Origin of the sequence: Enterovibrio makurazakiensis (genome assembly GCF_050336585.1) — a bacterium.
Lineage (GTDB): Bacteria > Pseudomonadota > Gammaproteobacteria > Enterobacterales > Vibrionaceae > Enterovibrio > Enterovibrio gelatinilyticus.
This window is the reverse complement of record NZ_JAKJSE010000024.1, coordinates 57,672-115,342: the sequence shown is the minus strand read 5'-3', so window position 1 is coordinate 115,342 and position 57,671 is coordinate 57,672. Positions and strand designations below refer to the sequence as shown.

56 protein-coding genes (2 of these 56 cut by a window edge) are annotated in these 57,671 nt (G+C 46.8%); 42 read left to right on the top strand and 14 right to left on the bottom strand.

Going from position 1 to position 57,671, the window contains the following annotated elements:
* On the bottom strand, positions 1–29 hold the beginning of the coding sequence (locus tag L4D06_RS18605; protein WP_429740686.1) for a sensor histidine kinase. Its footprint begins 1,783 nt before the window's first position; only the first 29 of its 1,812 coding nucleotides appear in the window; the start codon lies at positions 27–29; its stop codon lies beyond the left edge, outside the window.
* Positions 30–334: 305 nt separating this feature from the next.
* Here L4D06_RS18605 and L4D06_RS18600 point away from each other — a divergent pair, with 305 nt between their 5' ends.
* From L4D06_RS18600 to trmY, 9 genes are all read left to right on the top strand, one after another.
* Positions 335–1,318 carry a sulfurtransferase gene (locus tag L4D06_RS18600; protein WP_429740685.1) on the top strand — a complete coding sequence of 328 codons (984 nt, stop codon included), beginning with the start codon at positions 335–337 and terminating at the stop codon, positions 1,316–1,318.
* Between the two features lie 110 nt (positions 1,319–1,428).
* Positions 1,429–3,225 carry an FAD-dependent oxidoreductase gene (locus L4D06_RS18595; protein WP_429740684.1) on the top strand — a complete coding sequence of 599 codons (1,797 nt, stop codon included), beginning with the start codon at positions 1,429–1,431 and terminating at the stop codon, positions 3,223–3,225.
* Positions 3,222–3,992, top strand: a complete 771-nt coding sequence (locus L4D06_RS18590; RefSeq protein WP_274166192.1) for a heterodisulfide reductase-related iron-sulfur binding cluster — start codon at positions 3,222–3,224, stop codon at positions 3,990–3,992. The genes L4D06_RS18595 and L4D06_RS18590 overlap by 4 nt, the downstream gene beginning before the upstream one ends.
* Before the next feature lie 161 nt (positions 3,993–4,153).
* The gene (locus tag L4D06_RS18585) at positions 4,154–4,831 is read left to right on the top strand and encodes a TVP38/TMEM64 family protein (RefSeq protein ID WP_274166191.1); all 678 of its coding nucleotides are present in this window, start codon (positions 4,154–4,156) and stop codon (positions 4,829–4,831) included.
* A 170-nt stretch (positions 4,832–5,001) separates the two neighbouring features.
* Complete coding sequence (locus L4D06_RS18580) at positions 5,002–6,186, top strand: ABC transporter substrate-binding protein (RefSeq protein ID WP_429740683.1); 1,185 nt, start codon at positions 5,002–5,004, stop codon at positions 6,184–6,186.
* A gap of 5 nt (positions 6,187–6,191) precedes the next feature.
* On the top strand, positions 6,192–7,901 hold the full coding sequence (locus L4D06_RS18575) for an ABC transporter permease (protein WP_429740691.1): 1,710 nt from the start codon (positions 6,192–6,194) through the stop codon (positions 7,899–7,901).
* Positions 7,867–8,529, top strand: coding sequence for an ATP-binding cassette domain-containing protein (locus L4D06_RS18570; protein ID WP_429740682.1), 663 nt, complete (start codon positions 7,867–7,869; stop codon positions 8,527–8,529). Before L4D06_RS18575 ends, L4D06_RS18570 begins: the two co-directional genes overlap by 35 nt.
* Complete coding sequence (locus tag L4D06_RS18565; protein WP_429740681.1) at positions 8,522–9,139, top strand: CDP-alcohol phosphatidyltransferase family protein; 618 nt, start codon at positions 8,522–8,524, stop codon at positions 9,137–9,139. The genes L4D06_RS18570 and L4D06_RS18565 overlap by 8 nt, the downstream gene beginning before the upstream one ends.
* A gap of 141 nt (positions 9,140–9,280) precedes the next feature.
* A complete protein-coding gene (trmY, locus tag L4D06_RS18560) occupies positions 9,281–9,877 on the top strand; it encodes a tRNA (pseudouridine(54)-N(1))-methyltransferase TrmY (RefSeq protein WP_274166187.1) in 597 nt (198 codons plus the stop codon).
* Between the two features lie 151 nt (positions 9,878–10,028).
* Here trmY and L4D06_RS18555 read toward each other — a convergent pair whose 3' ends face one another.
* Together L4D06_RS18555 and L4D06_RS18550 are read right to left on the bottom strand one after the other, a co-directional pair.
* The gene (locus L4D06_RS18555) at positions 10,029–10,271 is read right to left on the bottom strand and encodes an HP1242/YdcH family protein (RefSeq protein ID WP_274166186.1); all 243 of its coding nucleotides are present in this window, start codon (positions 10,269–10,271) and stop codon (positions 10,029–10,031) included.
* 239 nt (positions 10,272–10,510) lie between these two features.
* Positions 10,511–11,134, bottom strand: a complete 624-nt coding sequence (locus tag L4D06_RS18550; RefSeq protein ID WP_429740680.1) for a cytochrome b/b6 domain-containing protein — start codon at positions 11,132–11,134, stop codon at positions 10,511–10,513.
* Positions 11,135–11,344: 210 nt separating this feature from the next.
* Between L4D06_RS18550 and L4D06_RS18545 the strand changes: the two genes are divergently transcribed.
* Positions 11,345–11,800 carry a c-type cytochrome gene (locus L4D06_RS18545; RefSeq protein WP_274166184.1) on the top strand — a complete coding sequence of 152 codons (456 nt, stop codon included), beginning with the start codon at positions 11,345–11,347 and terminating at the stop codon, positions 11,798–11,800.
* 81 nt (positions 11,801–11,881) lie between these two features.
* On the opposite strand, the gene L4D06_RS18540 is transcribed toward L4D06_RS18545, so the two are convergent.
* The 8 genes from L4D06_RS18540 to cmoA form a co-directional block, all read right to left on the bottom strand.
* Positions 11,882–13,954, bottom strand: a complete 2,073-nt coding sequence (locus tag L4D06_RS18540; protein ID WP_429740679.1) for a sensor domain-containing phosphodiesterase — start codon at positions 13,952–13,954, stop codon at positions 11,882–11,884.
* Positions 13,951–15,255 (bottom strand): GGDEF domain-containing protein, encoded by a 1,305-nt coding sequence (locus L4D06_RS18535; protein WP_429740678.1) that lies wholly within the window; start codon positions 15,253–15,255, stop codon positions 13,951–13,953. The genes L4D06_RS18540 and L4D06_RS18535 overlap by 4 nt, the downstream gene beginning before the upstream one ends.
* 255 nt (positions 15,256–15,510) lie before the next feature.
* Positions 15,511–16,674, bottom strand: a complete 1,164-nt coding sequence (locus L4D06_RS18530) for a MalY/PatB family protein (protein ID WP_429740677.1) — start codon at positions 16,672–16,674, stop codon at positions 15,511–15,513.
* A gap of 130 nt (positions 16,675–16,804) precedes the next feature.
* The gene (locus L4D06_RS18525) at positions 16,805–17,785 is read right to left on the bottom strand and encodes an alpha-L-glutamate ligase-like protein (protein WP_429740676.1); all 981 of its coding nucleotides are present in this window, start codon (positions 17,783–17,785) and stop codon (positions 16,805–16,807) included.
* A 4-nt stretch (positions 17,786–17,789) separates the two neighbouring features.
* Positions 17,790–19,295 carry an inactive transglutaminase family protein gene (locus tag L4D06_RS18520; protein ID WP_429740675.1) on the bottom strand — a complete coding sequence of 502 codons (1,506 nt, stop codon included), beginning with the start codon at positions 19,293–19,295 and terminating at the stop codon, positions 17,790–17,792.
* Between the two features lie 40 nt (positions 19,296–19,335).
* A complete protein-coding gene (locus L4D06_RS18515; protein ID WP_429740674.1) occupies positions 19,336–20,097 on the bottom strand; it encodes an ATP-dependent zinc protease family protein in 762 nt (253 codons plus the stop codon).
* 92 nt (positions 20,098–20,189) lie between these two features.
* Positions 20,190–21,161, bottom strand: a complete 972-nt coding sequence (gene cmoB, locus L4D06_RS18510) for a tRNA 5-methoxyuridine(34)/uridine 5-oxyacetic acid(34) synthase CmoB (RefSeq protein WP_429740673.1) — start codon at positions 21,159–21,161, stop codon at positions 20,190–20,192.
* 112 nt (positions 21,162–21,273) lie between these two features.
* Positions 21,274–22,002, bottom strand: coding sequence for a carboxy-S-adenosyl-L-methionine synthase CmoA (gene cmoA, locus L4D06_RS18505; RefSeq protein ID WP_274166176.1), 729 nt, complete (start codon positions 22,000–22,002; stop codon positions 21,274–21,276).
* Between the two features lie 346 nt (positions 22,003–22,348).
* Here cmoA and L4D06_RS18500 point away from each other — a divergent pair, with 346 nt between their 5' ends.
* The 10 genes from L4D06_RS18500 (at position 22,349) to L4D06_RS18455 (ending at position 33,342) form a co-directional block, all read left to right on the top strand.
* Complete coding sequence (locus L4D06_RS18500; RefSeq protein WP_429740672.1) at positions 22,349–23,365, top strand: polysaccharide deacetylase family protein; 1,017 nt, start codon at positions 22,349–22,351, stop codon at positions 23,363–23,365.
* Positions 23,366–23,397: 32 nt separating this feature from the next.
* Positions 23,398–25,197 carry an HAD-IIIC family phosphatase gene (locus tag L4D06_RS18495; RefSeq protein WP_429740671.1) on the top strand — a complete coding sequence of 600 codons (1,800 nt, stop codon included), beginning with the start codon at positions 23,398–23,400 and terminating at the stop codon, positions 25,195–25,197.
* Between the two features lie 82 nt (positions 25,198–25,279).
* Complete coding sequence (locus L4D06_RS18490; protein WP_429740670.1) at positions 25,280–25,528, top strand: acyl carrier protein; 249 nt, start codon at positions 25,280–25,282, stop codon at positions 25,526–25,528.
* Positions 25,529–25,542: 14 nt separating this feature from the next.
* Entirely contained in the window at positions 25,543–25,974 is a 432-nt protein-coding gene (locus tag L4D06_RS18485; protein WP_274166172.1) for a MaoC family dehydratase, read from the top strand.
* Positions 25,971–26,702, top strand: coding sequence for an SDR family NAD(P)-dependent oxidoreductase (locus L4D06_RS18480; RefSeq protein WP_429740669.1), 732 nt, complete (start codon positions 25,971–25,973; stop codon positions 26,700–26,702). The genes L4D06_RS18485 and L4D06_RS18480 overlap by 4 nt, the downstream gene beginning before the upstream one ends.
* Complete coding sequence (locus L4D06_RS18475; protein WP_429740668.1) at positions 26,699–27,631, top strand: hypothetical protein; 933 nt, start codon at positions 26,699–26,701, stop codon at positions 27,629–27,631. The genes L4D06_RS18480 and L4D06_RS18475 overlap by 4 nt, the downstream gene beginning before the upstream one ends.
* A 326-nt stretch (positions 27,632–27,957) precedes the next feature.
* A complete protein-coding gene (locus tag L4D06_RS18470) occupies positions 27,958–28,728 on the top strand; it encodes a TetR/AcrR family transcriptional regulator (protein WP_274166169.1) in 771 nt (256 codons plus the stop codon).
* A 264-nt stretch (positions 28,729–28,992) separates the two neighbouring features.
* The gene (locus L4D06_RS18465) at positions 28,993–31,356 is read left to right on the top strand and encodes an efflux RND transporter permease subunit (RefSeq protein ID WP_429740667.1); all 2,364 of its coding nucleotides are present in this window, start codon (positions 28,993–28,995) and stop codon (positions 31,354–31,356) included.
* 19 nt (positions 31,357–31,375) lie between these two features.
* Positions 31,376–32,170 (top strand): outer membrane lipoprotein-sorting protein, encoded by a 795-nt coding sequence (locus tag L4D06_RS18460; protein ID WP_274166167.1) that lies wholly within the window; start codon positions 31,376–31,378, stop codon positions 32,168–32,170.
* An 8-nt stretch (positions 32,171–32,178) separates the two neighbouring features.
* Complete coding sequence (locus L4D06_RS18455) at positions 32,179–33,342, top strand: hypothetical protein (RefSeq protein ID WP_429740666.1); 1,164 nt, start codon at positions 32,179–32,181, stop codon at positions 33,340–33,342.
* Between the two features lie 70 nt (positions 33,343–33,412).
* Here the strand turns inward: L4D06_RS18455 and L4D06_RS18450 are convergent, their stop codons facing one another.
* Together L4D06_RS18450 and L4D06_RS18445 are read right to left on the bottom strand one after the other, a co-directional pair.
* Positions 33,413–34,927, bottom strand: coding sequence for a hypothetical protein (locus tag L4D06_RS18450; protein WP_429740665.1), 1,515 nt, complete (start codon positions 34,925–34,927; stop codon positions 33,413–33,415).
* 140 nt (positions 34,928–35,067) lie between these two features.
* The gene (locus tag L4D06_RS18445) at positions 35,068–35,991 is read right to left on the bottom strand and encodes a DUF72 domain-containing protein (protein WP_429740664.1); all 924 of its coding nucleotides are present in this window, start codon (positions 35,989–35,991) and stop codon (positions 35,068–35,070) included.
* A 270-nt stretch (positions 35,992–36,261) separates the two neighbouring features.
* Here L4D06_RS18445 and aspS point away from each other — a divergent pair, with 270 nt between their 5' ends.
* The 3 genes from aspS (at position 36,262) to ruvC (ending at position 39,485) form a co-directional block, all read left to right on the top strand.
* Positions 36,262–38,049, top strand: a complete 1,788-nt coding sequence (aspS, locus tag L4D06_RS18440) for an aspartate--tRNA ligase (protein ID WP_429740663.1) — start codon at positions 36,262–36,264, stop codon at positions 38,047–38,049.
* 161 nt (positions 38,050–38,210) lie between these two features.
* Entirely contained in the window at positions 38,211–38,957 is a 747-nt protein-coding gene (locus tag L4D06_RS18435; RefSeq protein ID WP_274166163.1) for a YebC/PmpR family DNA-binding transcriptional regulator, read from the top strand.
* 6 nt (positions 38,958–38,963) lie between these two features.
* Positions 38,964–39,485, top strand: a complete 522-nt coding sequence (ruvC, locus tag L4D06_RS18430; protein WP_017008265.1) for a crossover junction endodeoxyribonuclease RuvC — start codon at positions 38,964–38,966, stop codon at positions 39,483–39,485.
* A gap of 59 nt (positions 39,486–39,544) precedes the next feature.
* On the opposite strand, the gene L4D06_RS18425 is transcribed toward ruvC, so the two are convergent.
* Positions 39,545–40,759, bottom strand: coding sequence for a leucine-rich repeat domain-containing protein (locus tag L4D06_RS18425; RefSeq protein WP_429740662.1), 1,215 nt, complete (start codon positions 40,757–40,759; stop codon positions 39,545–39,547).
* 237 nt (positions 40,760–40,996) lie between these two features.
* Between L4D06_RS18425 and L4D06_RS18420 the strand changes: the two genes are divergently transcribed.
* The 19 genes from L4D06_RS18420 to L4D06_RS18330 all read left to right on the top strand — a co-directional run.
* Positions 40,997–41,422: a hypothetical protein gene (locus tag L4D06_RS18420; protein ID WP_429740661.1), complete on the top strand. Its 426-nt coding sequence runs from the start codon at positions 40,997–40,999 to the stop codon at positions 41,420–41,422.
* A gap of 142 nt (positions 41,423–41,564) precedes the next feature.
* On the top strand, positions 41,565–42,008 hold the full coding sequence (locus L4D06_RS18415) for a hypothetical protein (RefSeq protein WP_429740660.1): 444 nt from the start codon (positions 41,565–41,567) through the stop codon (positions 42,006–42,008).
* 137 nt (positions 42,009–42,145) lie between these two features.
* Positions 42,146–43,945 carry an ABC transporter transmembrane domain-containing protein gene (locus tag L4D06_RS18410; protein WP_429740659.1) on the top strand — a complete coding sequence of 600 codons (1,800 nt, stop codon included), beginning with the start codon at positions 42,146–42,148 and terminating at the stop codon, positions 43,943–43,945.
* 246 nt (positions 43,946–44,191) lie between these two features.
* Entirely contained in the window at positions 44,192–44,350 is a 159-nt protein-coding gene (locus tag L4D06_RS18405) for a DUF3012 domain-containing protein (protein ID WP_016961277.1), read from the top strand.
* Positions 44,351–44,626: 276 nt separating this feature from the next.
* Positions 44,627–45,256, top strand: coding sequence for a Holliday junction branch migration protein RuvA (gene ruvA / locus L4D06_RS18400; RefSeq protein ID WP_429740658.1), 630 nt, complete (start codon positions 44,627–44,629; stop codon positions 45,254–45,256).
* 13 nt (positions 45,257–45,269) lie between these two features.
* A complete protein-coding gene (ruvB, locus tag L4D06_RS18395; protein WP_028025168.1) occupies positions 45,270–46,277 on the top strand; it encodes a Holliday junction branch migration DNA helicase RuvB in 1,008 nt (335 codons plus the stop codon).
* Between the two features lie 462 nt (positions 46,278–46,739).
* Positions 46,740–48,326 (top strand): cytochrome ubiquinol oxidase subunit I, encoded by a 1,587-nt coding sequence (gene cydA, locus L4D06_RS18390; RefSeq protein WP_274166157.1) that lies wholly within the window; start codon positions 46,740–46,742, stop codon positions 48,324–48,326.
* Between the two features lie 14 nt (positions 48,327–48,340).
* Entirely contained in the window at positions 48,341–49,477 is a 1,137-nt protein-coding gene (cydB, locus tag L4D06_RS18385; protein ID WP_429740657.1) for a cytochrome d ubiquinol oxidase subunit II, read from the top strand.
* A 15-nt stretch (positions 49,478–49,492) separates the two neighbouring features.
* Positions 49,493–49,603, top strand: coding sequence for a cytochrome bd-I oxidase subunit CydX (gene cydX / locus L4D06_RS18380; protein WP_028025171.1), 111 nt, complete (start codon positions 49,493–49,495; stop codon positions 49,601–49,603).
* A gap of 10 nt (positions 49,604–49,613) precedes the next feature.
* On the top strand, positions 49,614–49,898 hold the full coding sequence (gene ybgE, locus L4D06_RS18375; protein WP_429740690.1) for a cyd operon protein YbgE: 285 nt from the start codon (positions 49,614–49,616) through the stop codon (positions 49,896–49,898).
* 168 nt (positions 49,899–50,066) lie between these two features.
* The gene (gene ybgC, locus L4D06_RS18370; protein ID WP_429740656.1) at positions 50,067–50,480 is read left to right on the top strand and encodes a tol-pal system-associated acyl-CoA thioesterase; all 414 of its coding nucleotides are present in this window, start codon (positions 50,067–50,069) and stop codon (positions 50,478–50,480) included.
* A complete protein-coding gene (gene tolQ / locus L4D06_RS18365; RefSeq protein ID WP_274166154.1) occupies positions 50,470–51,156 on the top strand; it encodes a protein TolQ in 687 nt (228 codons plus the stop codon). Before ybgC ends, tolQ begins: the two co-directional genes overlap by 11 nt.
* A 3-nt stretch (positions 51,157–51,159) precedes the next feature.
* Positions 51,160–51,606 carry a protein TolR gene (tolR, locus tag L4D06_RS18360; RefSeq protein ID WP_274166153.1) on the top strand — a complete coding sequence of 149 codons (447 nt, stop codon included), beginning with the start codon at positions 51,160–51,162 and terminating at the stop codon, positions 51,604–51,606.
* A 13-nt stretch (positions 51,607–51,619) separates the two neighbouring features.
* Positions 51,620–52,714: a cell envelope integrity protein TolA gene (tolA, locus tag L4D06_RS18355; RefSeq protein WP_429740655.1), complete on the top strand. Its 1,095-nt coding sequence runs from the start codon at positions 51,620–51,622 to the stop codon at positions 52,712–52,714.
* Positions 52,715–52,726: 12 nt separating this feature from the next.
* Positions 52,727–54,079 (top strand): Tol-Pal system beta propeller repeat protein TolB, encoded by a 1,353-nt coding sequence (tolB, locus tag L4D06_RS18350; protein ID WP_429740654.1) that lies wholly within the window; start codon positions 52,727–52,729, stop codon positions 54,077–54,079.
* A 33-nt stretch (positions 54,080–54,112) separates the two neighbouring features.
* Positions 54,113–54,634 carry a peptidoglycan-associated lipoprotein Pal gene (pal, locus tag L4D06_RS18345; RefSeq protein WP_274166150.1) on the top strand — a complete coding sequence of 174 codons (522 nt, stop codon included), beginning with the start codon at positions 54,113–54,115 and terminating at the stop codon, positions 54,632–54,634.
* Positions 54,635–54,650: 16 nt separating this feature from the next.
* Positions 54,651–55,379: a tol-pal system protein YbgF gene (gene ybgF, locus L4D06_RS18340; protein WP_429740653.1), complete on the top strand. Its 729-nt coding sequence runs from the start codon at positions 54,651–54,653 to the stop codon at positions 55,377–55,379.
* Positions 55,380–55,601: 222 nt separating this feature from the next.
* Entirely contained in the window at positions 55,602–56,663 is a 1,062-nt protein-coding gene (gene nadA, locus L4D06_RS18335; RefSeq protein ID WP_429740652.1) for a quinolinate synthase NadA, read from the top strand.
* A gap of 146 nt (positions 56,664–56,809) precedes the next feature.
* Positions 56,810–57,671, top strand: the 5' portion of a protein-coding gene (locus tag L4D06_RS18330; protein ID WP_429740651.1) for a bile acid:sodium symporter family protein. Its footprint extends 2 nt past the window's final position; 862 of the gene's 864 nt are visible here — the first part of the coding sequence; its start codon is at positions 56,810–56,812; its stop codon straddles the right edge of the window (only 1 of its three bases is visible, at position 57,671).

The following is a 57,671-nucleotide window of genomic DNA, read 5'->3' as shown; positions in this document are numbered from 1 at the left end:
GGCAACAGGCGTACGAAAAATCCAGACAAAAGTAGGTTCTACATAGGAGCGATATCGACTGGCGCGAATCATACCTGATTAAACCCCAATGTTTATGTTGTTTTAGATCAAATTACTGAAGATATTGTGGTTTACCACAATATCTTCCCCCCCATTAACAACGCACAATCCGTGCTACTGGCTCTTGGTAGCCAATAAAGGACTAATTGTGTGATGCTTTTCAACGTGTTGGCACTAAAAAACAATCATAAAGCCTGCATCGAAGTTTCATGCCTCCGATTTCATTCTGCTCAGTGATGGGCGAAAAATTTTAAACGTTTTTGGAAGTGATGTGATGAAGAAATCGACAGTAGCAATCGGGGTACTCGCAGCGGTAATGGCGGCAGGTTATGTTGGCTATACCTCTATGTTTGGTGCAAAAGCCGTTCAAGTGAGTGCTGATGTGCTGAACGAAAAGTTCAATGAGTATGCAAACCCTGAAGCGTTCATTTCTGCGCAAGATTTGAAAAGCATTATGGGCACGGGTGCTGATGTGGTTGTTATTGGTGCACTAAACCCAGTAAAACCTGACGCGCCAATCGAAGGTTCATTCTCTATGTGGCGTAATGATTACTCTGCCGCTGAAGGTGACTACGCGTTCGATGGCATGCGTAACTCTGTCGATGAAATGGAAGCAATTCTTAGCCAATACGGCGCAACCCCTTCTTCTACCATTGTTGTTTACGCGGCTAATTCTCATCACGATGCTGCACGCCTTTTCTGGCAAATCAAAAACCTTGGTCATGACGATGTTCGCTACCTAGATGGCGGCTTGAACGCATGGATTGGCGAAGGCTTCTCAACCGGTAGCGCAAACCCAACTGTAGCGGCAACCAACTACGTTGCTCCAGCTCCGCAAGAAGAAGTGAACGGCCTAGCGACGTTGGACATGGTGCTCGACGCTCAATCGTCTGAAGATTGGGTGATCCTTGATACCCGTGGTGCAAAAGAATTTGATGGTTCAACCACTGTTGGCGGCGCATTTGGTCCAGGCACTATTCCTGGCAGCGTTCACATTAACTGGACTCAAGCTCTTAACGAAGACAGCACGCTGAAATCAGCGGAAGAGCTGCAAGCGCTGTACGGCGACGTTATCAAAGGCAAAAAAGTTATCGCATATTGCCAGTCTGGTGTTCGTTCAGCACACACCCAAATGGTGCTGGAAGAAGTGCTAGGTGCAGAAGACATCTACAACTACGACGGCTCTTGGATTGAATACAGCTACGCCCACTACGAGCAAACACGCTCTGATGTAAAAGTACAAAACGGCAAAAGCTAATCATCCAAACCAGTTGCTTGGCTAATAAGCCAGTGGGTCAGTGTGTTGCTGACCCCTGCGTCATGTGACTGATAAAAAAGAATTCAACTTCTACTGGAAGCATAAAAATAATGAGCAATGTAATCTTTAGCCAAAAAATCTATGACGCGGCACAACGCGTAGTAGATGGCTGTATGGGCGATGCGGATCCTGCATGTCAAACAGCATGTCCTATGCACACTGATGTTAAGCAGTATGTGCGTCTGGCCGGTGAAGGTAAGTATCAAGAAGCACTTGATACCATTCGCGGTAAATTGTTCCTGCCACAAACACTGGGCCGCATTTGTGCGCACCCTTGTGAAGCGGCATGTCGTCGTAACACTGAATACGGTCAAGCGATCAGTGTTGCTGGCATCAAACGCTTTGTTGCCGAGAAAATGGATAACAAAGAAAACTGGGATTTTGCTGTTCTTAACCCAACGGGCAAGAAAATCGCAATCATAGGTGCTGGCCCTGCGGGTGCACAGGCTGCGATTGAACTTCGCCGTAAAGGTCACAGTGTCACAATTTTTGAAAAACTGAATGTGTATGGCGGCATGATGCGCGTCGGTATTCCTGAGTACCGTCTGCCACGCAACGTTATCGATTTCGAATATAGCTACCTAGATATGCTGGGCATTGAAACTAAATTCGGTGTGGAAATCGGCAAAGACATCACTTTCGCTGAATTGCGTGAAACCCATGATGCTGTGGTTCTGGCTCACGGTGCGCACGTTGGTTCTATCATTCCGCTTCCAGGCCACAAAGCAGAAGGCGTTTTCTCTGCGGTTGAATACCTGAAAGAAATATCTGAAACCCGCGCATTCCCACGTGCAGGTAAGCGTGTCATGGTCATCGGCGGCGGCGACGTAGCGATGGACTGTGCACGTTCTTCATGGCGCATCGGCGCAGATGAAGTGCACCAGTGTTCACTGGAAGGCATGGACAAACTGCCAGCAAGCCACGTTGAAATTGAAGAATCGCTGGAAGAAGGCGTGTCGTTCAATGCAGGTTGGGGCCCAATCTCTATCGAAGAGAAAGACGGCAAAGTGTTCTCGATCACTTTGAAGCGCGTTATTTCAATCTTGGATGAAAACGGCAACTTTGCTCCAAGCTATGCAGATGAAACACGCATTGTTGAAGTGGACACCGTGGTGTTTGCAACTGGTCAGGTTGTTGCTGACATCACTGATGGTGCGCTTGAGCAAACCCGTGGCGGTCGTTACGTGGTTGATAAGAACACCATGGCGACCTCGGTTGCAGGCGTTTACGTGGCAGGCGATGCATGCGGCGGTAACATCGTGATTGAAGCGATGGCGCTAGGTCGCAAAGCGGCAATGAGCATTGAGCGTCAATTCGCGGGCCGTCCTTTGGATGAAGGTCGTGATTTCCAAGACGAATACAGCTATGCCTCTCGTCTAGACATCCCTCTGCCAAAAGGCACGGTTGATGTTCCTCGTCTACATGGCGAATTACGTGATGCTGAAGAGCGTAAGCGCGACTTTGCTCAAGTTGATTTTGGATTTACCCAAGAACAAGTGAAACAAGAGTCTACTCGCTGTCTGCAATGTACTTGCAAACTGTGTATGAGTGAGTGCGTCATGATGAACGACTTCGGTGATTGTCCGAAGACCCTGTTCAATGACTTTGTGACCAAGAAAGAGATGGATCCACTGCTAGCTTACTCATGTAACGCTTGTGATCAGTGCACCATCGTGTGTCCGAAAGATTACCCAATGAAGGAAATCTTCCTGGGTGCTCGTGTTGATTTCGTTAACTCGAACAACGGTGAGTCTCCAATGAAAGGGCACAAAGCGATCAACATGCACCAGAAGCTTGGCTTCTCAAAACTCTTCACTATGGCTAAACGCGCGGTAACCACAAAATGACCAATAAAGTATTTATGCCAGGATGCAGCCTGCCATCCTACTCTCCAGAAGGCGTTGCCGCGATGGCTGCGCACCTGAAAAACGTATTCCCAGAGATGGGTGCGGTTCAAAAATGTTGTGGTAAGCCGACAGCGGCAATTGGTCAGGCTGACAAGTTTAAAGAGCGTTACGGCCAGCTTCAGGCTGACTTTGACATGCTACAAGCTGAAGAAGTGATCGTGGCGTGCCAAAGCTGCTACGGCATGATTAAAAAGTCAGGCGGTAAACAAAAGCCATTGTCGCTTTGGAAACTGTTGCCAACGATTGGTCTGCCAAAAGAGCTTGTTGGCAAAGCAAAAGACAGTGATGTGGTATTCACCATTCATGACTCTTGCTCAACGCGCTACGAGAAAGAACTGCAAGACGGTATCCGTTGGATCATGACTGAACTGGGCTACAAGATCGTTGAGCCTGAGTACACCCGTGAAAACACGCGCTGCTGTGGTTTTGGCGGCATGGTTGTGCCAGCAAACCCTGATATCGCGAACCGCGTTGTTCAACGCCGTGTTGACGAGTTCCAAAGTGACCACGTTGTTGTGTACTGCGCAGCATGCCGTGCATCCATGATGGGTGTGGGTCAAAACGCTTGGCACATTCTAGACCTGATGTTTGGTCCAGTGGTGATGAAAGACTCACCAGCGCCAGTGAACGTTTTGGCTAACCCGATGAAAGCATGGTTTAACCGTTACAAATCACGCTCTGCGCTGATTAAGTGCGTGTCACTGTAATCACCCATTACGTTTAATTTTTGGTCAAGTTAGCGTGTCACACCATCATGAACTTCCGGTTCCCCCGAGTGCGTTGATGGTGCTTACACGCTAACAGTTTGACCAAGTTCTTGCTCATGCAGCAAGACGTTATCGAATTCGTTTTTATCAGGTAACTCAAAATGAAATTTGTCAAAATTGGTTTGTTCGCTCTGGCAATCGCCGCGATTATATTCGTTGCAAAACAAACAGGTATTCTTGAAATCATCACTGATATTAAGAGCCTACAAGACTGGATCGCGGGCTTCGGAGCGCTAGGTTATGTTGTGTTTGTTGCAGCATTCGTTTTTGCATGTGTGTTCTTGCTGCCGGGCAGTGCGTTCACCATTGTTGCGGGCATCGTGTTTGGCCCTATCAAAGGCGGTGTTCTTGCGCTGTTCTCTGCAACCTTAGGCGCAGTTGTTGCCTTCGTTGTTGCGCGTTTCTTGCTTCGTAACACCATCATGAAGAAGTTTGGCGACAACCCAATATTTAAGAAGATCGATGACGGTGTAGCGCAAAACGGCACTAGCTTCTTGATCCTGACGCGTCTTGTTCCTGTGTTCCCATTCAGCCTGCAAAACTACGCTTACGGCCTAACCAGTTTGAACCTTGGCACTTACGCGCTGGTTTCTCTTGTTACTATGGCGCCGGGCGCGTTCATCTTCGCTTACATGGCGGGTGACATCGCAACGAACGGTGTGTCTGCAATGCTACTTGTTAAGTTTGCTGCTGCAGGTTTGGTGCTTTTCGGTATGTCTCTTATCCCGAAATACATTGCCAAGAAAAAAGGCATCAACATGGCAGATCTAGCGAAATAACTTGCGCTCTTTTCTGAAGTGAATATTGTGTCGTCCCTTGCTTCATGTAAGGGACGATTTTTGCGTTTTATGTCAGTCATACCCAAACACATTCGTGCTGAATAAGCAGCGTGAGGTTGCTTGGTTATGAAGAATGCAAACTGCCCAATAAAATAATAAGACCGAATTCGATGAAAAAACTAATTTCTGCCTTTGCCTTGTTAACGGCTTCGTTCGCGGTTCTGGCCACAGACCAGTTTACTACCGGTATGCATACGACAGGCGCAAATATCCATAACTGGGAGCAGGTTGAAGCAGAAGCCGTAGGGCAAGATGTATATTTCCACGCATGGGGTGGGAATCAAGAAATAAACCGCTATCTGCAATGGGCAAAGAAAGAAGTTCAGCGTCGCTATGGTGTGACTTTGCATCACGTAAAAGTGGCGGATATTACGGAAACCACCACTCGATTGATCGCCGAGAAAGCGGCGGGCAAAGCACAAGGTGGCAGCGTCGACTTAATGTGGATTAATGGCGAGAACTTTAAATCGCTCAAAGACAACCAATTGTTGTTTGGCCCCTTTGTTGATGCGCTACCGAGTTGGCAATATGTCGACCAAGCGTTGCCTGTTACCGTGGATTTTTCAGAGCCAACCGAAGGCTTAGAAGCGCCATGGGGGATGGGTCAACTGGTGTTTGTTCATGATTTAGAAGAACTGGGAAGCCCGCCTCGATCGTTCGCTGAGATGCTTCGTTACGCGCAAGCTAACCCAAACCGTATTACTTATCCGAGACCGCCAGAATTTCATGGTACTAGCTTCTTAAAAGCTTTGCTGATTGAGCTTTCCGGCAACGCACCTCGTTTACAAAACCCTGTTTCAGATACTGATTATGCTGCGGTCACTCAGCCGCTATGGGCGTACTTAGATGCTTTGCATCGTGTTGCGTGGCGTGGCGGTAAGCAGTTCCCTGCGGGCACAGCAGAAACGTTCCAATTGCTGGATGATGGTCAAATAGACTTAGCGATCACGTTTAACCCAAACGCGGTATATGCCGCACACGCGTCAGGCAATTTGGCAGAATCGACCCGTGCTTATGCGATGGATTCCGGTGCGCTGTCGAACATTCACTATCTTGCTGTGCCTTGGAACGCGAATGCGAAGGCTGCAGCGTTAGTGGTCACTAACTTCTTGCTTTGTCCTGAGGCGCAGTCGCGTAAAGGGAATATCGAGATCTGGGGAGACCCGTCGGTATTGAAAAGCGAGCACTTGTTTGGTTCCGCCAAAGACAATAAACCGTTTAAATCTGTTTCTGAAACTCACCCGAGTTGGCAAAGCGCCATCGAGAAAGAGTGGCTGAAGCGCTACGGAAGTTAGGTCTGATGCTACGTGTGTTCTATCTGCTAATTCTTGTTTGCTGTGTGTTGCCGACGGCCTTTGGGCTGCTCGGTGTTTCACTGTCGTCTCTTGGTTATATTCCGCCGCTGGGTATGCATCATCCATCGTTTGATGGTTTTGCGATGGTGTTTGATTGGCAGGGTGTTTGGCGGTCGATCGCGATGACGATCTACTCTACCGTTGCGAGCACGTATCTTGCTTGTATCATCACGTTTGCTATTTTACAGGCGAGTTGGGGGACGTCATTTTGGCGTAAAATTGAAGTCTCTTTGTCACCGCTTTTGGCGGTGCCGCATGTCGCGTTTGCGATTGGTTTTGCGTTCTTGTTTGCGCCGACAGGCATGGGTGCTCGGGTGATGCGTGAGTGGTTTGCCTATGATACGTCCGGGCAGCGTGGTGCCGATCTCGCGCTGGTGATTAATGACCCTCATGCGCTGGGCATGATCCTAATGTTGGCGTTAAAAGAAGTGCCTTTCCTTGTGCTGATGAGCATTTCCATCTTGCAGCAAGTGAACGTCAAGCAAATTGAAAAAGTATCTGCATCATTGGGTTATAGTCGCGCGCAAGCATGGTGGAAGTGTGTGCTACCGCAATGGCTCACCAAGTTACGTTTTCCAATGCTGGCGGTGATGGCTTACGGTTTGTCGGTTGTTGATGTCGCAATGATTATCGGCCCAACCAACCCACCGACGTTTGCTGTGCTGGTATGGCAATGGTTTAACGATCCTGATTTATCTTTGCTGCCACGCGCATCTGCTGGCGCTGTGGTTCTGTTCATTATTTCCTTAATGCTGATTGGCCTTGCTCGTGCGGTGGAGTGGTTACTCACTAAGGGGTGGCGAACGTGGCAATACTCGGGGAGACGCGGCATTGCGTTCCCTGGCAAAATTGTGTTTATGGGTTTGCTAACCTTGTCAGTTGCTATGATGCCGCTGATGCTGCTTTGGAGCGTTGCACAACGTTGGCGATTCCCTGATCTTCTTCCAAGTCGCTATAGCTTGCGCTTCTGGGAGTACGAGTGGGCGTCTATTCTCGGCACCATTGAACAAAGCATCGTGATTGCAGTCATTTCAGCGTCTATTGCGCTGGTTATGGCATTGCTGGCGCACGAGTATCGGCTACGATATCGCCTGCAAGTTCCAGGCTATATTATTGCGGTTCCTATGCTGATCCCACAGCTTTCAATTTTGTTTGGTATGCAAGTTGCCACTTTGTACCTCAGCAGTGATGCTCATTTCTCTTGGGTTTGCTGGGCGCATGTGTTCTTTGCCTTCCCTTATGTTTACTTGTCTTTAGATGGTCCATGGCGTAGCTACAACGAAGGTTTCACCCGTGTTGCTCTGAGCCTTGGGAAATCGCCTCTCCGTGTATGGCTAAAGATAAAGCTGCCTATTTTACTTCCCGCGATCGTGTTTGCATGGGCTATCGGTATTAGCGTGAGCCTTGCACAGTATTTGCCAACGCTCGTATTGGGGGCAGGGCGGATCAGCACATTAACCACGGAAGCAGTGGCTTTGTCGAGCGGCTTTGACCGTCGAGTCACCGCTATTTATGCCATTTGGCAGGCGCTATTGCCGCTGTTGTTTTTCTCGTTCGCGATATTGATAAGCCATTTGCAGGTGAAATATCGTCGACTATCAATCAAAGGGTTGTTGCCAGATGAGTATCTGTCTCGAAAACCTCGCCATTCGTAAAACCTCAGGCGAGACCTTGTTCTCGTCGCTCAATATGTGTGTCGACAAAGGTGAAGTCCTTTGTTTGATGGGGCCAAGCGGGTGCGGGAAATCCACTTTGCTGGATGCCATTGCAGGGCACCTTTCTGGTGAGTTTATCTACACTGGCACCATTAGGTTGAATGGGGTGGTATTGGACAATCTGCCAGCGCATCAGCGAGATGTGGGCATTTTGTTTCAAGATGATTTGCTGTTTCCTCACTTGCGGATTTGGGAAAACCTCGCGTTTGCACTGCCGGACGCCATCAAAGGATCTGAGCGAAAAGATCGCGCCATGCAGGCGTTAAAACACATCTCGTTGGTAAATTTGGCCGATTCATTCCCTGACCAAATCTCCGGTGGTCAGCGAGCTCGCATTAGTTTGACGCGCATGTTGCTTGCCAAACCCAAGATAGCATTGCTCGACGAACCATTTAGTAAGTTGGATAACGATCTACGTACTCAGTTTCGTGACTGGGTGGTAGAACAATTAAAAGAAGCCGATATTCCGGCGTTAATGGTGACTCATGATGTCGCCGATATTCCGCCAGGTAGCCAATTGCTGTCTTGGCCTTGGAACATGAAACAAAAGGAACAAACGAATGCTTGATAGCATGGGAATTCGCGCCGTACGTTGGCCGCTGGCGAGAGTCGCTGAAATGGTTGATGAAATGGGTGTTAGTGCGAATCAAACCACGGTGACTGGGTTTGTCATCGGCTTGCTTGCACTTCCTGCATTGGCGATGGAACAGTACGGTTTGGCGTTACTGTTTATTGGGATTAATCGCATCATGGACGGCTTAGATGGTGCGCTCGCACGTATTCAAGGCGTCACTGATGCGGGTGGTTTTCTCGATATTAGCCTCGATTTTCTGTTCTATTCATTGGTGCCATTTGGCTTTGTGTTGGCGAACCCTGATCAGAACGCATTAGCAGGCGCCTTCTTGATTTTCTCCTTCATCGGCACTGGGAGTAGTTTCTTGGCGTTTGCCATTATGGCGAGCAAGCAAGGTATCGACGATCCTGTCTACAAGAACAAATCGCTTTATTACATGACTGGCCTTACCGAAGGCTCGGAAACGATTCTCTGCTTTGTGCTGATGTGTGTGTTCCCTGCGAACTTTGTTGAGATAGCCTGTGTGTTTGGCGCTATGTGTTGGTTTACCACGTCATCACGTATTTACAACGGATTTCAGACGCTAAACAATCGAATTGCTTAATCGACGTTAACGGTAACGCGATTTCTTAGTTACATGTTCTGCCAAAGCTGGGAGAATGTCGCGCTTAAACTTATGACACCGATTCACCGTGCTGATTGCTTAGCGTAAGCAGCACGGATTAACTCTTCAGGAACATCTTCTATGCGTGCTTTTGTATTACGTGCCCGATCTACCTCTGTTGATAGTCAGCAAGTGTTGGCCTCTGTGGGCCAGGAAGCTCATACCGAGATTTTGGCTCACACTCTGATGAACGCTATTTTTGTGGCGCAATCTCACCGCGAAGATGTTGTTGTGTACTTGGTGTTGGAGAAGACGCAAGACTACTCTCGTACCATTCGCTTTACCGCAAACGACTTGACCAATGTGGGTGGCTTTCATGAGCAAGCCTTGCTGACCAAAGTTGCTCGCGCGTTGGATTGCTCGAAAGGCATGGGTAAAGAGCAAGAGCGTGAAGTTGAGCCGGGTATTACTGTGCGTACTGTGAGCTTTGAAAAGCTGATCACTGAGCTTTCTGAAGAGTACCAATTGTTCATGATGGACAAAAAAGGCACGCCTATTCGAGAGCAGAAATTCCCTGCGAATTCATGCTTTCTATTGACCGATCATCTCCCGATGCCGAAGAAAAGCTTCAATAGCTTGAAGCGATTAGGCACTGAGAAAATCAGCCTTGGGCCAAAAATGATTTTCGCCTCTCAGTGTGTGGTGTTGATTCATAATGAATTGGATCTTGCTGAATAAACTAGTGAGTTGATTTTGTATTTGTGTCGTCACAATGCAGAGGAACTCATCTCGTCAAACTAACGCGAACATACAGATTGAGCAAAACAACGCCGCAGATCATAGCAATGATTCGCGGCGTAATTTTTGGTTTGGGGGATTTGAAAGAGAACTATTCGCCGGCGGCAATTCGTTGGTAAAGGGAGTCTTTCATCACTGATCGTTGATGTTTGAGTTGATGCATTGCATCATCTCCAATCGGACCGTTATTCAACTCTAGCGTTCTAATTTCTTTGTCTAAGGCGTTGTATTTTTTATTGTCAGCGGCAAATGTTGAGTCTGCTTCGATAAGTGCGTTTATACGATTTTCTAGCTCAGGGAAATCGTCTAACAATGAGTGTTTTTCACCTAACATACCAACTCCTTTTGAGTGAGATTGACGCGATATATCCAAACACCAGCAGAGTGCTTGAATTGAAAGTTTAGCAGGCTATCTCATTGTGTTTCCAACCTTGGATAGGCGTTATTCAATGTTCTTACTCGATTTCCCATGAAAGAGACCAATTTCCGCGAAAGTGGTGGCATCTATACCCAATCAAACTGAATCCTAGATCTTCAGGTTGTTTAGCTGTAATTGGTTAATAACGTTCGAATTCAGGTGCTGATATTCAGAAACAACCCGACCAACCCTGCGATACTTGCGAGTAAAACCCCCGCGCGAATGTTGGAACGAAAAGAGACATTGAAATGGTTCACAATGGTTGTTTGTGTTCCCGTGATCATGGCTTTGACTAGCGGCTTCCCTCGGAGGTTGTAAATAACAATAGCGCAAAGATGCAGGGCAACAAAACCAAGCAAAATGTAGGCGAGATAGAGGTGCGTAGCGATCAGTAAGTCCATGTCATACAAGATACTGTCGTCGTGCAGGTAAGCATCAAAATATCCGCCCATCGACATGCCGACAAAACATTGTGCAATCAGCAGTGTCAACATGACAATTACCATCCAACCTCCAGCAGGGTTATGCCCGATGCCATTGTGTGTTTGTTCGTTTTTGATGTATCGAACAACGGTTTTTGGTGAGCGCAGGAACTGACGAAATCGACTGGTTTCACTACCAATAAACCCCCAAATAACCCGCCATGTAAGCAGAGTTGCCAGTGCGAGCCCAAATCGTTCATGCGGACCTATGGCGAAGAAGCCACTCAGAGCTAGGCAAGTGAACAGTAACGCTTGTAGCCAGTGGTAAAGGCGGGTTGGAAGATCCCATATCTTCATGTTTTATATCCGGTTATTATATCGTATCAAAGGATTTCCCTTTTTTGCACAGCAAGAAAGGGCAGCAAACGGCGCGATGGGTCAGCCAAGGCTCGTGTAGTTCGAATTTTCGATGCCATTCTCTTGATGAAAAATGCGCTTTGAGATTACTAGGAAGGTCTCTATTCGGCAATTAAAACAAATTGTTACAATAAATGAAGGATGTAATAAATGCGAAAACTAAGCGTGTCGAAGGTGTGGCTTTCGATGCTATCTGCAGGCTTTCTAATGGCTGCAAGCGCAACGGCTGGCGATTTCACTCAGCAAATCGATGAACGTCAAAAAGGCTTTTTATCATTTGCAGATAACGTAAAAACCATGAAGAAGTTAGAAGATGGTCGTGATTCTGATTGGGAGAAAATACGAGCGCTGGCGATACAGAACAGTGAAACCTTAGCGACGCTTCCTGCTTTGTTTCCTGAAGGGAGTGATACGGGCAGCCGCAGCCGAAGCACGGTTTGGACAAAGTGGGACAAATTTGAGAAAGACTTATCTAAGTTAGACAGCCAGTTTGTTGATATGGCGTCAGCAGCAGAAGCGCAAGATGCAAAGGCGCTGACCAAAGCATTCAAAGCTGCAGATCGTAGCTGTAAAAGCTGCCACCGTGGATTTCGTGTGAAGCGCTAATAGAGTTTCGATACTCAATAAAATAGCACCTTGAAGGGTGCTATTTTATTTTGTCTTTATGAGTGGATTTGCCACTGCTTTTTATTGAAGCCATTCCACTGCCGTGGGCCTATGGAACAAGTAGCCTTGTAAATAGTCGATTCCCAACCCCTTCAAATAGGACGCTTCTTCGTCTGTTTCCACACACTCTGCGACAACCTTGATTTTCAAAGTATCCGCCACTGATTTGAGGTTCTCGATGATTTTGCATTTTATTGGGTCATTAATGCAATTTCGTACCAAGGAACCATCAATTTTCACCGAATCTACAGGCATAGTGAGTAGTTGGTTATACGAAGCATGCCCCGCGCCAAAATCATCAAGTGCTAGTTTGAAACCATTGTTTTTAAGGGTGTTGAGATTATCAAAAAGTAGATTTTGACTTTCAATCTCGCCAGATTCGACAATTTCAATGACGACTTTCTGGGTGTTGATTGTATGTTGCTTAGCCCATAGGACCAGTGCATCCACTGCTCGTGTGTCGCATAGGAACTCTGGCGTTAGGTTAATGGAACCCGTGTCATAGCTGCTTTCATCTAACGAGCCAAGGTACGTAAGTTGTTTATACAGCAGCATGTTTTCGAGCGTATCGAGGTAGCCTAATCGTTGTGCACACTGAAAAACCGCTCCGGTGTTGAGTATTTTTCCATCCATAGAGAATTGGCTGAGTAGCTCAAAACTCTGCTTATCGGGGTGTGCTAGGTTCAGATAGCTTTGCTTAAGCAGACTAATGTTATCAAAACTAAGCTCGTCCAGCAGGGTGATGTAATCATCCATTGCTGTTTCGTCGCAGTTAATCACAGTGGCACCCATGTGCTTATCCGCTAAGCGCATGTTCACGTTAAGCCGGTTGACTGCTGGCTTTATGCGAATGCCCTTTTGGCATCGGCAATAGTAAATTCGATCGGGTCGGTAATTGATGCTTCGACGCTGTAGGTATTGATCCAAGTGCTCCGGGATACTTTCTAATTGTTCCACCGAACTGGGCGTGTTTTCGACGATAAATACCAACGAGGAAACGTCATAAAGCATGAAACTTAAGTCGTATACGGCGGTGTTGTGTTTAAAGAAATACGCGATTTGACGCAATATCGCGTCTCGCTTTTCGAGCGGGTATTTAAACGCAGGCCTCAGATCTAGTGCGCACACGAGAAAGTCATTCATCTCTAGGGTTAATGCGTTGAGTTTTTGGAACGTACCAAAGTGACTTTGTGCGTCGGTGTAGAGGTTTTTGGTGTTTTTCTCTATCTGCCGTCGTAACGTCAATTTGTATTCCAGCATGATGTAGATGATCACACAAAACATGGAGAAAACAGCCAATTTAGAATTTAGCGCAGTGAGATCACTGGGATCATTGGTTTGGAATAGAAAGCTATACCCAATGATCATCAGTACGACGAGTGCTAATTCCGAAAAATTAAACACAGCGAGAATCACAAGAGGGGCGAGTAGCAAGTATGTCAGGTAGCTTTGGTCAGCAATGTTACTTTCAACATTAAGCACCAACAAAATACTGCCAATCACCAACATTTTGTAGATCCATTCAGAGACCGATACATCAATGAATGAACGTGTGAATGCGTGAAAAGAATTGGGATGATAGAAGCAGTGAAGCCCAAGCACGATAATGGGTGCAGTAATCAGTACACCAATGGAATCGGTGAGGTACAAATTGAGTGCGGCTTCAAGAGAAAAAGCGTCGGGTGCAAATAGGGCTAGTGATAACGCGCCTAACCCCGGCGTGAAGAAAACGTAATAGCAAAAGGCGACACGGTTAGCATAATAATGGTGTCGATATTTTTCGAAAACACATACCGATGCAGATAGTGCCGCCGTCACCACTAAGGTATAGAGCAGCCCAATGCCACTTGGAATGGGATTGAACAGGTAGTATGACATCAGCGCCAAAAAGGCACCTAAGACACCGCTTCGTCCATAAATGCAAGTGACGGCAACCATGGCTCCTGTGGTGACAGAAAGCAATAAGTTGTTTGTGATCTCTTCTCTCGCAAACCACGATACTTTGGTGCTGAGCAAAACCAATACAAATGAAAGCAAAACATGCTTGGCGTAGTCTGCGTGAGAACGCTCTGACACTTGAAGATAATATTTCACAGTATGGTCACTCGGTTTCGGCCACGATGTTTAGATTCATATAGCGCGGTATCAGCGATTTTATAGGCGTCCACAAACGTTGTCTGATGTGTGGTTAATCCACCAATGGACACGGTGACATCCAGCCCCGCTATTTTTTCGTTGGCAATAGCTAGGCGAATTTGCTCCGCTTTATCGACTAAGATGCCTTGATGCATATTTTTGAAAACAATAATGAATTCTTCCCCTCCCCAACGTATGGCGGCATCGCCAGTACGTATTTGAGACGAGATGATTCGAGCACATTTCGCCAGTACTTCATCGCCTTTGGCATGTCCATGTTGATCGTTAATTTGCTTAAAATGGTCAATATCGAGAACCAGCAATGAAAAACTGGTCATGCGCTTTAGTTTCGGCTCGTAGTAATCGCGACGATAAAGGTTGGTCATTTCGTCGGTTTTGATTGAGCGTCCTTGTTTCCGCAATACATGTGAACCAAGTTGATACAACACCGCTAGCAGCAATGAAGGCCACAGAGCTTTCATGATGATGTCGGTGAAAGAAAACCCGACACTAAATGTGATTGCATTTGAACAGGGAAAAAACGCCGTTGTGGTATACGCATTGTTTTTCCCGTCAATGTTAAGCGTGGTGTAATGCAGATCGTTGTATGCATCAACCTGGTTTTGAATGTAGCTTTCATTTAAATCGACCGAGACGAGCGCATCCAAAGCTTGGTGATTATGAATGGGGTAATACACCGTTCTGATCGGTTGTTCAGTGACTTTTTCAACATACGGTTCGCTTAAGCGCACATTGCATTCATAGAACTCTTGGTATGTGTTATTTAGCTGCTCACGGACAACGACCCGTTCTATTACATCGTTTAAACGATATTGTTCAAAGGCGTCAGTGTATTGCTGTCTCAAAGGGAGAAAGTGCGCGTATAGGCTCGGGTTCTCGAGTACGGCAACTGTCCATATACTATTGGGGGCAAGCGCTTCTAACTGCGTGCGTAACTTCAGTATCCCGGGGGAGAGATGCTTAACGGACATATTGTCTTGCCTCACCAACAAACTGACACCGTCGTTCTCATGAACACCTTTGTTAAGTACAAAGTCGGACGAGTTGTTGTAGTAAGAACCAAAGCGGCGAATGGTTTCAAAAATGCTATGAAAGTTAGTTTGTAATTGAGTAACCAAACCCTGCGTATGGGCCATATTGAAAAGCTGAAGTGCTGTTGACGTGACCAACAGTGACAAGATAAATACGCGAACGAACGAATAGGGAAGAAAACGATTCACGTTTGAAGAAATATGCATGGTCAATCGCTACGGCCAGTTAAAAACAATAAGGTCAATTATGTGACGTGTGTCGAATTTTTCCGGCAGTGTATTCGATTTGTCTATTTATTCAACTGTTTTATTTTGTCGCAAACTTCGAAATTTTTGATGGTGCTGTTTGTTGCGGGTGATATGGAGGCGTTGGCGGGGTGTATCATCACTGCATAAGTTGCTCACTTGTTTTGTGAGCAACTTATGTTACTGATGTTAAGCGTCTATTTGTTGAACATGAATCTATCGGTCAAGCGCCGCAATGGCAGTTTTCATTCTTAGCAGCGCTTCTTCTAGCGTTTTTTTGGTGCAGCCAAAATTCAGCCTCACAAATTTTCGGTTTCCAAAATCCAATCCCGGAGACATACCCACACCGGCTTTTTCAAAGAAGCTGAAAGGATTGTCGACAGGTAACTCACTGCAATCAATCCACGCGAGGTAGGTGGCTTCGATGTGTTCGAGTTTCAGTCCAGGTAGGGCGTTAATTTCCTGCATCAAATAGTCACGATGACCCGCTAAATAATCGAGTTGGGCTTGTAGCCAGCCTTCGCCGTGTTGATAGGCTGCTTGAGCAGCGGTGAACGCGAGAACGCTAACACCGGGCACAATGCCGCGTTTGACACGATTAAAGCGAGCACGAATATCGGCGTTCGGAATGATGGCAATAGAGGCGCCGAGTCCAGCAATGTTAAAGGTTTTGCTTGGCGCCATCAGGGTGACACTGCGTTGTGCGGCACTTTCGTTCAAGCTGGCGAAAGGGATGTGCTGGCAATCTTTGTCCAAAATCAGGTCACAATGAATTTCATCACTGCAGATGAGCAAGTTGTGTTTTTCGGCAAACTCTAGTGTGGCTTCTAGCTCTTCACGTCGAAAAACTGTGCCGCCCGGATTGAGAGGATTACACATTTGCAGTAACCCTCCTTGGCCAGTCAACTGATCTTCTATGTGGTTGAGGTTTGGTAGCCACCTTCCATTTTCAAGCTCTACAGGCGCTTTCAGTAAAGGGCGCTCTGCAAATTTTGCGGATGAAATGAAAGGGGGATAAATAGGGCTAGGGCTGATAATGGCTTGACCTTCATCAGTTAGGGCGCGTGCAGCAATGTTCAACCCACAGACTAGCCCTGGAAGGTAGACCACCCATTCGGGCTGTATGTCCCAACCGTAGCGTTCTGCCATACGAGAAACAAAGATTTCTGTGAGTGACTCTGGGGCATGGGTATAACCAAATACGCCATGTGCAACACGTTCTTGTATGGCACTGATCACTTGAGGAGGCGATTGAAAGTCACTGTCGGCGACCCACATCGGCAGAATATCTTTGCCTTTGTATTTATCCCACTTGTCGCTGCTTGTGGCAGTGCGATCGACTTCTTTGTTAAAATCGAATACAGACTGATTGGCTTCCATGTCCCCGTCCTTACGTCTTAGTGTGCTCTTGGATTATTGAGCTTAATGAAAGTGATGCTTCAAGGTAAAGGTAAATCAGTTTTAAGATATTGACGTTTAGGATAAAAAAATCGGGCTTTCGCCCGATTTTTTACTTTTGATTTAGTGTGTCACTAAAATGTGTTCTGGCATACGCCACGCGCTCTTTTGGCGTTGTTGGTGTAGCAGACGTGCCGAGATGCTCAATGTGACGCAGTCTAGGCAGTAGACCACAACCATTGGCGATTTGAATCGCTAAGCCGGGTCTAGCATTTAGCTCCAACACCATAGGGCCTTGTTCTTTATCAAGCACCATGTCGGTACCGATGTAGCCAAGCCCTGTCATTTCCCACGCACTCGCGGCAAGCTCTAGCAGTTGTTCCCAATGAGGCACATTGAGCTCACTCAATAGGCGGCCTGTATCGGGATGGTGCTCAATAGGGCGATTGAATTGAACGGCGCGGACAGCTTTGCCTGTGCCAATATCAATGCCTACTCCCACAGCACCTTGGTGAAGGTTGGCTTTGCCGTCAGATGCTGCGGTAGACAAGCGCATCATTGCCATGACGGGATAACCTTTAAACACGATAACGCGAATATCTGGCACACCCTCGAAACTGAACCCCTCAAACACATCATCAAATTGAATGAGGTTTTCAACCACGGCGACATCATTTTTACCGCCTAAAGAGAACAAGCCTGCCAAGGTGTTGGTGATGTGACGTTCCACTTCACTTTTGCTGACTTCTGCACCAGACGGTTTTTTATAAACACCGTCTTTGTTAGAAGTAACAACCAATATTCCTTTACCACCAGAACCTTGAGCGGGTTTAATAACAAAACCTGGCCAGTTTTCTACCATTTTGTGGATAGAAGGCACACTGTGCTGCGCGTTAATGACGCCAATCAACTCTGGAACCGTGGCCCCTGCTTGTTGGGCAAGGTGTTTGGTTTTTAGTTTGTTGTCCACCAAAGGAAACAATCTGCGCTGATTGTAGCGGCCGATGTAACTGATGTTACGTCGGTTCATGCCCATGATACCGGCACGTTCGAGCTTAAAGGGTGACGTGTATTTTTTTAACCATCCCAACATGCGCTTAGTCCTTCACGAGAGGCTTAAAGCGCTTCAATTCACTCAGTCGATAACCCGTGTAGTTACCTAGCATGAGTATTAACGCCAGAATCACGAGTTGAATCCCAATGAAATTGAAGGTGATGTGGCGTACGAAATCATTGGTCATGGCAAGGTAAACCAGAACGGCGGTCAGTAGAGAGCCACCGCCTTGCACCAAGACTTCTTTCGGGCCTTCTTCTTCCCAGATAATCGACATACGTTCGATGGTCCAAGAAAGGATAATCATAGGGAAGAAGGTAATGCTTAGGCCTTCAACCAATCCAATCTTAAATGCGACAACGGTAAATACGGAGATAATCAAAATAACCGTGATGATAACGGCAGATATCCTCGCAACTAACAGTAAGTTCAGCCGTGACAAGTAACTGCGAATAACCAGACCTGTGCCGACGATCAAAAGGAAGCCAACGATGCCGGGCACAAGCTGTGTTTGCACAAAGGCAACCGCGATCAAAACAGGCATGAAGGTGCCGGAAGTTTTAAGGCCAACCAACACGCGCAGCAGCACAACGATCAGTGCGCCAATAGGCACAAGCATGATGGTTTTGAACATGGCTTGCTCTTCGATTGGCAGGCTATGGATCGAAAAGTTTAAAAGGCTTTCTGCTTGAATCTTCTCGTCGGTGGCTTGTTTGGGGCTAATGTCTTGCGAAATGATAGAGAAACTAACTTGGCTGTTAGTACCTCCAGTGACTTCTAACATTGGTGAGCCTTTCTCATTCCACAGCAGCAGATCTTGGGATGTATCTTTTGCGCCAGTTTCGAGGTTAAACAACTGCCAGTGTTCGTTGTCCCATGTTTCGACCATAGGGATAATGCTCTGGCGACGGCGTCCATCTTCCAATTGCAGTGCGCCAACGACGCGAGCATGCACATTGTCGAGTGAAAGGATGGCGACAATAGCGTCAGCCTTGCTCATCTCTTTGGTAAGCAGAGCGGCATTTTGGCTTTCGTTATCATTGAACTGTTTGATGATTTCGCGGGTCAGCGTGCTGTTATCCGCCGAGCGTTGGATAGCTTGCGCCAAAATTGCATCTGCCGCCGTTTTCACAGGGCCATCAAGGGCGATAGGGGCAACGTTGCTTAACGGCGGCTCATTGGGGAATTTCGCGTTTTCATCCACCAACATTTGGTTTTTGAAGTACAAGATCTGTTGGCCACTGGCTACGCGTTTCGTCCACTCAGCGCGTCGGCCATCTTCGGTGTTAACCAGTGCAAATCCGTAACCTGGAGAGCTGGTGTTTTCGTTAATAAGCGTAAAGCCAGACTGTGTGTCCGGCGTTGCTAAAGAGACTTTAACAGGGTCGCCTTTGGCTTCAAATTCAACGCGGGCCTCAACTTCCCACACTTGGTGTTTTTGACCAGCAGTCCACGGCACACCGTAGACGTCATGACGATACATACTCATGCCCATACCAACAACAATGAGCAGGCTGATAAGCATGTAAAACGGAGCGCGTGAAGTCATTTTTTCCTCTTTCGCTTAACTGACAATGTAAAGTCAGTGGCTATTTGTTTTCGGCGACAAACTTTGGATGAACATATGATTGACTGACATCAACCACAGCAATGTCTTTAAAGAACTCTCGACCTAGCAGTACCGGAAATTCCATTTGGGAACGGTCAGCAAGCGTGAATTGTGTTTTCTCATGCAGGTCTCCCAGTCTGACACGTAACTCTACGACAGGACGGCGTTCGAGTTCGTCTGCCGATGCTTGGCGTATTTTCACCCAACGTTTGACTTGAGCCTCAATGGTTACAGGATCTGCTTCCGTTGTATCTTCTGATTTTGCGTGCGCTAAATTAAAGCGTACCCATGTCTTTCCGTCACGCTCAAAGTCTTGAATGTCTGTGGCATTGATAGACGAGGTCGTTGCACCAGTATCAACACGGGCTTTGAAGTTCTCTCCAGCAGCATCAATCCAAACCCATTCTTGTTCACCTAATGTGGTTTTGTCTTGTGTTGCGGGCACGGGCACTTCTTTCTCAACGTAGACCACTTTAGGCTCGGGGCGGTTAGCCTCGGTACGAGCTTGAGTCTGTCTTAATACTTTGAGTGTGTCAGACATCGACAGAAGCTGCTGTTCAAGGGTTGCGATTTGCGCTTGTTGGGCAACGGCATTTTGATTTATCGCGGTTAAATCGGTGTGTATATTGGTTTCGATATCGTTGATGGCGTCCAATGTCTGCTGATGCTGCTCTTGAGATGTCAGGCTACAGCCAGAAAGAACAGTGAGAATCAAAATCAGCAATCCGCTGCGAGTTAGCATGAGGAGCTCCGTGCTGGATAGTTAACGAGTTCAATTGAAGGTACTTAGTTTACATTGAAAAAAAGGACGCGAGAAGCGTCCTTTGTCATGGGTTAGTCAGGATTTTTTGCTACTAAAATCGCGCGCTTAGGTGCGGGGTAGCCTTCTATAGTTTTCGACGGGTCATTCGCATCCAAATATTCTGGCAGTGAATTATGCGTCATCCATTCGGTCGAACGTTGTTCGTCTGTGGTTGTCGTGCACTCATCAACAATACGCACATCAACAAAGCCAACTTTCTCTAGCCATACTTTGAGCGCTTTTGCTGATGGGAAGAAGTACACGTTGCGCATTTGTGCATAGCGATCAATCGGAACAAGAACGGCATTTTCGTCGCCTTCGATCACCAATGTTTCTAAAACCAATTCGCCATTTTTGACCAATTGGTTTTTCAATTGGATCAAGTGATCTAACGGAGAACGACGGTGATACAGCACACCCATGCTAAATACCGTATCAAAAGCTTTGAGTTCAGGAAGGCGCTCAATACCCAGTGGTAGCAAATGTGCACGTTGGTCGTTGCCCATTAGGCGACGTATGGCCTCAAACTGCACCAAGAACAGTTCTGAAGGGTCAATACCGACAGTGAGTTCAGCGCCTTCGCCGAGCATGCGCCACATGTGATAACCATTGCCACAGCCGACATCCAGAACATAACGTCCTTTAAGCGGGGAAATATGTGGAAGTACACGATCCCATTTCCAATCAGAGCGCCATTCGGTGTCAATATGAATGCCGTGAACTTTATACGGACCTTTACGCCATGGGTGGAACGTACGAAGTAGGTTTTCTAATTTCGCACGTTGGCCTTCTGGGAGTTCGTTTTCCGATCCAATTTCAACGCGATCTTTTAGTTCTACCGTTGATGGGGCATCGGTAGGGATCTTTTTCAGTACGCGCATCCATTTGGGCATATCGCCATGCGGTTGGTCTTGCCATTCCGCAAGTTGCGCCGGCAAGACGTTTAGCCAGTTTTGCAGGCGGTTCTTAGCAATCAATTGGTAGAAATCAGAAAAATCGAACATGGCTTATTGGTCTGTCTGTTATGAGTCTATTTAATATTGTTTGCTCGTTGCGAGAAGAGCGAAACTTGCTTTACCTAGGACCTAGGACCTAGGCTCTCAGCTACTTATTTACTTACTTGATCGCAAACATCGAGCCGAAGTTAAAGCATTGGAACCATACGGCGATGCTACTAAAGCCAATATCGCTTAAACGTTGCTTATGGCAATCAATGGTATCGGGTTTCATCACATTTTCTAATGCACTGCGCTTTTGGCTGATTTCCAATTCGCTGTAACCATTTGCACGTTTGAAATCATGGTGCAAATCGATAAGCAGTTCATGGGCAGTTTCATCAGCAAAGCTGTATTTCTCAGACAAAATCAGAATGCCACCAGGTTTCAAACCAGCGTAAATCTTTTTCAGTAGAGTCAGACGATCATCCGGATTCAAAAACTGCAGCGTGAAGTTTAGGACAACCACCGATGCATTTTGAATATCGACGTTGCGAATATCTTCCTCTATCACGTTGACGTCTGTGTCTGAACGATAGGCATTGACGTGCAATTTGCAGCGCTCAACCATGGCTGGGGAGTTATCAACGGCCACAATGTTGCAGTTTTCAGCTTTGATATGGCGACGCATTGAAAGGGTTGCAGCACCCAGCGAGCAGCCAAGATCATAAACGGTTGAACCGTCAGATGCGTAGCGCTCAGCGAGCATTCCAATAGCGGATATGATGTTGCTGTAACCAGGTACAGAACGTTGGATCATATCGGGAAAAACTTCAGCCACGTTTTCATCGAACGTGAAATCACCCAGTTTTTCAATTGGCGCAGCAAAAATGTTATCGCGATTGGCCATCGGAACCTGCCTTGATAGTAACAACAACATGCACTTAATGCCTTGGCATGCTGTTTCTAAATCATCTTATGCGCGGAATTCCGTCCCGCACCGAGAGGGCGCGTATTGTAGAGAATTTTACCTGCGATGTCTCTATACGTGGTGCTTTCGTCTTACCACTCTTTATTTTCTTTGGGTAATGAATCTCGTGTGTATACACGGGGCATGCTGTTTCCTCTCATTTTTCAATTGTTTGATCCAAAATTGATACACACTTCTATACTTTAATTCATGCATGTAAGGCCATTATTTTCGATTTCGCGCAAACGCGTTTTAAGTTGGTGAACTTTTATTGGAGAGCTACGGAATGCGCAAGATGAGGGAGGCGGTATATACATTTTTTGTTCGAACAGGTATTGCCAGAGCCCTTTCATATTTCCATCGAGATAAATTAATCATCCTTTGCTTTCATTCGATGGCATTGAAAGATGAGCATCAATTCTGGCCGGGTGTTTTCATATCAAAAGAGAAACTCCATGAGTTGTTGGATTATCTCCAACGCTCGCATTTTAACGTGATAAGTCTCGATGACGCGGAACGCCATTTAAACGGAGAGGCACATTTCAAATACCCCGTTGTTATCACGGTAGATGATGGCTGGCGATCCAGCATTACTGAACTTTTGCCCACCTTTCAGGCGTATCAGTTTCCGTCGACGGTATATGTGACGACTTATTACTGTGACCATCAGATCCCGGTAGTTAATGTCTTAATCCAATATTGGTTGTGGCAAAAACCGACAGAAGCGTTTGATGTTGAATTTCAAGGTCAACGCTATGGGTTCACAGGAAGTGTATCTGACATAGTGAAATTGGTAGAAGCTGCAATGGTTTCTTTTGACGACGACCAGAAAACGGCGTTTTTGTCGGCGACAGCGAGTGCGTTAGGTGTAAGCGATGATGCGATACAAGCAAAGCGCTTTCATAACGCCAATTACCACGAGTTAAACACAGCGATGGCTTCACCATTGACCAACATTCAACTGCATACACATACCCACAAATTGCCGACAGATAGCGATGCCATTCATCACGAAATAGAAACCAATCGAGAGGTTTTAACTGCGCAGATTGCCTCTCCAAAAGCGCTGACGCATTTTTGCTACCCGAGTGGGATTTGGTCACCAGAACATCTTCCAGAATTGAACGCTCTTGGCATCAGAACGGCGACCACGTTGGATGAAGGGTTGAATGCTAGAACGGAACACCCGTTGAAGTTGAAGCGCAATTTAGTGATGGATAGCCGTTCGTTAAATCAGTTTATCGTCACCCTTTCAGGTGTGGTGGACACACTACGTTGGGCAATGGGGAAAACACGTTCTTAAGCGAGGGTAAGTATTCGTGATTGAGGAAAAACATGACTGAAACGACGAACGTAAGGATCGCATACCCTTTGGATGTGGCGTGGCTGCAGCGTCGTCAAAAGAAACTGCGCCGAACCCTGAAAGCCTCGCTGACTGCGCCGCCTTTGCGTGTTGCGATCTTGGGCGGCTCCACAACCAGTGAAGTGGCCAATTACATTGAACTTTTTTTGCTGAACATGGGTGTGAATGTCGAAATCTATCAGTCTGACTACAACCAGTTCTATCAAGAATCGGTATTTGACAATGATGCGCTCGACGCTTTTGACCCTCAGGTTATTTATCTCCACACGACCTGTGTGAACCTAACGACATGGCCAGCGCCTACAGATAATAACGTCGACGTTAGTGATAAAGTTGCGGATACCTATGATTACTTTCATACCGTTTGGCAGGCGTTACACCGTAAGTATCAAGCCACCATTATTCAGAACAATTTTGAACTGCCGTTTTCCCGTCCTATGGGGAACATTGATGCGTCTGCCACCGCCGGGAAAACACGTTTCACCAATGCATTGAATACCAAATTTGCAGAATACGCCGAACAGCGTCCAAATTTCATTTTGCATGACCTTAACTATTTGTCTGCATGGTTTGGGTTAGAGCGTTGGTTCAACAAAACGCAGTGGTATGCCTACAAGTATGCGATGAATAGCGATGCGTTCCCTGAATTGGGGCACAGTGTGGCTAACCAAATTCTCGCAGTGCTGGGGTTGAGCAAGAAAGCGGTCGTGTGTGATTTAGATAACACGCTCTGGGGCGGAGTGATTGGTGATGATGGCTTAAGTGGCATCCAAATCGGGCATGAAAGCGCTGAGGCCGAAGCTTACACAGAATTGCAACAATACTTGAAGGCACTTCATCAGCGCGGTGTACTTTTAACGGTTTGCAGCAAAAATGACATTGAGAACGCGAAACAAGGGTTCTCGCATCCCGATTCAATACTCACGCTCTCTGACTTCAGCGAATTTAAAGCTAATTGGGAAAACAAAGACCAAAATATTGAACAGATTGCTGAGTCACTTAATATCGGTCTCGACTCCCTTGTGTTCCTTGATGATAACGCCAGTGAACGTGAACTGGTCGCGAGTAATCTTTCATCGGTTGCTGTGCCCAACATTGGGCAAGATGTCACGCAATACATCACGGCTTTGGACAAAGCGGGTTTATTTGAATTGGTATCCCTCAATCCAGAAGATGTTTCGCGAGCTGCCATGTATGCGCACAATCAAGAACGCCAGCAATTGCAGCGTGAATTTGCAAACTATGATGATTATCTAAAATCGTTAGACATGATGGCGATGATCGCGCCATTCGACGATGTATCGTTATCTCGCATTACGCAGCTCACCAATAAAACCAACCAATTTAACCTCACGACTCAACGCTATAGTGCACAGGAAATTTCGTCTTTCATGCACTCTCCGCGACACCTTTCGCTGTATGGCCGATTGAAAGATAAGTTTGGCGACAATGGCATTGTGTCCGTGATTGTCGGGACTGAACATGAACACACTCTGACGATTGATCTATGGCTAATGAGCTGCCGAGTGTTCAAAAGAAAGATGGAAATGGCGATGTTTTCAGAATTGGTTCGTCATGCGAAAGCCCGGAATGTCAGTAAATTGGTTGGTCAATATGTGCCGAGTAAGAAGAACGGTTTGGTGAGTGGTCATTACGCATCACTTGGCTTTCTGTGTTTATCTGAGAACGAAGAGGGTAGCAGCCAGTGGGAATACGTCATCGACGAACATCACGCTGAACCTGACCTCCCGCTGATGATCATGCGCCAATGAATTTGTCAGAACGAATGCTAAATAAAGAACAAATACACAACCTCAAAATAGGTTCATTACGCGGCACGATAAAGGAGCTTGTATGGATATATTGAATGCGATTTCTGAGATCATTTCGGATGTGCTGGATGAAGATGAGTTAGTGGTGACACGAGATACGACGGCAGACCATGCTGAAGACTGGGATTCACTGGCACAGATACAAATCATTGATGCTATTGAAAAAGAGTTGGCGATTAAATTTAGTTTGTCGGAAATTGAACAGTTGAATCAGGCGGGTAATGTGGGCGATACGGTTGATTTAATCACTCGAAAACTTCAAGCAGCATGATCGGGATCAGATGAATGAAGCAATACGGTATTGATGACATTGATGTGGGCTTAAAACACCAATTCTCTACTGATATTACCGAGGAGAAGCTGAATGCTTTCACTTTGGTGAGTGGTGATATTAACCCGCTTCATACCAATGCGGAGCATGCAAAACGGCGAGGGCATCCTGATGTCGTCGTGTACGGCATGATGACGGCATCGTTATATTCCACATTGGTCGGTGTGTATTTACCGGGTGAAAATGCACTGTTGCAGGATATTCAAACGCGTTTCAGTCGCCCCGTTTTTGTGGGTGATGTGCTCACCGTTGTTGGAGAAGTGGTGGATGTTCACACCCTTCTAAAACGTATCGAAATCAAAGCAGTTATCCGAAATCAACACGGGCAAGTGGTATCGAAAGCGCGGATACATTCAGGGATTGATGAAAGCGAGTCATCGGCATGAGTAAAACCAGTTTAATCGTGGGAGCGAGTTCGGACATTGGCAAAGCGGTCATGTCGATGCTTGATAGCGAAGGCAATCGTATTATCGCGCATGGGTGTAACAATCTTGCTGCGCTTGAAAGTATGCAATCAAGCATGCAAAGCGAGCTTCATGTACTTGGCGCTGATTTAAGTGACCCTGACAGTTGCGAGGCATTCATTTCAAACGCAATGGCACTATGTTCAAACCCTGATCATCTTGTTTTTGCGCAAGCTCCGAGACTGAAATTGACGCGGTTTAAAAAAGTATCGCGCCATCAAGTCATGGAACAGCTCGAAGTGCAGATGATGAGCAGCATGATGATTGCGAAAGCTTTCTTACCCTCGATGGCGCAACGTGGGGCAGGGCGAGTGGTCTTCATATTGAGCAGTGTTACTTTGGGTCTGCCACCTGCTGCAATGGCTGACTACAACATTGCTAAATACGCACAATTGGGCTTGATGCGTTCGTTAGCGGCCGAATTTGGTAGCAAAGGTATTCGTGTGAATGCGTTATCCCCCTCGATGGTCGACACGCCATTCTTGCAGGATATTCCCGATAATATGGTGATTCAGAACGCGGCATCTCACCCGATGAAGCGCAATGCAACCTCAACGGAGGTAGCATCATCTGTGGTCTTTTTGCTTTCTGATGGGGCGGAATACATCAATGGCGTTAATCTACCAGTGACTGGCGGAGAGTGTGTATGACGTTGCAAACCAAGCTGAATGATCTACACGAGATGATTGAAAGCAGGCTTAATAAGCAAGTCGATACGCTATCAACGGTTCGCGAACAATATCTGTCTTTTGTACAAGATGAAATGCCCGGCCGCGCCTATTCACACTTCCCTGATGAGATGAATCGTTGGCTTGAGCAGCTATCGAACACTCATAGCAAAGACGTAGAGGCAGATATTCATCAACTCGCGCTGGTGGCTTTAATGCAGCGGAGTCTTCGCTCATTGGATTCAAGCGATCAGGCTGGCCTAGCTAGTCATGATGTGACGATGCCGACAATGGTGATTGACTCTATCAAAGAGTGGTTTGAGTATTTGGCAGATGACATTGCGACGGGCAGCTATGAGCCTGATGTTCACAGCGATCTGTTCAGAAAAGACATAGCCATTAGCGCGTTGAATATGTGGCCAAGCCGTTCAATTTGCCATTATGAACCCAGACCATTACCGCGTCGATTTCTTACCGCGAATGGCATTGGACAGTTTGTTAGTGCTGCGGATATGTTGCTGAGAAAGCTGAACAACAGACAAAACATGTATGAACTTCATATGGAAGACCGAAGAACTAATCCAGACTTCCTTGAACCGGGCTGGCGGGCGTTTTATCTGGAGATCGCACAACGGCTTGAGTCAGAACCACACGTTTCAGGCATCTTTGCACAAAGCTGGTTCTGGGACCCTTCGGTAATACAAGCATCATCGAAAATGGCCTATTTACGCACGCTCCCAGAGTCTGGTGGCGCGTCGTTTTATCTGCTTGAATCGTGTGATGATGCAGGGCATGTTGCTTTGCAGAACAAAAAGCGTCGACGGTTGTTTGATGAAGGGAAGTACACGCCTAAAAGCTATCTAATGATTTGGCCGCGAGATGACATCGTTCGTTGGGCCAAAGCACAATAACCTATCAAAACTATGCTCAGTGATTGTAATAAGTCCATCTGTTAAAAGTACGGCAGATGGCTTGATGACATTACTGAGTCATCCGGTTGAACATTCGTTTGTGGTTCCTGATTTTCGACAAAAAAGCACAATGAGTCATGAGTTGTTGGCTGAATCAAAGGCGTTGTCTAGCGGAGCAACGCTAGGCGAGTGACTTCAATTTACGTGTATATTCAATGGAATGAGTACGAGAGTGGTTGATGTAATCGCATCAAAAAGTGAGGACAAGCTGCCAATCTATTTCTTATTTGTGCTATAAAAGTAAGGATCTTCTAAGGATATTCACAATGTTAGAGCAAGCAGTATCAAATTTAATCAGTGATGACGCGACGTTGAGCCGCAAACAATTGGCAATGCGAGATCGTGAGAATGAGTTGTTGCTAATAGCATGTAGCATTGTTGAAAGGGAAGGTTTTGCACAACTCAATATGGATAAGCTTGCTGCAGCCAGCTCGTATTCCAAAGGTACAATTTACAATCACTTCAACAGCAAGGAAGATTTGTTTGCTGCGCTTGCGATCCAAGCGCTGAGTAAAAAAATTCCCCTATTCACAAGCGCACTCAACTTTGAAGGTTCAAGCCGTGAAAAGTTGATTGCCATGCATGCTGGTATGCATCTTTTCTCGAAACTCTCGCCCATCCTAGCGATGTGTGCATTGGTTAGTCGTACGCCTGCGGTCACGGAAAAAAGCGCCCCTGAACGCCTTGAAAAACTGAACACCTTGGAAGACCTTGTGGTGTCATTTGGTGATAAGTTCATCGAGCTTGGCCAGAGTTCTGGAGATATCATCCTCGCACCTGGCATCACGAGCGATAGCATTGTGTTTGCAAATTGGGCGATGGCATTTGGTACCAGTTCATTGGTAAATAATGCGACGCAAAGTAGCTGTGTATCTCGTCAACATGATACCAATATCGTGCTTCAGAACCTCAACTTCCTCCTTGATGGGATGCGCTGGATGCCTTTGTCTTGTGATTTTGACTACCAAAAAACATGGGAGCGAGCCGAAAAAGACCTGTTTGGCGAAGAAGTTGCCCTTCTAGAAAATCAATCATAATTGCGACAACTGACTTATTTGTGACGATTCGTCAAAATAAGCTTTAATTTGTTACTTTTTTGTACTACATTGACGTTTCGTCATTAATTGACGGAACGTCAGTTTTGTTCTGGCGATGATTTGAATTTCTAACCATGTGAACGCGTAATTTTGTTTTGCTTGAACAGGGTGAGTGACATAACCCTATGTTTAGGAAGTACTAAGCCATATCAGTTGGCTTTTTAAAGCAGAGAATTTGACGAATCGTCACAAATGGAGTGTGTGATGAAAACCGAACTATATCGAATGCCTGCGGCACGTCCTTGGCTATTTTTGATCTTTAGTGTTTTGTTTGCCGTTGTTGCGGCGATGGGTAGTCAAAACTTGTATTTTCGAGGTGATTACCAAATTTTCTTTGATAAAGGGAACCCGCAGCTACAATCGTTCAAAGAACTCGAAGCGACATTTAACAAAACGGACACGCTTGCCATTGTGGTTGCGCCACATAACAAAGACGTGTTTACCAAAGACAACCTTTCCTTGATTCAACAACTCACCGATGAAGCTTGGCTAACACCATACGCGAGTCGCGTGGACTCCATTACGAATTATCAACATACCTCTGCGGAAGAGGATGACCTGCTTGTTGAAGACCTTGCGCCAGATTATTACGAACTTGATGATGCACGAATCGACTATATTCGTGATGTCGCCCTCAATGAACCTCGTTTAGTTAACGCTATCGTCGGTCAAACCGCGCAAGCCGCCATTGTGAATATCACTTTTCAATTGCCGGATGGTGACCAAACGGCGCAAGTGCAGGAGGTGGTCAATTTTACAAAAGATGTTCTGGCGAAAGCGCACGAAACCTATCCTGACGTAGATTTCCATCTGGCGGGCATTATCGCCATGAATAAAGCTTTTGCTGACGCTGCGCAAGCAGACAGCCAAACGCTGGTACCAATGATGTTTCTTGTTGTACTGGTGTTCCTCGGCATTATGTTGCGATCTTGGAAGTTTGTCTTGGCGACGCTGATCGTGATTGTGCTGACGATTGCAGCCACCATGGGGATGCTGGGTTGGGTAGGACACTACCTGAACAACGGTACAGTGACAGTTCCGACGTTGGTGATGACTCTCGCCGTGGCGGATTGTGTCCACCTGATCACGTCCTATGTGCATGCCCTTCGTGAAGGCAAAGACAAAACTGAGGCCATTAATTATGCGCTTAAGCTTAATTTCCTCGCGCTATTGATCACGTCAGTTACAACGTCGATTGGCTTCTTAATGATGAATGCATCGGACTCTCCGGTATTGAGAGACATGGGGAATCTCGCTGCATTGGGCGTGATGATCGCGTTTGTCTTGTCTGTCACGCTATTACCAGCATTGCTTCAATTGATGCCGTTTAAGGTGAAGCCAGCCCGGAAAAACAGTAACAAAGCGATGGGATGGGTAGCGGATACCGTGATTGCAAATCATAGGAAGATTCTGCCAGTCAGTGTCATTGTCGTGGCATTGAGTGCGGTGTTGCTGATGCAAAACCATGCCAATGACAATGCCGTTGAATACTTCGATTCTGGTAATAATTTCCGTCAAGCGGCTGATTATATGGAAGAAACGGTTAGTGGGACAACCGCGCTCAGTATTTCCATTAAATCGGGTCAACCACAAGGTATTACGCATCCTGAGTTTTTAAATGCAGTCGAAGATTTCACCGAGTGGTTAAGAACTCAACCAGAGACTGACCATGTCGCGTCAATCTCCGACACTTTCAAACGTTTGAACATGAACATGCATGGTGATGATGAATCATTCTACGCCTTGCCTCAAGATCCTGAACTTGCTGCGCAATATTTGCTGTTGTACGAAATGTCGTTGCCGTACGGATTAGATCTAAACAACGAAGTGAACATTGATAAGTCTGCGGTCAAATTAGTACTAACCACTGACAACCTAGGCAGTGTGGATTTGATTGCGTTGGAAAAACGTATGGATACATGGTTTAAGGCTAATGCCCCTCAGTACGAGATGGCATCGTCTGGTCCGAACCTGATGTTCGCTCACATTGGTGAAACCAACATTGCCAGTATGTTGAAAACCTTGCCGATTGCATTGGTGTTGATTTCTGGGTTGTTGGTATTCGCATTACGTTCATGGCGTCTTGGTGTGATTAGTCTAGTGCCAAATTTGGTGCCAGCCATTTTGGGCTTTGGTTTGTGGGCTGTTGTGTCAGGTGAAATCAACCTAGGGCTTTCCGTAGTTATCACCTTGACCTTGGGTGTGGTGGTGGATGACACGGTGCATTTCCTGACGAAATATCGCCATGCACGTTTGCAGGGTCGCAATGTTGAAGATGGTATCCGTTATGCGTTTGATTCAGTGGGTCGCGCACTATGGATTACAACCGTCGTGCTAGTTGCTGGTTTCAGCGTGTTAGCAACATCCGGCTTCCGTCTGAATAGTGACATGGGGCTGCTCAGTGCCATCGTTATATTCATTGCTCTCATCGTGGACTTTATTCTTCTACCTGCCGTGCTTCTAGTAGCAGATAGGAAAAACTATGCCAATGAATCCAAGTCGCTGGGCGGTAAATCTGAGCCTTTGGCTGATAAATCTAAGTCGTTTAGCAAAGAAGCAACGCAGTAACGAATTCAAGGAGAGAAGAATGAAAACAATAAGAACATTATCAAAAGCCGTTGTGATTGCATTTAGCATGATGGCGATAGCAGCGCCTGTGGTTGCCGATGAAGTAAAGGGATTGGAAATCGCCAAAGAGCGTAAAGTGCGGGATCAAGGCTGGGGTGACAGTGTGGCTGAAATGACCATGCTGCTTGAAAACGCGAACGGTGATACCAGTGATCGCAAACTGCGTATCAAAACACTTGAAGTTGAAAGCGATGGCGATAAAGGCTTAACCATCTTTGATGAACCTCGTGATGTCCGTGGTACCGTTTTTCTTAACTACTCGCATATTACTGGCGCTGACGATCAGTGGCTTTACCTTCCTGCGCTAAAGCGCGTGAAACGTATTGCATCACGCAACAAGTCAGGCCCATTCATGGGCAGCGAATTTGCGTACGAAGATTTGAGCTCGTTTGAACTCGAAAAATATACCTTTGACTTGGTGGGTGAAGAAGAAATTGATGGGCAAAATACGTTTGTGATTGTGCAAACGCCAACCGATAAGTATTCAGGTTATACCAGCCAAAAAGTGTGGGTTGACCAAGAGCATTACCGACCGCTTAAAACTGAGTTCTACGATCGCCGTAAGTCTTTGCTTAAAACACTGACGTTCAGTGACTACAAGCAGTATCTGGATCAGTACTGGCGCGCGCACACCATGATGATGGTGAACCACCAGACGGGTAAATCGACCAAATTAACCACAACAGAACTAGCGTTTAACACGGGTTTGGATGAAGGTGACTTTTCTAAATCTAGCTTGAAGCGCGCGCGCTAGGAGTGAGAATGAAACAATGGACTTCATTGGCGGCGCTGTTAGCGCTGCCTCTTTTCCTCTCACCCGCTTATGCATTTGAATTTGAAGGTGAGCTGACCTTTCAACAGCGTCAGTTTTCACAGGCTGGCGCTCAAGGTCAGGACAAAAGCCAAACGTCTATCGCCATTGAGCCTGAGCTTTATTGGGAAAGTGACGAAGGGAACACGAGCTTTACTTTTTCGCCGTTCTTCCGTTGGGACTCAATGGATGACGAGCGCACGCATGGCGATGTGCGTGAAGCGTTGTTGATGCACTACGAAGATAACTACGAACTGCGCTTTGGCTTGGGTATCGTCTTTTGGGGCGTGACAGAGTCACAACATCTTGTTGATGTGATCAATCAAACTGATGCGGTAGAAGCGATTGATGGCGAGGTGAAACTGGGTCAACCCATGATGAGCTTGGGGCTAGAACTCGAATCTGGCTTGCTTGATTTATACGTGCTGCCCTATTTTCGCGAACGTACCTTTGCAAGTTACGATGGTCGTTTAGCGGTTCCTGGTGCTGGCGATGCAGATGCACAGTACGAATCTCGTCATGAAGAGTTTTACCCTGATGTTGCTGCGCGTTATGGCACCATGTTTGATGAATGGGACGTAGGTTTGAGTGTGTTTCATGGCACTAACCGAGACCCATATTTCTTTAACAGCTTGTCACCATACTATGCGCTCATGACGCAAGTGGGCCTTGATGTTCAAGCGATCTACGGTGACTGGCTCTGGAAAGCTGAGGCAATTCGTCGTTACAGCTTGGAATCAAATACGGCGTTTACGGGAGGTTTTGAATATACCTATGTAGGAGTGAACGAAGGCATCACCGATCTGGGTTTTCTGATGGAGTATCTTTACGATAGTCGCGATGAAGATGCACCTGTTGCTGGCCAAAATGACCTGTTTGCAGGACTTCGCTGGGTGCTGAATGATCACGACGGTACTGAGTTCTTAGTCGGGGGTACGGTCGATTTAGACGATACAGATTCGATGACAGTGCGCTTAGAGTCGAGCGGTCGTTTCTCGAATGATTGGAGCTGGACGGTGACAGGTTGGATGTTCGACTCGGACAAGGCCACCGATCCAATTTACTCCCTAAAACGTGATGACTTTGTCGAAGCGGAGGTGAGTTGGTATTTTTGAGTGGTTAGCGCCTTGCACGGTTGATATGAAAAACAAAGGCCAGAATGAACTGGCCTTTGTTTTATCCTAACTAGCGCTTGTCTGGCGCTTTGGCGCATGGGTTTCGGACGTAGTTTTTGCCATCGTAGCCGCATGCACCGCCAAGTGAACCAGGTGCAGTTGTACTACCGCCGCCGCTTCCACCGCCAAGAGAAGGGGTTCCTTTTTGAACAGGACTGTTACTGGTCATCATTGGACGATTGTTAATATTGGCAGCTGCTTCTGATGCAGCGTTGCAATTGATCATCGTCTTACATGGGTCGACTCGCTTGTAATCACCATCAGCGGAATCATAGTCATCATCGAAGTTGTAGTCGTCGAGATAGGCGTAGACCGATGAGCAGTTAGCGGGAACGCTATTTGTCGGTGTCATCGGCCCTAAAATTACGCCGAATTGGCTGTTGTTCTGAACATACCCATTGAACTCATCTACGAATTGTTGGATTGTGTATGTTGCATCGTAGGGGAACGGTACATCAGTGAAGATACACTCTCCATCGGTACTATCTAGATATACGCGTAGATTGCTATCCGAAAAAACCCAGTAATAAAAATAGTCCATCTCGCCGTCAAACGTTACAGTTGAACGATAGGGAACGCCTGTCAATTCATCCGTAACTTCCGAGCGAAGTTGATTGTAATCAATCAATTCTTGAATCAGCTCACTCGGTGCCACATCGACCCAGAGACTATCGGCGATCAATTCCGCATCAAAGCTAGAGAAATCATGGCTTTGCACTTCCTCTAGAATGGCTTCAAACCCTTGGAAAGTTGTAGCGTTAGCATTAAATACGACATCACCAGAGTGTGCCGACCAACTACTGTCTTGCAACGATACGCCGCCTCCCCAGTATCTGTCCTCCCAGTAGGCTTGAGACTCCTGCATCTTTCGGGCTACCACTTCGTTGAGATTGTGAAGACGGTTGTTGAAATCAGCCTGGTGCGGATCGCTCGCATCGGTGCCCAACACAAAGTTACCTACTACCAACTCGGTATATTCAACTTCCGTTTCGATGGACGCTTCGTACTCAAATTGCTCATTTTGTAAAATGGTTGAAGTGAGTTCACTGAGAACTTGGTTAGCAGGTTTTCCTGAAAGGGCTGATTCAAAATTGATGTAGCTGCTAACGGGTGAGATAACCACGTCTTCACGGGTGGGATCGAAGGCGGTCATCACATAGTCGTTGTGAATACGCCCGCCGCCGTAGTCGCTATCTACAGCTGTGGATTGCCGGACATCGGCGATGATGGTGTAGGTTTCTAAAATTGATGACTCTTCATAGGTGAGCTCAAAGTAGCCATCACTGTCCGTTTCTGTGTACTGATCTTCATCGGTACATTGAAGGTCATTGTTCATGTCGAAACACACCCTTGCTGAAGCGACTTGCCCATCAAGAACGTGGCCTTTCACAGTCGAAGAGGTAGGTGCTGGCGAAGATGGTGAGTTGCCATCTGCTGTATCGCCACCTCCGCCGCAACCAGCGAGAATGAGCACGGCGGTAATTGCCGATAACGTAAATTTATAGTTTTGTGTTAATACTGCCATTGTAGATACTCCTGACCTTGTGATTAAGGCTCCAAGCCTTGTCATGTCTGATTTTGACGAGACCTCATCAAGGCTATTAGGTAGGTTGATTTATCACCTCACCCAAATAGGGGATTTTTACCTATGGCTAGGTAGAAGTATCACAACAAAGAAATCTGTTGGTCGTTAACAGAAGAGGGAGTTAGTGGTGACAAGGGCGGTAACAAAATTTGTTCACGCAACTTTGCGTAATAACGCTCAGCCAATTGCGGCGCTTGATCGTTGTTTGCTGTGTGAATCATCAAATACGGTGTTTTCCCTTCCTCAATCCACTGCGGAATCTTTTTCTGCCAATTCGCAAAGAACGCATCGTTTCGCTCAAGCGTTGGGTCGCCAATGAATCGCACCATCGGTGTATTGCTTGTTGAGATGGCGTGCACAGGAACGGCGGGCTTTTTCTGCTGGGCATCGAGCAGGGCGTCAGTGTCTGCAGGCACGGCAAAAACAGGACGACTGTCCATAATGATGCGGTCGGCGTTGTATTCCATCAATAAGCTATTGAACGCGCGTTCGTCGTCACCTTTGGCAAAAAAAGCAGGGTGGCGCACTTCAACACCCACGTTATACGCCGTTGGCATCGCGGTGAGAAAACGTTTGAGGTCTGGCAAAGACTGTGGGCCAAAGGCTGCCGGCAGTTGTATTTTCCATAACCCAATACGTTCATGTAGCGGCTGCATTAAGGTGATAAATTCAGACACCATGGCATCTGAGTGTCGCAACATCATTTGGTGAGTGATGGGCTGAGGGAATTTAAAGGTAAACCGGAATGCATCGCTGGTGGCTGCTTTCCAATTAGCAACGGTCGCGTGTGAAGGGCTGGCGTAAAATGTGGTGTTGCCTTCTACGGTATTAAATACTTCAGCATAACGCGCCAAACGTTCTCCGCTTTTGGTGCCAGACGGGTAAAATTTGCGTTGCCACGCATTGTGCGACCATTGCGTCATACCTAGTCGAAGTGGCGGAGTGGCCAGTTGCGAAAGCGGTGCAAGTTTTGGAATCGATGGTTGCAACGGATAATCCCTCATGTCGTCGAGTCTCTATTGTGGGTGTGTTGCGCAGTCAGCGTCAATCCTTGCTGTTTTTTTGCGCGATTGCGGTTTTTTATGGCTTTCATCTCGCTACGATTTCCCGCAACGCAATTTTTTCCTTTATAATGCTGCGTCATTTTGAGGTATTTTTACTTTGGCGTGAGTGAATACTCAGGCGGAAGTTTGCAGAACAATCTGCACAACCATATTTGTAGCTTTGCGCTTGTCGGCGCAATAGGACAGTCAGTAACAGATCGGGAAATTCATATGCGCACCCAATATTGTGGTCACCTGAACAAAGCCCTAGTAGGGCAAACTGTAGAACTTTGCGGCTGGGTAAATCGCCGTCGTGATTTAGGCGGTCTTATCTTCATTGATATGCGTGACCGTGAAGGCGTGGTTCAGGTGGTGGTTGATCCGGATATGAAAGACGTATTCGAGATCGCTAACAAACTGCGTAACGAATTCTGTATCAAATTCACGGGTGAAGTTCGCGCTCGTCCTGAAAGCCAAATCAACAAAGACATGGCGACAGGCGAAGTTGAATTGCTTGCGACTGGTTTGGAAATTATCAACCGCGCTGAGCCATTGCCATTGGACTTCAACCAAAACAACTCTGAAGAACAACGTCTTAAGCACCGTTACCTTGACTTGCGTCGTCCAGAAATGAGCGATCGCATCAAGCTGCGTGCAAAAGCATCAAGCTTTGTTCGTCGTTTCCTTGATGATAACGGCTTCCTTGACATCGAAACGCCAGTACTGACAAAAGCAACGCCAGAAGGCGCACGTGACTACTTGGTACCAAGCCGTGTTCATAAAGGCAGCTTCTACGCATTGCCACAATCACCACAGCTGTTCAAACAGCTTCTGATGATGTCTGGTTTTGACCGTTACTACCAAATCGTTAAGTGCTTCCGCGATGAAGACTTGCGTGCTGACCGCCAGCCTGAATTTACCCAAATTGATATCGAAACTTCGTTCATGACCGCAGATCAAGTGCGTGAAGTGACTGAAAACATGGTTCGCGATATGTGGCAAGAATTGTTGAACGTGGATCTGGGCCAGTTCCCAATCATGACGTTTGAAGAAGCTGCGCGCCGTTTCGGTTCAGATAAACCAGACCTGCGTAACCCGCTAGAAATGGTTGATGTTGCCGACCTTCTAAAAGACGTTGAATTCAAAGTCTTCTCTGGCCCAGCGAATGACGAAAAAGGCCGTGTTGCTGTTATTCGTGTTCCGGGTGGTGCTGAGCTATCTCGTAAGCAAATCGATGAATACACCAAGTTTGTCGGCATCTACGGCGCGAAAGGTTTGGCATGGATGAAGGTTAACGACCGTGCAGCAGGCATGGAAGGTGTTCAATCACCGGTTGCTAAATTCCTGAACGAAGACGTTGTTAACGGTATTCTTGAGCGCACTGGCGCTGAAACTGGCGACATCATCCTGTTCGGCGCTGACAGCAAGAAAGTGGTTACTGAAGCGATGGGCGCACTGCGTCTGAAGCTAGGTACTGACTTGGGTCTGACTGACAAATCTAAGTGGGCGCCACTTTGGGTTGTTGATTTCCCAATGTTCGAAGAAGACGAAGAAGGTAACCTGCACGCGATGCACCACCCATTCACGTCTCCTTTGGGTATGACGGCAGAAGAGCTACGCGCAAACCCTGCGTCTGCAATTTCTAACGCTTATGACATGGTACTAAACGGCTACGAAGTGGGCGGTGGTTCTGTGCGTATTCACAACTCTGACATGCAAACTGTTGTGTTTGATATTCTGGGTATTGAATCTGGCGAACAGAAAGAAAAATTTGGCTTCCTACTAGAAGCATTGAAGTACGGCACGCCGCCGCACGCGGGTCTAGCATTCGGTCTTGACCGTCTTGTTATGCTGCTGTGTGGTACTGACAACATCCGTGATGTTATCGCGTTCCCGAAAACTACCGCAGCAGCGTGTTTGCTAACGGATGCGCCAAGCCTTGCTAACCCGGCAGCACTTGAAGAACTAGCGATTGCGGTTACCGCGGCAGCGAAGAAGAACGAAGAAAACGACGCATAAGTCGAACACCTCTTCTAACAATAAGGCCAGATTATCTGGCCTTATTTGTTTCTATACGATATGGGTGCTGTCTCAGACATTTGCATTCTGTTTTGCTATAAATCCAAGAACTAACGTAACAACTTCAGCGGCGTGTCGGCTGCTGACAAAAGGAGTGAGAAATGGCAGGTCACAGTAAATTCGCCAACATCAAACACCGCAAAGCTGCGCAAGATGCCAAGCGCGGCAAAATCTTCACCAAACTCATCCGTGAAATCACCGTAGCTGCCAAAGAAGGTGGCGCTGAGCCTGAGAACAATCCGCGCCTACGTGCAGCCATCGATAAAGCGCTGTCGAATAACATGACGCGTGACACCGTTAACCGTGCTGTAACCCGTGGGGCTGGTGGTGAAGGCGACGAAGGTATGGAAACTGTCATCTATGAAGGTTACGGCCCTGCAGGCACGGCAGTGATGGTTGAATGCATGACAGACAACCGTAACCGCACGGTATCTGGTGTTCGTCATGCGTTCTCTAAGTCAGGCGGAAACCTCGGTACTGACGGCAGTGTGAACTACTTGTTCGACAAGAAAGGGGTGATTTCTTACGCGCCGGGCTTGGATGAAGATGAAGTGATGGAAGCGGCGCTAGAAGGCGGTGCTGACGACGTTGAAACACACGAAGATGGCTCTATGGACGTTTACACCACGCCAGCTGAATTTGGTGCGGTGAAAGATGCGTTGGATGCTGCAGGCTTTGAAGCTCAGAACGCTGAAGTGACGCTTGTTCCTTCCACTAAAGCAGATTTAGACGAAACCACAGCACCTAAGCTGCTTCGTTTGATTGATGCCCTTGAAGATTTAGATGACGTGCAAGAGGTTTACCACAACGGTGATATTTCTGACGAAGTCGCAGCAACATTGGAATAAGTATTCGTGGCAATTATTCTCGGGATTGACCCGGGCTCGCGGATCACAGGCTACGGCGTGATCCGTCATCAAGGTAGACACCTTGAATACCTTGGCAGTGGTTGTATTCGTACAGACTCTGAAGATTTGGCAGGACGACTCGGTCAAATTTACGCTGGTGTGAGTGAAGTTATCACCCAATTTCAGCCAGACACCTTCGCGATTGAGCAGGTGTTTATGGCTCGCAACGCGGATTCCGCTCTAAAGCTAGGTCAAGCGCGTGGTGCTGCCATGGTTGCCGCGGTTAACGCCAGCTTGCCTGTTAGCGAGTATGCGGCGCGTCTCATCAAACAATCAGTTGTCGGCAATGGTGGTGCTGATAAGAAGCAAGTTCAGCACATGGTTGTGCACATGCTGAAATTGCCTTCAACACCACAAGCCGACGCCGCCGATGCCTTGGCGGTTGCTATCTGTCATGCCCACACCAACCACACCCTGGTAGCAATGGCGGGAAAAGCGACGAGTGCTAGGCGCGGGCGTTATCGCTAAACCCTTTTCCAACCTCCACCTCAAAAAAGCAGCCTTGGCTGCTTTTTTTGCGTTTAGGTTTAGTAACTTACCGTAACCCCATTACTTTTTAGCGTCTCAAGATGCGCCTTCGTATCGTCATTCAAAGGGTTATTGATCAGTCCAATTGAATTGATTTTTGGGTTTGATGTAAAACTTATGGATGTGATTTGATTTGACCACCCTGTGAAGTATTCAAGTTGAGGGTTGTTGCTTAAATCAACAGATGTTAATTGGTTCAAGGCTGCACTGAGCCAGACCAATTTGGGATTATTTGAAAGATCAATGCTAGTAAGTTGATTACTTGAGACAATTAGCGAGTAGAGTTTGGGGTTATTTGATATATCAATACTGGTTGCTGAAGTACTTGAAACGTCGAGTATTTCCAATGACGTGTTTTGGCTTAAATCAATATTCCCAACCGTATTTCCTGAAATGTCTAAAAAGTCCAAATTTGGAAGTGTGGAGACGTCTAATGATGAAAGGTTGTTGTCAGACAAAGTCAATTGAGTAACTTCTGTGTTTTGGCTTAGATCAATGCTTGATAGTTGATTGTCGCCGAGGATTAAGCTGTCCAGAGTATTACTGTTTGGTTCGGTAATTGTCGAAATCTTGTTTGAGTACGCAAAGACAGAAATTAGTGCAGTATTCGACGAGAGGTCTAAATCTGATATTTGGTTCTCGTTAATATTCAGTTCTTTTAGGAGAGGGTTGCGTGAAAGATCTAAGTTACTGATATTGTTATCATCTAGGGTTAGCGTTTCTAGTTTTGAATTCTCTGAAAGGTCGATGCTGCTGAGGGAATTGCTACCTGCATTGAACACTAAAAGTTCAGATGATGAAGACACATCAATATGCGTCAATAAGTTATTGCTCAAACCAAGATACTGCAGTTCAGTAGATTGCGGTAGAGAGACGCTCTCTAGCAAGTTGTTTGTCGCGTATATTGAGGAGAGCTTAGTCATGCCTGATAAGTTTAACGTACTCAATTCATTGTCTGATATATCAAGTATGTACATGCTTGTCAGCACTTCAATACCGCTGAGATCTTTGATTCCTTTACCTTGGCACTCCAGTGCCACAATGCTCTCGAGACTGGCAGCGCCAGTGTCTGAAACACAAGTTGCGAGCGCAGCATCAGAAAATGATGCGGTTGATAGAGAAGTGGTTGTATCTGAAGCGGAGGAACCACCTCCACCTCCGCAACCCATTAAAATTAGGGAAATGGCTGCAGGTAAAAATCCTTTCATTGTCATTGTATTATTCCTTTATTTGGTCATTGCCGTTCACATTCTAATTACGCCGACTTAGGAGTCTCTATTTAGTGATTGTGATGCGATGCGGATAACCTTGTACTTTGCCAAAAGTCGAGCAAGCGCATGTTATTCAATTGGCAAAAAATGAAAAAAGTACGAGTTTCTCTTAGCGATGAAATTGAAACTCTCTAATGACAATCTATTGTTAATAAGAGAATTTATATTAAAGGGAAAATCATGAAATACTTAAAAGTGGGCTTGTGCATCTTTATCGCGTTTGTGTTTGTGCAATCGCTCTTCTTCAAGTTTACAGGTTCACCTGAAACCACATTTATCTTTGGCACATTGGGTGAGTGGTCTGGGCTGGCATGGTTTGGTCAGTACGGTGCTTACATGGTGGGCATTGCTGAACTTATCGCATCGATCTTACTGTTCACACGTCTTCATGCACTCGGCGCATTCATGGCGGTCGGCACCATGACTGGCGCTATATTCTTCCACCTTTTCACGCCAATTGGCGTTGCGCAGCCTGTGTTTAATGAAGCGGGTGAAGTTGTCGGCAATGATGGTGGAATCTTGTTTGTGATGGCGTGTTTAGTGTGGGTGTCAGCGGCGTTTTTGCTTTATCAAACAAGAAAAGGCGATCTGGAACAGGTTGATTGAGTGAAGGAAAACGCTGTAACAACATCGAATTTTCAGTGATGTTGATAGCGAAGTTCTCCATCACAATCGGTTTTATATAATAAACATGTTTCACTTGTCCCTTTGACGTTTGTTTACCTGCAGATACTTAGGGACAAGAAATATGTTCAAACACATCTCCGCTCTATTCATTGTCTTACTTTTCGCTGTTTTATCTGACGCTGTTCACGCGTTTGATGATGTGATGAATTACGATTCGGAATACAAAAATATAAAAGTCGGACAGTCGACGCTGCAGTCGTTAAAACATCATCATGGAAAAGCGGTTCGCGTAGTGGAATACGATAATTTTACGAAATATCGCTATAAAAAATTCGATGCCACGATTAATCATTTAGATGGCAAAGTAAGAACAATTATTATCTTTGACCGTAGTTATAAAGATGCAAATTACCTGTCGATTGGCGAGAGTAGAAGCAAGGTTGAACGTACTCTTAGAGCCAGCAAGTCGGCGAAGCATCTAGTGGATAACGAAAATGGCATCGTTTATTGGTTCTCCGACGACAAGGTGTCAAAAATCGTTCTTGCACATCAGTTGCGTCGTTAGCTGAAGCTAAATATTCTTACACAAAGGATAAATCGAAGGTTGAAGTGAGCAGGTGCACGGAGAGCTTATTCAGGTTTCTTGGGTATATTCAGGGAGTTTGGGTATAGTAAGCCAATCATTCGTAGAAAGGACTCGCCGTGCCAACGTCCACATTACCAGCATCTCAAAGTACGCGTTCTGTTTTGACATGGATTGCTAGCTTTCTTGCGCCTTATCGTTCGCGTGTGATTGGCGCGGTTATCTTCCTCATGCTGGGTTCACTCAGCTGGCTTGCTCTCGGCCAAGGCGTCAAACTCATCGTCGATGATGGGTTCCTGACGGGCAACGCATCGCGTCTTGATCAGATGATGTTAGTGATCCTCGCGATTACTTTTGTCAGCGGCATTGCCACTTTTTTCCGTTTCTACCTTATGAGTTGGCTAGGCGAACGCGTGAGCGCCGACATCCGCATTAAGGTCTACCAACAGCTTCTACATTTATCTCCAACGTTTTACGCCAAAGAGCGAACTGGCGAAGTGATCAGCCGTTTTACGGCGGATACGACGTTACTGCAAACCGTGGTTGGGTCGAGTTTGTCGATGGCACTTCGATCTGCTGTGTCAGTCACGGGTGGCTTGATCATGATGGCGGTCACAAGCCTAACGTTAACGGGCTTGGTGTTGCTCGCCGTGCCTGTTGTGTTGGTACCTATTGGCGTGTTGGGGCGTAAAGTGCGGCAGTTAGCCAGAGTGAGCCAAGACAAAGTGGCAGATCTTGGTTCGCACGTCGATGAAACACTACACGAGATCCGTACCGTTCAATCTTATGGTCATGAAGAGGCCGACTCTTTTCATTTCTCATCACGTGTTGAAGCAGTTATGGATGCAGCGAGACTGCGCATTCGTTACCGTGCGTCGTTAATGGCTTCTGTGGTATTGCTTAGTATTGTTGCGATTATTCTCGTGACATGGGTTGGCGCATTAAATGTGTTGGATGGTTCGCTGACAGCGGGTCAGTTATCCGCCTTTATGTTTTATGCCTTGTTAGTCGCAGGGGGAGTGGCAACCATCAGTGAAGTGATTGGCGACATTCAACGCGCAGCAGGTGCAACGGAGCGTTTGATAGAGCTTTCGCGTATGCAATCTGATATCCAAGATCCCGATTCACCTGTTGATTTTCCTTCCCATGCGAAAGGTAATGTGACGTTTTCTGATGTTTCATTTACTTATCCGGGTGATGAAAACCTGCCTGTTTTCTCGTCTTTATCGTTTGATGTAAAAGCGGGAGAGCGAGTCGCTTTAGTCGGGCCGAGTGGGGCAGGGAAAAGCTCAGTGTTTACCTTGCTTCAACGTTTTTTTGATATCCAACACGGAAAAACATTGTTAGACGGTGTGCCGCTTAAAGACATGTCATTAAAAACACTTCGTGACCAGTTTGCTTTGGTGCCACAAGAGTCGGTGATTTTTGCAACTAACGTATTGGAAAACGTACGGTATGGTGCGCCCGATGCGAGTGAAGAAAAAGTAATTGAAGCGTGTAAAGCAGCACGTGCTCATGAATTTATTGAAGCCTTACCACACGGCTACCTCACGGAATTGGGTGAACGCGGTGTGCGTTTGTCTGGTGGGCAAAAACAGCGCATTTCGATAGCCCGCGCTATCTTGGCAGACCGTCCTATTTTGCTGTTGGATGAAGCAACCAGCGCATTGGATGCTGTCAGTGAACATCAGGTCAAACAAGCATTGGATACCCTGATGGAAGGGAAAACCTCGTTAGTGATTGCTCACCGTCTTGCAACCGTAGTGAATGCTGACCGTATTTTGGTTCTTGATGATGGGCAGTTGGTAGCGAGTGGTTCTCATCAAGAATTAATGGAAACAAGCGCCTTGTATCGTGAGTTTGCATCATTGCAGCTTGTCGCCTCGGAATCCAATGTAATAACTCAGTCTGCGAGCTAATGGATCTGTGCGACGGCGGGTGTTGAGCTCAACCTAGAACTCATGTTGTTGATATAAGTGATGACGACTTTTCCGTATCGAGATATGCGCCTGAGTGCTTTATCGTGACTTTGTTATATCTTATTGAGTCTTGCAGTAGCGAAGGGCGTGTAGCGTTGGTTTATTCCTGCATTGGCGCATAACAAATCGGTGATGATTCGTCATCGCTGTTCACGAAACGTTAAGATGAAGCACAAGGAAAGTAACATGAAGAAAATGTTCGCTATGTTAGCGGTCGTATTTTTTGTCGCGGGTTGTTCGCCAGAAGTTGGCAGTGATGACTGGTGCAAAGAGTTAAAAGAAAAGCCAAAAGGCGATTGGTCCGCCAATGAAGCAACAGATTTCGCTAAACACTGTGTGTTTTAAAGCGTGACGTTTTCGGCAATTAGGCAATTAAAAGGTAGGGTTTCCACCCTACTTTTTTTTGCTATTTATAAGCCTCAGTATGTGGGTTCCAGTTTTACAGATAGGTCGGTTCCGCACATGCTTCGTTGCCAGTTTTGATTTTTCCAAACGGATAAAGCGCGTCAATCACGCGGATCGCGCTGGCATTTCTGGTGGTGCTCAGGGATTAAAACTGGATATCTATCCAGTTGTTTATTATCCTAACGTCAATTAATACCAAAAAAACGAGTCCACACTGTGATTGGTCGATTACGCGGAACCCTGCTTGAAAAACAACCCCCTGAAATCCTTCTAGAAGTCAACGGCATTGGCTATGAAGTCAGTATGCCGATGAGTTGCTTCTATGAGCTTCCAGACGCTGGTGAAGAAGCCATTGTTTATACCCATTTTGTTGTGCGTGAAGATGCACAATTGCTTTATGGTTTTAACACCACGGTTGAGCGTGCGTTGTTCCGCGAAGTCATTAAAGCTAACGGTGTTGGGCCTAAATTGGGTCTCGCTATTTTGTCTGGCATGACAGCCACACAGTTTGTTGACAGTGTAGAGCGCGAAGATGTGTCGACGTTGGTGAAAATCCCAGGTGTTGGTAAGAAAACGGCGGAACGCTTGGTCATTGAAATGCGTGACCGTTTGAAGAACTGGCATGCCTTTGATTTGCTCACACCACATGCTGACGCGGCTGCCCGTCGTGAAAACAGCACAAGTACGGTGGTGGCAGCGTCAACCAACCCTAAAGATGAAGCCATGAGCGCTCTGATTGCGCTTGGTTACAAAGCAGCACAAGCTGAGAAAGTGGTGAAGCAGGTAGCCCATGATGGCATGACCAGCGAAGCCATCATCCGCGACGCATTGCGTTCGATGGTGTAATGGAGCCGATGAGATGATTGAAGCAGATCGCCTGATAAGCTCCGTACCACCAATGAAAGAAGACGAGATCATTGACCGTGCGATTCGACCTAAGATGCTGGAAGATTACAAAGGTCAGGATCATGTGCGCAGCCAAATGGAAATCTTCATCCATGCAGCGAGAAAGCGCGAAGAAGCACTCGATCATTTGCTGATCTTCGGCCCACCTGGGCTGGGGAAAACTACCTTAGCAAACATTGTTGCCAATGAGATGGATGTGAATATCCGTACCACCTCTGGCCCCGTTCTCGAAAAAGCGGGTGATTTGGCCGCATTGCTGACCAACCTTGAACCTCACGACGTATTATTCATTGATGAAATCCACCGTCTAAGCCCTGTGGTTGAAGAAGTGTTGTATCCCGCGATGGAAGACTATCAGCTGGATATCATGATCGGTGAAGGTCCTGCGGCGCGTTCAATCAAAATTGATTTACCACCGTTTACGTTGGTAGGGGCGACCACCCGTGCAGGCTCACTAACGTCACCACTGCGTGACCGTTTTGGTATTACGCAGCGTCTTGAGTACTACAACGTTGCCGACTTGAAAGGCATTGTTCAGCGAAGTGCAAACTGTTTGAACTTAGTGATTGATGAAGAAGGGGCTTATGAGATTGCGAAACGTGCGCGCGGCACACCGCGTATTGCAAACCGCCTTCTGCGCCGTGTACGTGATTACGCCGAAGTAAAAGCTGATGGCGAGATCAATGCTGATATCGCTTCTAAAGCCTTGGATATGCTAGACGTTGATAATCGTGGCTTCGACTATATGGACAGAAAGCTTCTAAAGTCGATCATTGAAAAGTTTGATGGTGGTCCAGTGGGCCTCGATAACCTTGCTGCAGCGATAGGTGAAGCAAAAGATACGATTGAAGACGTGCTGGAACCGTACCTGATTCAACAAGGTTACCTGCAACGTACTCCGCGAGGACGTATTGCTAGTCAGCGTGCTTATCTGCACTTTGGGTTTGATTTACCCGAGTAGGTCATCGCTTACCTCGTCGAAAATAACGCATAAAGGCCAGCATTTCTGCTGGCCTTTTCTATTTTCAGATTACTACCTCATACTCTCTAGTGTGGAAATCACGTGCTAGATTCGTTCGTGTGTTGTCAATTTTGCGCATCGAAATTGATCAAGATCTAACAAAGGGTCGATTTGAGACAGTAAAAATTGATTAATTAGACAGCAATCAAAGAGTGAAACACCCAAATGCTTTGAAGCGGCTCCACATAATGATTAGTATTAGCTGTCACTATATTAGGTGTTGCTTAACAAAATCCTAACCAGTGAAAAACATACATGCAACATAAAAAAGGAGAGTCGTTCACACGGCTCCCGTAAGGAAGCTCTGTTAAGCGCGTCACGTAAGGCGCGCATGTGTTTAAGCATTTACTTATCGATACGAAAGTATCGCGCGTCAGTCAGCCTGACGAGGAAGGAGTTACTATGTTAACTGATATTGTGGATCTGTCGCGGTTCCAATTTGCTCTCACCGCGATGTATCACTTCTTATTTGTCCCACTGACTCTAGGTATGGCATTCCTGCTTGCCATTATGGAGTCGTTGTATGTGATGACGGACAAGCAAATCTACAAGGACATGACTAAGTTCTGGGGTAAGCTTTTCGGTATCAACTTCGCACTAGGCGTGGCAACAGGCCTAACAATGGAGTTCCAGTTCGGTACTAACTGGGCATATTACTCTCATTACGTCGGCGACATTTTTGGTGCACCTCTAGCGATTGAAGCCCTTATGGCTTTCTTCCTCGAATCGACGCTTGTGGGTATGTTCTTCTTCGGTTGGGACCGCCTAACCAAACGCCAACACCTTACCGTTACTTGGTTAATGGCAATTGGCTCAAACTTCTCTGCGCTTTGGATTTTGGTGGCGAATGGTTGGATGCAAAATCCGATCGGCGCTGAATTCAATTTCGAAAGCATGCGTATGGAAATGGTGAGCTTTGCGGAAGTGGTACTTAACCCAGTTGCTCAGGTTAAGTTTGTACACACGGTAGCTGCGGGCTACACCACGGGTGCAATGTTTGTCCTGGGTATCAGTGCTTACTACCTACTAAAAGGCCGCGACGTTGCATTTGCTCGTCGTTCATTTGCTATTGCCGCATCGTTTGGTATGGCGGGTATCCTGTCTACTATCGTGCTGGGTGATGAGTCTGGCTACGAGCTTGGTGACGTGCAGCGAGTGAAACTTGCCGCAATTGAAGCAGAGTGGCACACAGAACCCGCTCCTGCTGCGTTTACCCTGTTTGGCTTCCCAAACCAAGAGACCATGGAAACCGACTACGCCATCAAGATCCCTTATGTGATGGGTATTATCGCGACGCGTTCGTTTGATAAAGAAGTCACTGGTTTGCGTGATCTGATTGATGAACACGAAGTGCGTATTCGCAACGGTATGATTGCATATGGTTTGCTTGAGAAGCTTCGTTCTGGTGATAAATCTGCTGAAAACGTTGCTGCATTCGATGATGTGAAAGGCGATCTTGGTTACGGCCTATTGCTGAAAGAACACACAGACAACGTAGTCGATGCAACAGAAGCGCAAATCAAACAAGCAGCCAAAGATTCTATTCCGCAGGTGGCTCCGTTGTTCTGGAGTTTCCGCATCATGGTTGCGTGTGGCTTCGCGATGCTGTTCATCTTTGGTATGGCGTTCTTCCAAACATGCCGCCAGAAAATTGATCAGAAACCATGGATTCTGAAACTTGCTCTTATCGGTATCCCACTGCCTTGGATCGCGAGTGAAGCGGGTTGGTTCGTTGCAGAGTATGGTCGTCAGCCATGGGCTGTGGGTGAAATCCTACCGGTACACATGGCAGCATCTAACTTGCCAGCCTCTGAGATCATTACCTCACTGGTTGCGATTGTCCTGTTGTACACCGTGTTCCTTATTGCCGAAGTTTACCTGATGGTTAAGTTCGCGCGTAAAGGACCAAGCAGCTTGAAGACAGGCCGTTATCACTTTGAACAGCAAAAGTCTCCGGAAACGGATCTTGCGCGTCAACTTGAAGCATAAGGAGAGCTTGAGCGATGTTTGATTACGAAATTTTACGTTTAATCTGGTGGCTACTGATCGGTGTTCTACTGATCGGTTTCGCCGTGACAGATGGTTTTGATATGGGCGTTGGCGCACTCGTGCCAGTGATCGGTAAAACCGATAACGAACGCCGCGTTATGATTAACTCCATTGCACCTCACTGGGATGGTAACCAAGTTTGGTTGATCACCGCGGGTGGTGCATTGTTCGCAGCTTGGCCTTTGGTCTATGCCGTGTCTTTCTCAGGTTTCTATCTGGCGATGATCTTAACCCTAGCGGCACTTTGGTTCCGCCCAATTGGTTTCGATTACCGTTCTAAGATTGAAGACCCACGCTGGCGTAAAACGTGGGACTGGGGCATCTTCATTGGTAGCTTTGTTCCACCAATCATTTTTGGTGTGGCATTTGGTAACTTGCTTCAGGGCGTACCGTTTGAGCTGAGTGAATTCTTGGTTCCAACATACAAGGGCGGCTTCTTTGGTCTGCTAAACCCGTTTGCGATTCTGTGTGGCTTGGTTAGCTTGTTCATGATTCTGACCCAAGGCGCAGCGTACTTGCAGATGAAAACCACTGACGCACTGCACACCCGTGCGCGCACTGTGGCTCAGGTGACCTCTGTGCTAACCGCAGTTTGCTTTGCACTGGCTGGCTTCTGGGCTCAGAACATCGAGTTCTATGTGATCACGAGTGAAATCGTGACTCACGCGACGTCAAACCCACTGAACAAAGAAGTGGTGACCCTAATGGGCGCGTTGTTCAATAACTATGAAACCTACCCAATGCTATGGGCAGCGCCAGCGTTAGCGGTGTTTATGCCACTTCTGGTTGCTGTTTGTGCGCGTTTCGAGCGTGATGGCTTTGCTTTCTTGTTTAACAGCCTTGCGATTGCGGGCGTTATTTTGACCGCAGGCTTTGCAATGTTCCCATTCGTAATGCCATCAAGCCTAGTGCCTTCGCACAGCTTGACCATGTGGGATGCAACCTCGAGTGAATTGACGCTGAATATCATGACAGTTGTTGCTTTCGTGATGGTGCCAATCATTCTTGCCTACACCGCTTGGTGTTATTACAAAATGTTTGGTCGTCTGGATGACAAGTTCATCGAAGACAACAAAACCTCACTGTACTAAGAGAAGGAGTTAACCATGTGGTATTTCGCTTGGATTCTAGGTGTATTGCTGGCGTGCTCGTTCGGTATCATCAATGCGCTTTGGTTGGAACACACCGAAGCCATGGATCACGACAGTGAAAAATAGATTCACAATGATGTTAGACGGTCTTCATGATCGTCTTCTTCAGCGTGTTTTGATGTTGTTTTCACTGGTGTTGGCGGTGACATGTGCGGGTCTTGTGATTTGGGACCCTCAGTCATTCGCGGATAAAATTGGTGGGTTTAATCTCACCAATGCCCCAGCATTGATTTGGGCAACGTGTACTGGGTTTATTCACGGTATGGGGTTTAAACCGCGTTTTTGGCTGTGGCAATTGGTGTTCTTCCCGCCATTTGCATGGATTGTGATGATTTATATCCTATCGAGTGCATTCATTTAAAGACGCAGTGACTGCTCACCTATGCATCAGCCTGAGTGCCATTGGCCTCAGGCTGTTTTATTTTGCGCCATTCGTGACCTGCTACGTTGCTTCGTGCTTTCAATATCTTGAGTAAGTCAGTTATAGTATTTCGTTAAACCTTAATATGGATTTCAGGTAATTATCCGGATGAGCACTAGCCCTCCATTCAGCTGGCCAATTCGCGTCTACTACGAAGACACAGACACGGGTGGACTTGTTTATCATGCGAACTATATCAAGTACTTCGAACGTGCGAGAACCGAACTATTACGTAGTATCGGTGTCAATCAACAGACACTCTTTGAAGAAAATACGGCATTTGTGGTTCGTCACATGGATATGGACTTTTTTAAAGGCGCAACACTTGATGAGGCGCTGACTGTTCAAACTATGGTGTCAGAGCTACGTCGAGTGAGCATGACATTCTGTCAAGATTTAGTGAATTCAAACGGTGATGTGTTGTGTCGAGCTACGGTTAGGGTAGCCTGTATCGACTCTGAGAAAAAGAAACCTAAATCTATTCCTACATCGATTCAATCGGAGATTTTAAGTGAGCGCTGAACTGTCAATTCTTGATCTGTTCTTACAGGCCAGTCTGTTAGTAAAAGCAGTGATGTTGGTGCTGCTGGGCATGTCTGTCATGTCTTGGGCGATGATCATCAAACGTTCTCAAGTGCTTTCCCAAGCTGTCACTAAAGCGGAACGCTTTGAAGACCGTTTTTGGTCTGGCATGGATTTATCGCAACTCTTTCAAGAAGTTCAAGCGCGTAAAGATTCGCTCTCAGGAAGCGAGCAAATTTTTTACTCTGGATTTAAAGAGTTCGCTCGTTTGCACCGTAGCAATGGCAAAGTGCCTGATGCGGTGATGGAGGGGACGTCACGCGCCATGCGAGTTTCGCTCTCGAAAGAAGTGGAATCACTGGAAACCAACCTGCCATTTCTTGCCACGGTCGGTTCGATTAGCCCATACATCGGCTTGTTTGGTACGGTTTGGGGCATCATGCACGCGTTTATTGCACTGGGTGCGGTTAAGCAAGCCACGCTCGCCATGGTGGCGCCTGGTATCGCAGAGGCACTTGTGGCAACGGCAATGGGCCTGTTCGCAGCAATACCCGCGGTAATGGCATACAACAAGCTGACATCTAAAGTTGGTAAACTCGAAAATAACTATGTGAACTTCATGGAAGAGTTTTCGAGCATTTTACACCGTCAGGCGTTTGCAGCACCTAAGGAGTAAGCCATGGCTTATCAACCTAAACGTAGGAAGATGACGGCGGAAATCAACGTCGTTCCTTACATCGATGTCATGTTGGTGTTGCTGATTATCTTCATGGTAACGGCCCCCTTTGTCACACAAGGCGTGGATGTTGAGTTACCACAGACATCGACGGCGAAAACTGCCGCAGAACTCGCGAAGGAAGAAGACAGTGGTGCTTTTATTATTGTTGAAGTCGATCAAAATGGCGGCTTAGGCTTGAGTGTCAATAACGGTGATATGGCTCGTGGTCTTTCTATGCAAGATATACTGGTACGCGTAAAAGCTGAATTGGAAATCAATCCTAAATCTCCCGTATTAGTGGGAGGCGACGGACGCGTACCTTATTCAGAAATCATTTTAACATTGGACGCATTGAGTAGTGCGGGAGTCTCATCCGTGGGGCTAATGACCGAACCGCATAATTCATGAAATGAGAAACTGAATGAAGAATAACGATAATAAAGGATATACGGGCGCTACGGTCATATCTGTATTGTTACATACCGCGCTTTTCGTGGGGCTTCTTTGGGGGGCTGATTTCACTAGAGTCTCGCATCAGCCATCAGGACAGAGTATTGAAGCGGTGGTGATTGACCCAAGTGTGGTCAGTGAACAAGCCCGTAAAATTCGACAGCAACGCGATGAAGCTAAGCGTCAGGAAGATGACCGCTTACGACGTTTAGAACAGCAAGCCGATTTACTAGAGAAGCAGCGTGAGCAAGAAGAAAAACGCTTGCGTGAACTAAGAGCCGAAAAGCTAACTGCAGAGAAAGCGGCACGCGAAGCAGAAACAGAGCGTAAACGAAATGCTGAAGCTCGCCAGAAAGCAGCCGAAGAGCAACGTAAGGCTGAAGAAGCAACACGTATCGCGCAAGAAAAATCTGCAGCTGCTGAAGCTGAACGTAAACGCCAAGTCGCGGAACAGCGTAAAGCCGAAGAGGCAGCGAAGAAAGCCGAAGCAGAACGTGTTCGAGCTGAGCAAGAACGCAAGAAAGCGGAAGAAGAACGCGAACGTCAAATAGCTGAGAAAAAACGCGCAGAAGAAGAAGCCCGCAAAGCTGAAGAGGCGCGTAAGCAAAAAATCGCTGAGCAGAAAAAAGCGGAAGAAGCAGCACGAAAAGCAGAGGCTGCTCGTGTAGAAGCTGAACGTAAGGCTGAAGCCGCACGTAAGAAGCAAGCAGAGCAGGAGGCTGCTCTTAACGAGCTTTTTAGCGGTCTCGAGTCCGAATCTGAAAACAGAGGTTCGGCTCGAGGGCGATTTGTCAGTGACGAAGTTTCAAGATATGGCGCAATTTACACGCAAATGATTCGCCAGAACTTATTGGTAGACAATAGTTTTCTGGGTCAAGAGTGTGTAGTGAAAATGCGGATAGCCAGCAGTGGCTTGTTGTTAGATGTGACAGAAGTAGGTGGAAACGCGTCACTGTGTCGGGCGACGAAAACCGCTGTATTGAAAGTGTCATCCTTCCCGATGCCGGAAGATAAAGATGTTGCGGCTCAGCTTCAAAATATTGAGCTGACTGTCAAACCAGAGTAAGAGGGATTCTTCATGTTGAAACGCGTATTCTTTGGTGTGATTACGCTAGTGCTTGCGGCCATTCAACCCGCGCAAGCTGAGCTAAAACTGGTCATCACTGAAGGGGTAAACTCAGCACGTCCTATCGCAATTATCCCGTTTAAATGGGAAGGCGAGGGTAAGCTACCCACCGATGTGTCGTCTGTGATTGCCTCAGACTTGCAGCGCAGTGGTAAATTTAGCCCCGTACCGACGGATAAAATGCCACAAACGCCGTATAGCGAAGCTAGCGTTGACTTTAATGATTGGACTGCGATGGGGGTTGATGCCTTAGTCACTGGGAAAATCAGCCCAACACCTGATGGCAAGTACCTGATTGAATACCAGCTTATTGATGTGGTTCGTGGGCAGCTTACTGGCGGGCAAAGCAAAGGGTTATCTACCTCGGGCGAGTTGGTTCTGACTAAAGATCACCTTCTTCTCAATAACCGTAAGACTGTTGCCGCTAACCAACTTCGCCAATATGCACACCGTATCTCCGATTTGGTTTATGAGAAGCTAACAGGAGAGAAAGGCGCGTTTTTGACGCGAATCGCTTACGTTGTTATCGATGATGAAGCGGAGCATCCTTATCAACTTCGCATAGCTGACTATGACGGCTATAACGAACTATTGGTATTGCGCTCTAAGCAACCGTTAATGTCTCCTGCTTGGTCACCTGATGGCAAACAATTGGCTTACGTGAGTTTTGAGAACGGCCAAGCTCAAATATTTATTATGAACATCTACACCGGTGAGCGCGAAATGCTCTCGTCGTTCCCGCGTCACAATGGCTCACCGCGTTTTTCTCCTGATGGAAGCAAACTCGCTTTGGTGCTGTCAAAAACCGGTAGTTTGCAAATCTACGTGTTAGATCTGAAAACACGTAAAATGGAGCAAATTACCAAAGGACGAGCGAACAACACCGAGCCTTTCTGGGATCCGGACGGGAAGTCTTTGATCTTTACGTCAGACCGGGGTGGTAAACCACAGATTTATCGAGTAAATTTAGCCGATGGTTCTGCTAACCGAATCACTTGGCAAGGCAGCCAGAATCTCGGTGGTCAACTGACTCCGGATGGTAGATACCTTGTAATGGTGCACCGCTCGGACTCGGGCTACAACATTGCAAAACAAGATTTGCAGTCGGGTGCGGTAGAAATTCTAACTAAGACAATGTTGGATGAATCTCCAAGCCTTGCCCCAAATGGCAGCATGGTAATTTACAGCTCGGTTTACGGACGTAACAACGTACTTTCATTGGTTTCTATTGATGGACGATTTAAAGCACGTTTACCAGCTACAAATGGTCGGGTGAGAGCGCCTGCGTGGTCCCCATACCAATAATATTTGCGCTTATTTGATATAAAGGAAAACAAGATGCAACTTAACAAAGTACTTAAGGGTTTGGCTGTAGCGCTGCCTATGTTTACACTGGCAGCATGTAGCTCAAGCGATAGCTCTACTGATAGCACGGGTTCTGAAACTAACAAAGGTTCAGAAACCACCATTGTAACGCCAGTAGATGGCGGTCAAGGCAGCCTGACTGAGCAAGAGATTCGTAACAACGAATTGCGTCAGTCGCAAACTGTTTACTTTGGTTTTGATGACTATTCAGTGTTGCCACAATTTGAAGATATGCTAGATGCACACGCAGTATTCCTGCGCGCAAATGCAGAGATCAAAGTGGTTGTTGAAGGTCATGCCGATGAGCGCGGTACACCTGAATACAACATCGCGTTGGGTGAGCGTCGTGCAAACGCAGTAGCTAAATACTTGCAAGCACTGGGTGTTCCATCTTCTCAAATTGCTATCGTGAGCTACGGCGAAGAAAAACCTTTGGTTCTTGGCCAAGGTGAAGAAGCTTACGCTAAGAACCGTCGTGCGGTTCTGGTTTACTAATTAGAAGGTAAATCCTATGAACAGTAACACTTTGCGTTCTCTTTCGCTGGCGTTACTGGTCAGTGTGGCGGCCCCTGTGGCTGCCGCACCTGCTCCGGTGACTGAGTTAGGCAGTAATAGCTCTGTAGAGCGGTTGGAGCGACTATTAGAAGCGCGCAATCAGATGCAGATTGACATGCAAAACCAGCTAGAGCTAATGGCTGGCGAGCTGGATGAGTTGCGCGGTAATGTCGAAAGAAATAGCTACGAATTACAACAGATGTTGGAGCGTCAGCGCGAGCTTTACCGAGAGGTAGACGCGGTGAGAAATGCTAAGCCAGCACCCGCTGTGGTTACCAAGCCTGAAGATCCAGCATCAAAAGAGTCATATTCTTCAGATCAATCTGAAAACGCACAATACGACGCAGCCGTAAATCTCATTCTGAAAGAGAAAAATTACGCGGGTGCTACCGACGCTTTCAATGCTTTTCTTGCGAAATATCCTGAATCGATTTACAAGCCCAATGCCCATTATTGGCTAGGCCAATTGTATTTCTCCAAAAGCGATCTCGCAGCGGCTAAGACGCATTTCACTGCGGTGAGCCAAGTTGCTAAGTCAAGCAAGCGTGCAGATGCGATGTTGAAATTGGGGATGATCGCTGAGAAACAAGGTGATGTGGCTACTGCGAAAAGTTTATTTAGCGCAGTTGTTAAAGAATACCCTGGTACGACAACGGCAAATCAAGCTGAGAAGAAGCTTAAATAGCTTTCATTGATCAATATATTCTCGAGAACCGGCGTTAAGCCGGTTTCTTTTTTCTGCGGCTGAGAAATAACATTTACCCGGACAAATGTTTATCCCAAGCAACCTTTCTTGGTCGCTAACGCGTTGGTTGTAAACATCTTGAAGTCGTGCAAGTTTAAAGGATGAAAATTTCACCTTAAGCTGGGTATAATACTCGAATTGCTAGTAAATCTGAGTAAGTCGATGAGCCAGATTATTAATACCGCCGAGACGGTATATCCTTTCCCTCCGAAACCAGAAGTGTTGTCTGCCCAGCAAAAAGCAGACTACATCGAAAGCATCAAACAACTGCTAATTGAAAAAGACGCAGTGATGATTGCCCACTATTACACTGACCCTGAAATCCAAGCGCTGGCCGAAGAAACGGGCGGCTTTGTTGGTGACTCTCTTGAAATGGCGAAGTTTGGCAACAAACATCCAGCGAAAACACTGCTTATTGCGGGTGTTCGCTTTATGGGTGAAAGTGCGAAAATTTTGACGCCAGAAAAGAATGTGATCATGCCAACGCTGGAAGCCGAATGCTCGCTGGATCTCGGTTGTCCTGATGACAGGTTCTCTGCGTTTTGCGATGCTCACCCTGATCATACGGTGGTGGTTTACGCCAATACATCGGCTGCGGTAAAAGCGCGTGCTGACTGGGTAGTAACGTCATCGATTGCATTAGAAATCGTCGAGCACCTCGATGAGCAAGACAAGAAAATCATTTGGGGGCCTGACCGCCACCTAGGCGCTTATATTGCGGAAAAAACTGGCGCTGATATGCTGTTGTGGCAAGGTGAATGCGTAGTACACGACGAATTTTCTGCAAAAGCACTACGTGATATGAAAGCGGTGTATCCTGACGCTGCGATTCTGGTTCATCCTGAGTCTCCAGCAAGTGTGGTACAACTGGCAGATGCTGTCGGCTCAACGAGTCAGCTTATCAAGGCGGCTAAAGAACTTCCTCAGCAGAAAATGATTGTCGCGACAGACAAAGGCATTTTCTTCAAAATGCAGCAAGTCGTGCCAGATAAAGAATTGATTGAAGCGCCAACCGCGGGAGCAGGGGCAACCTGTCGTAGTTGTGCTCACTGTCCTTGGATGGCAATGAACGGCTTGAAAGCGATTGAGACTGCGCTACGAGATGGCGGTCAAGACCACGAGATTTTTGTCGATGAAGCAATTCGCGTGAAATCTCTGATCCCACTGAATCGCATGTTAGATTTTGCTGCCGATCTGCAACTCCAAGTTAAGGGCAACGCATAAGTTTGATGCTCCCTCGAGTTTAAAGGCGAACACACTGTTCGCCTTTTTTGATCTGATAGATTGTTTTGATATTTCAGCCTGCCAAGTACAAGCAAAATGAAACAAAAGAAAAGGGTAGGCTGTTTCTACGTCAGTAAGGATATTTTATGAGCCAAACCATGCTCACCATTGGCTTACCCGTCGCGCTTGCGTGGATGATGTTCTGTGTGGGGTTAACTCTCACTGTGGCGGATTTTAAGCGTGTTTCCCAATTCCCCGGTAAAGTGGCTGCAGGCTTGTCAGCGCAGCTCATTGGTTTACCCATCATAGCGTATTGCTTGATTCAATTATTTAACCTGCCTGAGGTGGTCGCGGTAGGGCTTTGGATATTGGCGTTGGCGCCTGGCGGTGCATCGTCAAATGCTATCTGTCACCTTTGTGGCGGGGACTCTGCACTCTCCATAACGATGACGGCGATCAGTAGTTTGATCATTCCGTTTAGCTTGCCTTTAATGCTGCCATTTGTGTTGTCTGATGTTTCAGCCATTATTCCTTTGAAGACAGCTATCCTGCAGCTTATAGCGGTGACTTTATTGCCTGTGTTGCTTGGGATGGCGATTAAGCACTATTGTTCGTCGGCGGGCTTTGAGCGATTTGCTCAGTTTGCTGGTCGCACGGCGTTATGGGCACTCTTTTTTACTGTGGCAATTACCCTGGCAGCGAACACGAAAGTGTTTAATCAACTCTTTTCCGTCGCCTCTATCGCGGTGCTCCTTCTTTGTTTTCTCGGCATGGCGTTGGGAGTGGTCGTTGCGAAAGGGTTGGGCGGTGACACGACATTGTCGAAAACACTATCCATTGAAGTGGGTATTCAAAATGCTGGTACGGCGATATTCGTTGCTGTGGTTCAACTCAATCAGCCGCAATTGGCGCTGACGCCTCTCTTATACGGCATTTTGATGAACATCCCTGCGATTATCTTGATTGTGATGAGCCGCAGGAATACCTGCGCCGCTCGCTCCACCCGCT

What these genes read in the sequence shown, in the direction of transcription:
- L4D06_RS18600 (WP_429740685.1), top strand. Translation starts at nt 335, where the DNA reads ATGAAGAAATCGACAGTAGCAATCGGGGTACTCGCAGCGGTAATGGCG.
- L4D06_RS18595 (WP_429740684.1), top strand. Translation starts at nt 1,429, where the DNA reads ATGAGCAATGTAATCTTTAGCCAAAAAATCTATGACGCGGCACAACGC.
- L4D06_RS18590 (WP_274166192.1), top strand. Translation starts at nt 3,222, where the DNA reads ATGACCAATAAAGTATTTATGCCAGGATGCAGCCTGCCATCCTACTCT.
- L4D06_RS18585 (WP_274166191.1), top strand. Translation starts at nt 4,154, where the DNA reads ATGAAATTTGTCAAAATTGGTTTGTTCGCTCTGGCAATCGCCGCGATT.
- L4D06_RS18580 (WP_429740683.1), top strand. Translation starts at nt 5,002, where the DNA reads ATGAAAAAACTAATTTCTGCCTTTGCCTTGTTAACGGCTTCGTTCGCG.
- L4D06_RS18575 (WP_429740691.1), top strand. Translation starts at nt 6,192, where the DNA reads ATGCTACGTGTGTTCTATCTGCTAATTCTTGTTTGCTGTGTGTTGCCG.
- L4D06_RS18570 (WP_429740682.1), top strand. Translation starts at nt 7,867, where the DNA reads ATGAGTATCTGTCTCGAAAACCTCGCCATTCGTAAAACCTCAGGCGAG.
- L4D06_RS18565 (WP_429740681.1), top strand. Translation starts at nt 8,522, where the DNA reads ATGCTTGATAGCATGGGAATTCGCGCCGTACGTTGGCCGCTGGCGAGA.
- trmY (WP_274166187.1), top strand. Translation starts at nt 9,281, where the DNA reads ATGCGTGCTTTTGTATTACGTGCCCGATCTACCTCTGTTGATAGTCAG.
- L4D06_RS18555 (WP_274166186.1), bottom strand. Translation starts at nt 10,271, where the DNA reads ATGTTAGGTGAAAAACACTCATTGTTAGACGATTTCCCTGAGCTAGAA.
- L4D06_RS18550 (WP_429740680.1), bottom strand. Translation starts at nt 11,134, where the DNA reads ATGAAGATATGGGATCTTCCAACCCGCCTTTACCACTGGCTACAAGCG.
- L4D06_RS18545 (WP_274166184.1), top strand. Translation starts at nt 11,345, where the DNA reads ATGCGAAAACTAAGCGTGTCGAAGGTGTGGCTTTCGATGCTATCTGCA.
- L4D06_RS18535 (WP_429740678.1), bottom strand. Translation starts at nt 15,255, where the DNA reads ATGCATATTTCTTCAAACGTGAATCGTTTTCTTCCCTATTCGTTCGTT.
- L4D06_RS18530 (WP_429740677.1), bottom strand. Translation starts at nt 16,674, where the DNA reads ATGGAAGCCAATCAGTCTGTATTCGATTTTAACAAAGAAGTCGATCGC.
- L4D06_RS18525 (WP_429740676.1), bottom strand. Translation starts at nt 17,785, where the DNA reads ATGTTGGGATGGTTAAAAAAATACACGTCACCCTTTAAGCTCGAACGT.
- L4D06_RS18520 (WP_429740675.1), bottom strand. Translation starts at nt 19,295, where the DNA reads ATGACTTCACGCGCTCCGTTTTACATGCTTATCAGCCTGCTCATTGTT.
- L4D06_RS18515 (WP_429740674.1), bottom strand. Translation starts at nt 20,097, where the DNA reads ATGCTAACTCGCAGCGGATTGCTGATTTTGATTCTCACTGTTCTTTCT.
- cmoB (WP_429740673.1), bottom strand. Translation starts at nt 21,161, where the DNA reads ATGTTCGATTTTTCTGATTTCTACCAATTGATTGCTAAGAACCGCCTG.
- cmoA (WP_274166176.1), bottom strand. Translation starts at nt 22,002, where the DNA reads ATGGCCAATCGCGATAACATTTTTGCTGCGCCAATTGAAAAACTGGGT.
- L4D06_RS18500 (WP_429740672.1), top strand. Translation starts at nt 22,349, where the DNA reads ATGCGCAAGATGAGGGAGGCGGTATATACATTTTTTGTTCGAACAGGT.
- L4D06_RS18495 (WP_429740671.1), top strand. Translation starts at nt 23,398, where the DNA reads ATGACTGAAACGACGAACGTAAGGATCGCATACCCTTTGGATGTGGCG.
- L4D06_RS18490 (WP_429740670.1), top strand. Translation starts at nt 25,280, where the DNA reads ATGGATATATTGAATGCGATTTCTGAGATCATTTCGGATGTGCTGGAT.
- L4D06_RS18485 (WP_274166172.1), top strand. Translation starts at nt 25,543, where the DNA reads ATGAAGCAATACGGTATTGATGACATTGATGTGGGCTTAAAACACCAA.
- L4D06_RS18480 (WP_429740669.1), top strand. Translation starts at nt 25,971, where the DNA reads ATGAGTAAAACCAGTTTAATCGTGGGAGCGAGTTCGGACATTGGCAAA.
- L4D06_RS18475 (WP_429740668.1), top strand. Translation starts at nt 26,699, where the DNA reads ATGACGTTGCAAACCAAGCTGAATGATCTACACGAGATGATTGAAAGC.
- L4D06_RS18470 (WP_274166169.1), top strand. Translation starts at nt 27,958, where the DNA reads ATGTTAGAGCAAGCAGTATCAAATTTAATCAGTGATGACGCGACGTTG.
- L4D06_RS18465 (WP_429740667.1), top strand. Translation starts at nt 28,993, where the DNA reads ATGAAAACCGAACTATATCGAATGCCTGCGGCACGTCCTTGGCTATTT.
- L4D06_RS18460 (WP_274166167.1), top strand. Translation starts at nt 31,376, where the DNA reads ATGAAAACAATAAGAACATTATCAAAAGCCGTTGTGATTGCATTTAGC.
- L4D06_RS18455 (WP_429740666.1), top strand. Translation starts at nt 32,179, where the DNA reads ATGAAACAATGGACTTCATTGGCGGCGCTGTTAGCGCTGCCTCTTTTC.
- L4D06_RS18450 (WP_429740665.1), bottom strand. Translation starts at nt 34,927, where the DNA reads ATGGCAGTATTAACACAAAACTATAAATTTACGTTATCGGCAATTACC.
- L4D06_RS18445 (WP_429740664.1), bottom strand. Translation starts at nt 35,991, where the DNA reads ATGAGGGATTATCCGTTGCAACCATCGATTCCAAAACTTGCACCGCTT.
- aspS (WP_429740663.1), top strand. Translation starts at nt 36,262, where the DNA reads ATGCGCACCCAATATTGTGGTCACCTGAACAAAGCCCTAGTAGGGCAA.
- L4D06_RS18435 (WP_274166163.1), top strand. Translation starts at nt 38,211, where the DNA reads ATGGCAGGTCACAGTAAATTCGCCAACATCAAACACCGCAAAGCTGCG.
- L4D06_RS18425 (WP_429740662.1), bottom strand. Translation starts at nt 40,759, where the DNA reads ATGACAATGAAAGGATTTTTACCTGCAGCCATTTCCCTAATTTTAATG.
- L4D06_RS18420 (WP_429740661.1), top strand. Translation starts at nt 40,997, where the DNA reads ATGAAATACTTAAAAGTGGGCTTGTGCATCTTTATCGCGTTTGTGTTT.
- L4D06_RS18415 (WP_429740660.1), top strand. Translation starts at nt 41,565, where the DNA reads ATGTTCAAACACATCTCCGCTCTATTCATTGTCTTACTTTTCGCTGTT.
- L4D06_RS18405 (WP_016961277.1), top strand. Translation starts at nt 44,192, where the DNA reads ATGAAGAAAATGTTCGCTATGTTAGCGGTCGTATTTTTTGTCGCGGGT.
- ruvB (WP_028025168.1), top strand. Translation starts at nt 45,270, where the DNA reads ATGATTGAAGCAGATCGCCTGATAAGCTCCGTACCACCAATGAAAGAA.
- cydA (WP_274166157.1), top strand. Translation starts at nt 46,740, where the DNA reads ATGTTAACTGATATTGTGGATCTGTCGCGGTTCCAATTTGCTCTCACC.
- cydB (WP_429740657.1), top strand. Translation starts at nt 48,341, where the DNA reads ATGTTTGATTACGAAATTTTACGTTTAATCTGGTGGCTACTGATCGGT.
- cydX (WP_028025171.1), top strand. Translation starts at nt 49,493, where the DNA reads ATGTGGTATTTCGCTTGGATTCTAGGTGTATTGCTGGCGTGCTCGTTC.
- ybgE (WP_429740690.1), top strand. Translation starts at nt 49,614, where the DNA reads ATGTTAGACGGTCTTCATGATCGTCTTCTTCAGCGTGTTTTGATGTTG.
- ybgC (WP_429740656.1), top strand. Translation starts at nt 50,067, where the DNA reads ATGAGCACTAGCCCTCCATTCAGCTGGCCAATTCGCGTCTACTACGAA.
- tolR (WP_274166153.1), top strand. Translation starts at nt 51,160, where the DNA reads ATGGCTTATCAACCTAAACGTAGGAAGATGACGGCGGAAATCAACGTC.
- tolA (WP_429740655.1), top strand. Translation starts at nt 51,620, where the DNA reads ATGAAGAATAACGATAATAAAGGATATACGGGCGCTACGGTCATATCT.
- tolB (WP_429740654.1), top strand. Translation starts at nt 52,727, where the DNA reads ATGTTGAAACGCGTATTCTTTGGTGTGATTACGCTAGTGCTTGCGGCC.
- pal (WP_274166150.1), top strand. Translation starts at nt 54,113, where the DNA reads ATGCAACTTAACAAAGTACTTAAGGGTTTGGCTGTAGCGCTGCCTATG.
- ybgF (WP_429740653.1), top strand. Translation starts at nt 54,651, where the DNA reads ATGAACAGTAACACTTTGCGTTCTCTTTCGCTGGCGTTACTGGTCAGT.
- nadA (WP_429740652.1), top strand. Translation starts at nt 55,602, where the DNA reads ATGAGCCAGATTATTAATACCGCCGAGACGGTATATCCTTTCCCTCCG.